Origin of the sequence: Acinetobacter lwoffii (genome assembly GCF_024129435.1) — a bacterium.
GTDB lineage: Bacteria > Pseudomonadota > Gammaproteobacteria > Pseudomonadales > Moraxellaceae > Acinetobacter > Acinetobacter lwoffii_F.
In genome coordinates this window covers 1-57,671 of sequence record NZ_JAMXXN010000011.1, presented here as the reverse complement: position 1 = coordinate 57,671, position 57,671 = coordinate 1, and the positions used below count along the sequence as shown (strand labels likewise).

Genomic DNA, 57,671 nt, shown 5'->3' with positions numbered 1-57,671 from the left:
TGTTCAGGCTGAATTCAGGCGTTTCTTCCTTGGTTTCAGTCTGGCTATTCTCCTGCTCTGCTTTTACTTGCGGAATATCTACTGCCGTGACTACCGACTTTGCCTCTACTTCAGCTTCTGTTGACGGGACAACTGCAAGAGTTTCGACCGCTGTCGGCTCAACTGGAGTTGATTCGGCCTTGTGAAATACTGAAGGCTTTTCAGGAGCCGGTTCATCTATACTCAGGCTTGGCTCGATACGATCAGATTCGACATCCTGTTGTGCCAACTGAGAACGTACATGCCTTGGAATGATAGGCGTCTGGCTATCCAGGTCGATATGCAGGTTGGCATCCAGTGAAGGTACAGCCTCTACAGGTTTTTTGAACAGCATTCTTATACCAAAAAGCATAATCACAATTGCGATAACAATCCCGATAATGGTGGTGATTTCCATATTATACCTCCGCAGCTAGGCCGTATTCTTTTGCCTGTTCCAAATTAACTGTCACTAATTTTGAGGTTCCCGGTTCAGGCATGGTTACACCTAAAAGATCAGTCGCCATCATCATTGCAAGTTTGTTATGGGTAATATAAATAAATTGCACGTGTTCAGAAAGCTCTTTGACTAAATTACAAAAGCGTCCCACATTGGCATCATCCAGCGGTGCATCGACTTCATCCAGTACGCAAAATGGTGCCGGATTTAAGCGAAAAATCGCGAATACCAATGCTAATGCAGTTAAAGCCTTTTCTCCACCAGAGAGTAAGGCCAATGAGCTGTTTCGTTTACCCGGTGGTCGGGCCATCAGTTTTACCCCCGACTGCCAGCCATCTTCAAGGCTTAAACTCGCCTCACCGCCTTCAAACACTTTCGGGAACAGGTTTTGCAGTTCAGCATTGACCTGATCAAACGTGTGCATAAACAGTTTACGGGTTTCCTGATCAATACTCTTCATCGCAGCCTGTAGCTGTTCAACCGTATTTTCCAGATCCTGCATCTGGTGACTCAGTTCCTCATAACGTTTTGACACTTCTTCATATTCTTCGGAAGCCGCCAGATTGACTGCACCGAGTTTATCAAACTGGGCCTGAGCTTTTTCCAGCTTCGCCTGATGAGCTTTGATATCAATATCTAGCCCGGAAATTACTTCACTATTCAATTCTTTCAGTTGTTCAGAATAATGCTGCAAATCAGATTTGGCTGCCTGCCAGGCCAGACGTTTTTCTTCCAGTGTAGTACGGAGTTTTTCATCCTGCTGCTGAAAACTGTGACGCTGTTCGGTCAGCTGCTGCTGTTTGCTCTGCACCTGATTTAATTCAACCTGCCAGTCGGCCCAGGTTTTTTGCAGCTTTTCAGTGATCTGCGCCTGTTCATTGAACTGGCTCTGTAAAGCAGGTAATTCCAACTGTACCGGATCGACAAACTTTTTGGCTTGTTCGATTTGTGCAGTAATTTGCTGAGACTGTTCTTTTAGGAAAACCTGATCTTTTTCCAGTAATTCGATCTGCTGTTGGCTTTGCACACATTGACGGCGCAGCAATTCCAGTTCCTGCTGCGCTTGCTGGCTAAGCTGCTGCGAGTCATCTAACTGAGCGCTCAATTCTTCCAGCTGGAATTGCAGGGTTTTATAATTTGGTAACGCCTGTTCCAGCTTGATATTCAAGGCATGCAGGTCAATTTCCAGATCATCTTTCTGCATGGCATCTTCTTCAAGCTGCTCATCAAGTTGTTGCAGCTGATGCTGTAATTGCTGCTTTTGCAATGCAAAAGCCTGCGCACTACTTTGTACTTTAGCAATATTGACATCGAGTTGCTGCAGCTGCTTTTGAGCTTGTTTCTGCTGCTCGCTGATACTCTGAATCTGATTTTGCAAAGCTTTAACCTGATCGGCGAATTCAGGTAACTGCTGCTCCAGCTGCATAAACTTAGGTTCAAGTTCCGCAAGCTGCTGCTCAATTTCATCCAGACGGATTCGATGACTCAATGCGCCTTGTCCGGCCTGACTGGCTTCATCATACTCCAGCGCAATGACCCAGTCTGCCCCAACATGATAGCCATCCAGACTTAGGATTGACTGGCCTTGTAATAGCTCAGTTTGAAGCGGTAATGCTTGTGCTAATGTATCTACGACCGCGACTTGTTGCCACAGTGAATAATGCGGAGATTCAATCCAGTTGGCCAGACACATCGTATTGGCAATCTGCATTTTATCCTGCACAGCCTGTTGCTTTAACTGACGCGCACGATCTTCAAGGAAGTGCTCGCCCTCGGCCAGAATCTGGGCAGATAGCCATTTTGCCAGAAACTTTTCGATCAGGCTGGCATGTACCTTGCCTGCATCATTGAGCTTAAGTACATGCATCAGCTGTACCGCATCGTTTTTAGCATTTGGATTGGCTTTGGTCAGTAATTGACTCAGGTTTTTCTTTTCTGAATGAAGCACCTGAATTTCAGATTTGAGCTGCATCAGCTGTTGTTGACGACTCGCCTGCTCTTCCTGAATCTGCTCGAATTGAGCTCTTAAATCTGTTAATTGAATTTCATAGCCAACGATTTGCTGTTCAGCCTGGGCTTTGTCTGCCTGATACTGCACCAGCTCATCTTGCTGCGCCTGTTGCTGGATCTGTGCATTTTGCTGTTGGAGCGTCTGTTTCTGCTGTTCAATCCGTTCAATATTCTTTGCCAGTTGCTCGCTTTGAGCCAGCATTTGTAATTTACGCTGTTGCTGCTGTTCGACCTGAGTTTTAATCTGTGCGAATTGCGCTGCTACTGAACTCTGCTGGGATTTGAGCTCACTCAGATTCTGACTATGCGTCTGAGTCTGGCCATCTTGCTGTTGCAATTGTGCCTGTTGATCTTCAAATTGCTGCTGTAAAGTATCGAGTTGCAGTTCAATCAACTGCAAACGCTCTTTGGTTTGGGCTTTTTGCTGTTCCAGCTTGATCAGACTGCTGGAATTCTGCTCTAGCAAAGACTGCTTTTGTTGCAGGGTCATTTCCAGTTCAGCCAGTTTTTTCTCGGCCTGTTGCCATTCACTTTGCAAAGGAGTGGATTGCTGAATCAGACGCTGGAACAGTTCACTGGTGCTGCCCAAATCATGTTCAACGGTGGTCAGTTCGGAACGTACCAGCTTAAAGTTTTCCCCGAGCGTATTCATCTCAAGGGTATATTCTTCCTGTAAACGCTGGCTTTGCTCACATTGAAAAGACAGAATTTCGATCTTGATTGTGCGGATCTGTCCTTCCAGTTCTTTATATTGAATCGCACTTTCCGACTGACGTTTCAGGGTTTTTAGCTGGGATTTCAGTTCGGAGGCGATATCTTCCAGACGCGACAGGTTTTGTGTGGTGTGATCCAGATGCAGCATGGTTTCACGGCGACGCGCCTGATAGCGCGACACTCCGGCCGCTTCTTCAATATAGACCCGCATTTCATCGGGCTTGGCATCGACCAGACGGTTGATCATGCCCTGCTCGATAATCGCATAGGAACGCGGACCAAGACCGGTACCCAGGAAAATATCTGTAATATCACGACGACGGCATTTGCTGCCATTCAGGAAATATTCGGACTTGCCATCGCGGTTGACCTGACGGCGTACCGCCAGTTCGTTATAGGCATTATAAGCACCGCCCAGCTTGCCATAGGTATTGTCAAAGCGCAGTTCTACACTGGCCATGCCCACCGGTTTACGCTTGGCAGTTCCGGTAAAGATGACATCCTGCATGCTGCCACCACGCAACTGACGCGCACTGGACTCGCCCATGACCCAGCGTATGGCATCAATGACGTTGGATTTACCACAACCATTCGGTCCCACGACCGCAGTACGATTATCTTTAAAATGCAAAGTGGTACTGTCGGCAAAAGATTTAAAGCCTGAAAGTTTTAAACTGCTTAAACGCATAATGTCCTGATTTAACGTCGTGAGCGTCTGGCCCACGCGAGTTCAATTTGTTTCATCCGTGTCAGAGATTCCAACACAAGGTTGCGCAAGTGTCGACAAAAATCTTCCATAAATAAAGTGGCCTGATGGGTTTTTCGTATCAAAATTGCTTCAGTGACCAGTTTAAATAAGTCGAAAGATTCCTGTAACTCGCGTCTGGAAATATTCAGGGTCAAAAAATAGCTCCGACGTAAAGAAGGCAGCAGTTCCTGATAGTAGCGCATCAGATAAGGATTCCCGACCATCTCATGCTGCTGGGCCATGCCCTGAAAGATCAGATCATAAAACTTTTCAGTGTGTCCTTGGCGGGTTTCTGCTTCTAATTGTTCTAATAATAGCTGAATGCGCTCAGCTTCATGCACCCGCCAGGTTTCCGCCATGCGATGCACCATCTGCCCGAGCAATAATGAAGTCATGTCAAATAAGGCACGCACCTGCAAGGCGGACATTTCCGAGACAATCGCCCCACGGCGCGGGAAAATTTCAATCAGCTGGGTGCGTTCCAGCAAAAGCAGGGCTTCACGAACCGAACCCCGACTGACATCAAGCTCCGAGGCAATCCTGAGCTCCTGTATACGTTCGCCTTCGACCAGTTCACCGCGGATAATCTGTTCGCTAATGTGCTTGGCAATCTGCTCAGACAAACTCTGCGCTTGTTCTAATGGCATACCGTTCCTGTCTTTATTTTTATGGATACTGGTTTAGCCCTTTATTTGGACTATGTTGCTATTAAACGGGTTTTTATCCATAAATACTTTGACATTGTCAGACAATCTTATGTCTATATAGCCAACTCAAGGCCATAAAAAAGGAGAATAGTCATCTATTCTCCTTATACGGTAAATCACTTCAACCTAAAAGGTTTAAATCAAGCCATAAAACCTTGATAAATAAAATACAGGCCGACGGTAGTCAGTAGTGCAGCAAAACATTTTTTTAATACGGCCGGTGAAAGCAGATGTGCCACTTTTGCCCCCAGCTTGGCCGTGAAAAAACTCATCATGCTGATCCCGATAAAGGCATAAATATGAATATAGCCAATGGTATTTGGTACGGTAACCTGCGCCTGTTTACCAAACCAGATAAAACCCAGCGCACCTGCGACTGCAATTGGCAATCCACAAGCCGCAGAGGTCGCTACGGCTTTTTGCATCACGATTCCGCAGCGATTCAGAAATGGGACGGTCAGACTTCCCCCGCCAATCCCAAAGATCGCCGATGCCACACCGATTCCACCACCTGCAGCAATTTGTACCGGGGTTGAAGGCAATTTTTGATTCGGATCAATCTGGATATGCGCTCCCTTGAACATTCTAAATGCCACCCAGACCGCAAAGAAGCCAATCATTAACTGCAAACCCTGACCAGATAAATAATCGGCAATCCCCGCACCTAGGAAAGAACCGATAATCAGACCTGGCGCCAGATTACGAAACACAGGCCATAGTACTGCCCCTCGCTGATGATGCGCCATCACCGAACTGATAGAAGTCACAATAATCGTTGCCAAGGAAGTGCCCACCGCCATATGCATAATCACGCTGGGATCGTACTGAAGCTGGGTAAAAACAATGTACAGGATCGGCACAATAATCAAACCACCACCGACCCCAAACAGGCCTGCGGTGAATCCGGCAATTGCACCAATCAATAAATATATGATTAACTCCATAACGATATTTACCACGTTTAGATTCAAATGGATGTAGAAACTCGTGAACTGCAACAACGATTAAGCGATGCAGGCCAACTCCCGGAAGTATTACTCATCAAACCGATTACCACATCGACCAATGATGATGTGCGCGAATTGGCAACGAAAGGGGTACAGCAGGTTCTGGTATGCAGTCATGTGCAGACCCAAGGCCGTGGACAGCGTCAACGTCAGTGGATATCACCTGAAGGGAATATCTATTTAAGCACATTGCTGCATACACAAAAACCCATTGATGGTCGTCTGGCGCTAGAAATTGCGTTAAATATCCTGCAAATGCCAAGTCTAAAAGGCCTGGAATTACAGGTAAAATGGCCGAATGACCTGTATAGCCTGCATGGAAAATGGGGCGGTATTCTGGTCGAGCCGGTTTCAACCACGCAGGTGGTGGTCGGGGTCGGGCTAAATATTGATCCTCTGCCCACCAACCTTCCAGACCAGCTGGTCAGTTCCCTGAGCGAGCTGGGTTTATCTCGCACTTCAAGAGTCGAGCTGATTGCCCAGTTATATCTGGCGATTCAACAAGCCGGGCAATGGTTTAATTATGGCAGTCAAAACCTGGCGGCGCGTTTCAATCGATCGGCTGCATTTATGCAACAAACGGTTGAATTTACCGATGTGCAAGGGCAATATTCCGGTACTTTTCTGGGGATTCAGGACGATGGTGCAGTCAAGATTTTGACCGATCAGGGAATCCAGACCTTTTATCAGGGACAACTCCGCCTTAAACACGGTGGATGAACAGGCATACAGCAATGAAAAAATTATGGTTGGATATCGGCAATACCCGGCTTAAATACTGGATTACCAAGCATGATCAGATTATTGAACAGGCAGCAGAATTACATTTACAGTCTCCTGCCGATTTGTTACTTGGCCTGATCCAGCATTTCAAAGCGCTGGGCTTGCATCAGGTAGGTCTATCCTCTGTGCAAGATAAAATCAATAATGAGCGCATTCTCAGCATTTTAGAAAGCCTGCATATTCCAGTGATTTTTGCTCAAGTACAGGCAGAATATGCAGGTCTGATCTGTGGTTATGATGAACCTTCGCAGCTGGGGATTGACCGCTGGTTACAGGTACTTGCAGTGGCGACGCAAGCGCATGAAAATTATTGTGTGATTAGTTGCGGTACGGCGCTGACCATTGATCTGGCGCAAGGACAACAACATTTGGGTGGATTTATTCTGCCGAATCTGTACTTGCAGCGCGATGCACTGATTCAGAACACCAAAGGCATTAAAATTCCCGATGCCGCGTTTTCTGAACTTAATCCTGGACGGAATACTATCGATGCTGTTCATCATGGCATCCTACTCGGTCTGCTCAGCACCATCGAAAAAGTCCTGCATGATTTCCCGGCACAGCTGGTTTTAACTGGTGGAGATGCTCCACTTTTCGCGCAGCATCTCGGCCAGTATCAGCCCCGGATTGAACCGGATCTTTTGCTTAAAGGCCTGCAACATTTTGCAGCTCATTTGCCAGACACTGTTTGATAATGTCCAGCAATTGCGGAAAATCGGCAAAGCCATCGGACTTGTTGAAATGCCCGGCTTTTTTGATCTCAAAAATTTGTGCATTCAAGCTATGTGCTAAACGCAAGGAAATCGGTGCAGGCACATAGGGATCATTACTGGAGATCAGCATCACCGCACGTTTATAGCTATACGGCAAGTTTTTCAGATCGAGTCGCACAGCCTGCAGTATTTTATTCAGTTCTGACCAGGCCACCAGCGGTGTATCAAAGGCCGAGACCAGAATGATGCCGCCGATCTTGTGTTGCTGCTGAATATAATGTTCCTGTAAAAAGTTTAAAACACTGACGCAACTCAGGCCATGTGCAACTAAAAAGGTATGTTCATCCATCTGCGGAATGTGCAGTTTCAGATTCTGCTGCCACTCTTCTAAATCAGGCTGAAAAGGGTTGGCCAGCATAATCCGTTTAGACTCAAAACCGGCATTTTTAAGCTGGCGACTGAACCACGGATACCAGTGATCATTGGAGGTCGCCTGATAATCCGGCACGATATAGACTTTCTTTATTATATTTTTCATAGTGATTTACTTATTATCATTGAACGCAAATTGCGTCGACAAACAATAAGTTTTAACCAGTCTGGAGATGGAATTCAAGTGCCTTTTTGAACACCATCTCATGTTAAATTTTAAAATTTAGCGAATACAATAACATGCCTAAATTTAAGATTTAATCAGATAAGGTTCGATTACTTTCCAGAGTTCTGGCAAATCAGTACAGCCTTGAGAATCAATAAAATGTCCGTGATGCTTGGCATTCACCACAATGGCATCCAGACTGTCCGCCTGTTCCAGACTAAATTCTGGTGCAACCCGGTCATCTCCTTCGGAGTAGATCACCACACGCTCTGCAACCTGTTGTTTGAGTAAATCAAAATTGATTTCAGCGGCATCAATAAAAGGGTTTACTTCATCCAGACGACCCAGCCGGCCATTAAATCCCGCGATCAATACCAGTTGCTGAATTTTCTGCTGTTTTAATTCTCTGGATAAGTAATGTAATGCGGCTACAGTTCCCAAGCTATGTGCAATAAAAATACTGTCCTCATCAATTGCATCAATCTGTTCACGCATTTGCTGATCCCAGGTGTCCAGTGTCGGTGTAGTTGATGGATCCAGCCGGAGGACTTTTAAACTGACATTTTCCTGTTGGGCTTTTTCCTGAATCCATGGGTACCAGTTTTCTTCCGGGCTTGCAGTATAACCATGTACGACAATTACTTGGTTCATTTGAAATTTCTCTTTATTTTGTGCTGATATTCCCGAGTCTGCCTGATCGGATTTTTATTTTGGGTAAGTAAATGTTGTTTTGTTTAAACCGGTTTGACTATTTATTCGCAATAAAAAAAGGCGCATATTGCGCCTTTTTTTAAAACAAAACTTATTTCTTGTCATTGCCGCCGAACAATGGACCCATACCACCGCCGCCGCCAAACTGTTTCTGCAAGCCGCCGAGTGACTTCATCATTTTTGCCATACCGGATGGATTGGCAAATTTTTTCATCATCTTGGCCATTTGGGCATGTTGCTTGATCAGCTTGTTGACTTCTGCCACTTCCATACCACAACCTGCTGCGATACGTTTTTTACGGCTTGGGTTCATCAAGTCCGGGTTACGGCGCTCTTTGATAGTCATCGACTGGATAATCGCTTCCATTTTCTTGACCTGCTTTTCAGGATTGGCTTGCGCCAACGCATCTTGCAGACCGGCATTGCTCATGCCAGGAAGTTTGTCCAGGAAGCCCATCATGCCGCCCATCTTGTTCATCTGCTCAAACTGCATCAGCATGTCTTCAAAGTTGAAGCTGCCGCCTTTTTGCAGTTTTTTCGCCATTTTTTCGGCTTTTTCTTTGTCGACCTTGCGTTCAAGTTCTTCGACCAAAGAAAGTACATCACCCATACCGAGAATACGCTGTGCAACACGCTCAGGATGGAATGGCTCCAAGGCATCGAGTTTCTCACCCATACCCAAGAATTTGATTGGCTTGCCGGTAATCGCGCGTACTGAAAGCGCTGCACCACCGCGCGCATCACCATCAGTTTTGGTCAGGATCACACCAGTTAAAGGCAAGGCATCATTAAATGCTTTGGCGGTGTTTGCCGCATCCTGACCGGTCATGGCATCGACCACGAACAGGGTTTCAGTCGGGTTAATCGCTGCATGCAGCTCTTTGATTTCACCCATCATGTCATCATCGATATGCAAACGACCTGCCGTATCGACAATCAGCACATCGGCAAATTGGATTTTTGCCTGTTCAATCGCGCGATTCACAATCGTAATCGGTTTTTCGTCTGCGCTAGATTCCAGGAAAATCGCACCGACTTCACCCGCGACAGTCTGTAGCTGTTTGATCGCAGCTGGACGATACACATCGGCAGAGACCATCGCGACTTTTTTCTTTTGACGTTCTTGTAAGAAACGTGCAAGTTTTGCTGCAGTTGTTGTTTTACCTGCACCCTGCAGGCCTGCGAGCAGGACAACTACAGGTGGTTTTGCAGCGAGGTCGAGGCTTTCATTGGCCTCGCCCATCATTTTGGTCAATTCGTCATGAACGATTTTGACAAAAGCCTGCCCAGGAGATAACTGAGTCATCACTTCCTGGCCCAATGCTTCTTCCTTAACTTTCGCGATGAATTCACGAGTTACAGGTAACGCAACATCGGCTTCAAGAAGCGCCATACGCACTTCACGTAACGTATCTTTAATATTGTCTTCGGTTAGCTGCCCTGAGCCAGTAACATTTCTTAAACTCTGCGTGAGTCGTTCTGTTAAGGTATCAAACATTGCAAAATCCGCTTAAAATAGCCATGAGCAAAAAATTGTTTCTTAAAATAGAAAATTTATGCATAGAATGCTATAGGATACTGTAGTTCGCAGCGAATTTATATAAATGAATATTCATCACCCTTAAAAAGGTTTGACATGGTTAGCCTCCCCTTGGTTTATACGATCTTAGCATTAGTCGCTTATACCGCTTCCTTCTGGTATCTGTTCATTCATTTAATGTCTAAACGTGCTCCTAATCAATGGTTTGTCTCGCTAACTGCCCTGCTTGGACTGGGCTTGCATGCGCTGGTCTTGTATGGTGATATGCACACCCCGCTGGGCATCAATTATGATGTCTTTGCCCTGTTTTCCTTTACTTCCGGTCTAATGCTATTACTCAGCATTATTTACAGTACTTATCGTCCAATTATCGCCCTGAATCTGATCGGAATTCCAGTAGCTGCCACAGGTTTGATCCTCGGCTTTGTGTTTACTCAGCCTGCAAAAATCATCGCACAAAACTCTTTGGGTCTGGATATTCATATTATTTTGTCTTTGTCTGCTTATGCGGTATTGCTCATGGCGACCATTCAGGCCGTAATTTTACGCTTTCAGGATCGTGAGCTGAAAAAGAAGCAAAAACGCCGCGTTTGGGTCAGTTTGCTACCCTCTTATCAAGACATGGAATCATTGCTGTTTGATATGCTGATGACCGGTTTTGTTTTACTTACCCTCGCTTTGGGCTTTGGCTTTTTTACTATCGACAATTTCTTTGCTCAGCATCTGGCACATAAAACGGCGTTCAGTATCATTTCCTGGCTTGTTTACGGTTCACTATTAATTGGACACTGGAAGTTTGGCTGGCGTGGCCAAAAAGCTGTGCGCTTTACCCTACTCGGTTTTGGCTTGCTGGCACTGGGTTTTATTGGTTCTAAATTTGTGCTGGAAATGATTCTAGGGCGATAATTCTGAGCCGTGAATATTCAATTCATTGTTCAATAAACAGATTCTAGCTCTAATATTTTTTTAAACGATTATACGCCCCGCACGCACTGATAATGGCCATCGAATGACTCTGGGCAATTCTGGATCTTCCCATTCTGGCAATAAGGCATCTGCCAGTACGTTCAGTGGATTATGTCCGAGTGCTTTAGTGGCAGCTTTCACGGCTGACCAGGTACTCATATAACCTATTAACTGATAAAAGTTCCATTCAACCTCTAATACAGGTGGCTCAATCGAAATTTCCTGAAATGGAAATGGTAGATTTTTATATCCTTCATCTACATGGCGACGTTCAGGCGGCCAGTACGGTACAAGCGTGACTTCATAAAAATGCTTAAAATAATGATTCAGATGCGGCTCATCCACACTGAATACGCCATAGCTAATTAAAGCCAGAATGGCATTGGGTTTAGCAATACGACGGACTTCTGCGTAGAATTTTTCGAGATTCAGCCAATGCGCTGCTTGAGCCACCGAAATCAGATCAATACTATGGTCAGCACACGGGATCTCTTCAGCGAGCGCCTTACCATACTGAATTTTTGGATGCGGTTTGGCTTGGGCAATCTGTTCACTACTCGCATCAATAGCAAGCACCTGATCAAAGTAATTCGCCAAAACTTCTGAAAGCTGTCCAGAACCACAGCCGACACCTACAGCCAATTTAGTACTTGGTGACAGCTCTGCCAATAGCTTTCCCAATGCATCCGGATAATGCGGACGAAACAAGGCATAATCCTGTGACTGCTGGGAGAAATGATCTTTAAATTCCCTATTTTCCATATATATGCTTTCCAGACCAGTTTTATTTCAGTCTAAATAGACGGTCAGGGAATGCAGTTGGAATTTGGTTTCAGTTACTTCCTGTTTTTAAAATGCAGAATTCATCTATTTAATAGAATCATGTTCTTAACTTAGTCATTCAAGCTATTCTGCTTGATCTGATAATCTGCCTTAAACGCTTTGTAACTGAGCCGGTCTGTGGAGACTTCTGTTAAAGGACTGACCTCCTGCATTGAGGAAAGACAGCGCTCTGTCAGCTGAATATATTCTTGTGTCCCTTTGCTTTTCCAAGCAATTTCTTTGGTGTCCAGGGGACGGATGACCCGTGCTGGACTACCGAGTACCAATGAATTTTCCGGAATTTGGGCCTTGGCTTTAACCGTACTATTAGCACCAACAATGGTATTTTCACCAATCTCGGCTTCATCAAGAATCACGCTGTTCATACCCACCAGTACATTTTTACGAATGATACAGCCATGTAAAATCGCGCCATGTCCGATATGACCATATTCTTCGACCAGCGTGACGCTACCGGGAAAGCCATGGATGGTACAGGAATCCTGAACATTAGCATTTTTCTGGATGTGAATCCCGCCAAAGTCGGCTCTTAAAGTAGCGAAAGGCCCGATATATACGCCCTCTTCAATCACCACATCCCCGATCAGAACGGCTTGCGGATGCACATAAGCGCGAGGGCTGACCACAGGAATCACACCATCAATGGCATAACACGGCATTATTTTATTCCTTTAAAAATGCAGAATTAGATTAGCTAACAGCTTCCAGTCGCAAACCGCCAAAACGTTTATAAAATTGTGGATGTACCGGCGGCATCGAACCTTCCGAAGTTCGGGCGATCTCCATAAAGAACTCATCCCCTGCCGCAACCACGGTTTGATATAAATTACTGCTCAGATTACGGGCATTCAGGGAAAGCCAGTTGGATGGCAATAATTCAAAAGGCAGATTTGGATCTTTTAGTAAAATCCGGCGGAATTGATGAATCAGCAAAATACGCAGCTGAAAAGCCTGAACCGGATCCAGTTCTTCCTCCTGCTCCACCAGATGAAAGAATTCCCGGAAATCTGCAATGAATTTTTCATAGCGCTGATGCAGCTCCTGTACCGGCCAGTTGGTGGCGACCATGCGTTTCACGGTTGGGTAGGATTCCTGCCAGAGCTGTAAGGTTTCAGCCTTAAATACCACGACTTGGTCGGTCATTTTCAAGTTCAGCAGCAGGTTTTGCAGTTTCTGGTGATCACAGCCCGGATAGGCCATGACATTGGTGGCGATATTGGCAAAGCCCAGCCATTCCAGTTCTTTTTTCAGAACCAGTTTATTTTCCAGTTCCACTGAACTGAGCAGCACCAGATCCCACTTCTGATCCCATTCGGTATGCTGAAAACTGTAAATTTTTTGATCCGCCATAATAAAACGCTGGCGGCTGCTTTCGGTTACGCGATAATAACTGGTGCGACCAATTTTCTCAGACATCAGCCAGCCATTTTGGACCAGACGAAATACGGCAGTCCGTACCGATCGTTCATTAAATCCGAAGACATCCATGAGCTGAATTAGACTGGCCAGACTGATAATGCCACCCCGGTGAAAAATACAGTCACCAAAGATGGTCATGATTAATGAGGTTCCGCTGAGTGCTTCAGTTTGAATAAAGTCATCAATTATTTGTTTTAATTTCGGATTCATTGCGTTTAACTTTACCTTATAGAAACTGGATGATAGACCATTTGGCTATCATCCAATAGTACTTCATGCAGACTTGCGGATATCAAACACGCGCTGTGCCTTGCCTTCAGAGCGTGGCAGACTCCCTTCAGGTAACACTTCGACACTCACGGTGATTCCGACCATGGTTTTAATCTGGCTTTTCAGCTGAGTTGCCAACTGGTGCGCCATAATGTCACTGCTATCTTTACGCATTTCGGTACGGATATGCAATGTATCCAGATGTCCTTGTTTGCAAATCTGAATCTGATAGTTTGGGATGAGTTGCTGGATCTGTAAAATCTGCTCTTCAATCTGCGACGGGAACACATTGACCCCACGAATAATCATCATGTCATCACTACGGCCGACAATCTTGTCCATACGGCGCATGGTGCGTGCCGTGCCTGGCAATAAACGGGTCAGGTCACGGGTACGGTAACGGATTACCGGCATGCCTTCTTTAGTAATGGTGGTAAAGACCAGTTCACCCAGTTCGCCATCTGGCAGCACTTCGCCAGTTTCCGGATGGATAATTTCAGGATAAAAATGATCTTCCCAAATGGTTGGGCCATCTTTGGATTCCAGACATTCCATCGCTACGCCCGGCCCCATCACTTCTGATAAACCATAAATATCCAGCGCATCAATGCCTAAACGCTCTTCAATTTCCTTGCGCATTTCATTGGTCCATGGCTCTGCACCAAAGACACCGGTTTTAATCGAACAGTTTTTGGCTGTGCCAAATTTCTTCTCAAGCGCTTCAATAATGTTCAGGCAGTAAGATGGCGTGACCATCAGTGCTGTTGGTTTAAAGTCATGAATCAGTTGCGCCTGTTTATCGGTTTGTCCGCCAGACATTGGGATCACGGTTGCACCCAAGCGTTCAACGCCATAATGTGCACCTAAACCACCCGTAAACAGACCATAACCATAAGACACCTGGATGATATCTTTACTGCTCAAGCCGGCTGCACGTAATGAACGCGCCACTACATCTGACCAGACATTAATATCATTTTGGGTATAACCGACTACGGTCGGCTGACCGGTGGTGCCAGAAGATGCATGCACACGTACAATCTGTTCCTGTGGCACAGCGAACATGCCAAACGGATAGTTATCACGTAAATCCTGTTTGGTGGTAAACGGGTATTTGGCCAGATCTTCCAGTGAGTTAAAATCGTCTGGATGCACGCCAGCATCATCGAATTTCTTTTTATAAACCGGGCTATTCTGATAAGCATGTTGCAACGTCTTTTTCATACGCTGTAGCTGAACACTGCGTAACTCATCAACCGATACTTTTTCAATTTTTTCCATTGCATTGTTATTCATATTCTTACTCCTGACGCAGTCTTCCTGACCACGGTTTAATTCATTGATTGAATGATGTGTTTAATCCATATTTTCTAAAACCAGTGCCACACCTTGACCCACACCGACACACATGGTGCAGAGTGCATATTTGCCTTTACGGCGTTTTAGTTCTTTCATGGCCGTGATCACCAGACGGGTGCCACTCATACCCAGCGGATGACCCAAGGCGATGGCACCGCCATTCGGGTTAATTCTGGAATCATCGTCTTGCAAGCCGAGTTCACGAATCACGGCCAGTGACTGCGCAGCAAAAGCTTCATTCAGCTCAATCACGTCCATCTGTTCCAGACTGAGTCCAGTCTGTTTCAGCACTTTATGTACTGCTGGCACCGGCCCAATGCCCATATATTTGGCTTCCACACCGGCACTGGCCATTCCAATCACTTTAGCTTTCGGGCGCAAACCATACTGCTCAGCAAACTGCTGATTGCCGAGTAATACGCAAGCCGCCCCGTCATTAACACCCGAAGCATTACCAGCGGTGACTGAACCGCCTTCTTTACGAAATGGGGTTTTCAAGGCTGCCAGATTATCCAGCGTCGTTTCTGCACGCGGGTGCTCGTCTTGGGAAATGGTCAGAGTGGTTTTCTTCGGACCTTTAACCTCGACTGGCAGAATTTCTTCGGCAAAAATACCTTTTTGCTGCGCTACTGCGGTTTTCTGCTGGCTGTGATAGGCAAACAGGTCTTGGTCTGCACGGCTAATCTGATACTTTTCAGCGACGTTTTCGGCAGTTTCCGGCATGCTATCGACGCCAAACTGTGCTTTAAATTTTGGGTTGATAAAACGCCAGCCAATGGTGGTGTCATAAATTTCAGGGGTACGGCTAAAGGCAGTTGTAGGTTTGGATTGCACAAAAGGCGCTCGGCTCATGGATTCTACGCCACCCGCCAAAATAAATTGAGCCTCACCCGATTTGATGGCACGGGCTGCCAGTCCAATGGCATCCAGACCTGAGGCACATAAACGGTTTACGGTCAGTGCTGAAACAGATTCAGGCAACCCTGCGAGTAAAGCAGCCATACGCGCCACGTTGCGGTTATCTTCACCGGCCTGATTGGCACAGCCCAAGATCACTTCATCCAGTTCTGCCCATGGCAAGGCAGGATGCTGATCTTTCAGATATTGAATCGGTAGCGCTGCCAGATCATCAGCACGAATGCTGCTCAGTCCACCGGCATAGCGTCCGATCGAGGTGCGAATTCCATCAAAAATATAAACCTGTTCCATGATTCTTCCTTTTAGCCAGCAACGCGTAATGGTTGCTGCTGAGTTTTCTGTGCATGTCCCTGCACCGCTTTCTTTGCTAAATATATACTAGTTCTATAGCGGTCTTCACCATAAATACGACACATATTTTCTAAAATTTGTAAAATTGTGTAATATCCAATTTTATCTGCCCATTCGAATGGACCACAAGGATAATTAACGCCATATTTCATAGCAGAATCAATATCTTGTTCTGATGCAATATCATGCAATACTGCTTCACAGGCTTCATTCACCAACATGGCAATACTACGTATAACATAAAGACCGGGATGATCCTTAGACCAAATAGGTATCATATCCATACCTATGAGGAATAGCTCCACTGCCTGGCGCTGTTCAGCACTACACGCCGGTGATGCAACGACTGGAATCGCTTGAGCATTTGTCCAATCTGAATGCCAGTCCATCAACACCACAGGCTCATGCGGATAGGTAAGTTCAACTGATTCGCCAAGCGATAATCGCAGAGAAAGGTCACCAATCAGGATTTCATTCTGTTCTGCTGCCTGAAAACTCAGCTCTACATGAGAGGCCTGTTTTAAACGTTCAATCAGTACTGAGGAATGTAGCCATTCACCTTTTACTGTGACTTTGAGCTTATTCAGCGACTTGGCATAACACACTGGCAATTCATATACAGGTGCAGGCTTGGCCTGAGCGTAATCATAAAAACCCTGACCGGACTTGCGACCATAACAACCGGCATCGACCAGTTCTTTTTGAATCAAGGACGGGCGGTAGCGTGGCTCATAGAAAAATTCCTGATAGACACTTTGTGTGACCGAGAAATTCACATCCTGCCCAATCAGATCTGTAAGTTCACACGGCCCCATGGCAAAACGGCCACATTCGCGCATGATGTAATCGAGCTGTTCCGGGGTGGTGGCATTTTCCTGCAAGGCACGAAAGGCCTCGGCATAATAAGGTCGTGCGACACGATTGACGATAAAACCCGGGGTCGATTTGGCTCGCACCGGAACCTTGTTCCAGTCCTTCATCAGATCAAATACTGCATCGGCAATCGCTGCTGAGGTTTTCAGTCCGCGGATAATCTCGACCAGTTTCATCACCGGCGCCGGATTAAAGAAATGCAGACCAATCACTCGCTCGGGATGTGGAATCGCCGAGGCAATTGCGGTAATGGAAATTGAAGAAGTATTGGACGCAAAAATCGTCTGTTCCGGGCAAATGGTATCCAGCTGTTGAAACAGGTTTTGTTTGACTTCTTTCTTCTCTACAATGGCTTCAATAATTAAGCCCGCATCGGCAAGCTGCTGAATGTCCTCTGCCACAATCAGATTGGCAAAGGTACTTTCCAGCAATTGCTGGGTCATTTTGCCATTTTGTACGCGCTTGCTAAGCTGCGCCTCTAAAGCAGTTAAGGCACTCTGAACTTTGCTGCGATCGAGATCAAACACATAGGTCGGATGCCCGTGCATGGCTGCCAGTTGTGCAATACCAATCCCCATGGTTCCAGCACCGACCACAGCAACTTTGACTTGTTCCAAATTGATCTGTTGCATGATTTAGCATCCTTTATATTCAGGGGTACGCTTCTGCATAAAGGCTTGTACACCTTCTTTATAGTCGCTTGAACGTCCAGCCAGACGTTGCAGGTCACGTTCCAGAATGAGCTGCTCATCCAGATTATTGTCGGCTGCGGCATGGATGGCTTTTTTGATCAGGGACAGACCATAGGTCGGTTGCTGTGCCAGATGCTCTGCCAGTTTTTTCGCTTCTGCTTGCAGTTGTTCATCTTCAACCACTTGCCAGATCATGCCCAGTTGTACTGCGCGCTCAGCCGGAATTTTATCGCCGAGCATGGCAAGGCCCATCGCCTGAGCACGCCCGACCAGACGCGGCAGGAACCAGGTACCGCCTGAATCTGGCACCAAGCCAAGACGGCAGAAGGCCTGAATAAAGGAAGCCGATTTTGCTGCCACCACAATGTCACAGGCCAGGGCAATATTGGCGCCTGCCCCTGCTGCCACACCATTCACCGCACAAATCACCGGTTTAGGCATTTCAGTAATCAGCTTAATCAGAGGGTTGTAATATTTTTCAATCGACAGACCTAAGTCCGGTGCATCGGCATTCGGATCGACCACACGGTCATTCAGATCCTGACCGGCACAGAAACCGCGGCCTTCGGCTGAGATCACTACGGCACGAATCTGGCTGTCTTTGGCCCAGGCCTTGATGACCTTGGAGACTTCCTGATGCATGGTTTCATTAAAGCTGTTGAGCTGTTTTGGACGGTTAAAGGTCAGGTAGCCCACTGCATTTTTTTCTTCGACAATAATTGTTTGATAATCCATTACATACCTCTAAATTCTGGTTTTCTTTTTTCTAAAAATGCATTGATGCCTTCCTGGCGATCTTGGGTCGCCGCCAGCCAGACAAAATGTTGACGTTCAAGTTTCAGTCCCTGACTTAAAGTCACTTCATGAATCGACTTTAAAGATTGCTTGATGGCACGAATGGCCAGCGGTGCCTGCTTGGCAATTTTTTCTGCCAGTTCCAGTGCGTATTGCACGGTCAATCCTGCCGGACAAACCTGGCTACTAATGCCATGTTGCAAGGCTGTTTGTGCCGAAATCATTTCACCAGTCATGGCCCAGCGCATCGTTAATTGCTGACCGACCAGACGGGCCAGACGCTGGGTTCCACCGGCACCCGGCAACATACCTAAACCGATTTCAGGCAAGGCAAACTGGGCATTTTCTCCGGTCAGCACCATGTCACCATGCAAAGCCAACTCGAAACCTGCACCAAAAGCATAACCATTTACGGCCATGATTAAAGGCTTGGAAAATTCATCAATTTTTTTCCAGAGCAGTGGGCGTTGGTCTTGCTGGATGCTGACCACATCTAACTGCGCCAGCTCATTTAAATCAGCACCGGCAGCAAAGCATTGCGTATTTCCGGTGATGACCACGGCTTTCACAGCAGCATCTGTTTCCAAGTCCTGTAGACAGGCTGCAATGTTTTGCAAGGCGGCATTGTTTAAAGCATTGCGCTTTTCTGGACGATTTAGCTCGATCAGTACCACACCCGGCTTGGGTGAGCTGGTTTTAATGTAGGTCATCCTTGAACTCCTGCTATGCTCGCGGTGCTGTAAATTCAGCTTTTATTCATCAAAACTGAGTCGGACATTGGCCGTGGTTGGACGTGCCTGACAACTGAGCACATAGCCTTTCTGAATTTCATCTTCTTCCAGACTGTAATTCACCGCCATTTCAACCTGTCCCTCTAACACCTTACATTTACAGGTGGCACAAACGCCGCCCTTACAGGCATATGGCAGGTCGGCTCCGGCACGTAGCGCAGCATCTAAAATACTGTCATCCTGCTTAGAGACTTCAACAATCAGCTCGCGACCATCGAGGATGATATTGACGCGTTCTTCGCTGCGGCTTTCCATCTGCTGGGCGGTTGCTTTCGGTGCAGTACCCGTATTGAAGCGTTCCGTATGAATCTTGCTGCGTTGAATGCCCCAAGTCGGTAATACCGTTTCGACTGCTGTCATCATTTCTTCAGGACCGCAAGCGAAACAGTGATCTGCTTCGGCAGAAATCAGATTGGCCTGAAATAACTGCTGCAATTTGTCTGCATCAATCCGACCATTAAAGATGTCACTGTCATTCAGTTCACGTGAAAAAATATTTACCAGTTGCAGACGTTCCTTAAAACGGTCTTTCAAGTCCATGATCTGTTCAGAGAACATGGTCTGTTTCCAGGAGCGGTTGCCATATACCAGAGTGAATGTTGCTTCCGCTTGACGGTTCAACACCGACTTTACAATCGATAAAATTGGCGTAATGCCACTGCCTGCTGCAAATCCTAGATAATTCTGGCCACCAGCCTTGGCGGCTTTCTGAAAGAACACCCCTTGCGGTGGCATGACTTCTAGTACATCGCCTGCTTTGAGATGCGCATTGGCCCAGGTTGAAAACTGACCCTGATCAATTTTTTTAATCGCAATGCTCATGTCTTCCTGAGTATCACTGCAGATCGAGTAGCAGCGGCGCAGCTCGCCGTCATCGGTTAAATGACGAATGGTGAGGTGCTGACCCGGCTGATATTGAAAAGTATCCAACTGCTCAGGCGCGAGATCAAAGGCAATGCAGATCGCTTGCTCGGTTTGTGGCTGAATCGATTTAATGGTTAATGGTATAAATTGGCTCATGGCAAAATCCTTCTTTTAGGTGGCGGTGTTCAGGCTTGTTATTGGTTTACCCTGCCCACCGCGCAATCGTTACAATCAAATACATTTGAAATAGTCAAAAGTTTCTAAGCAGTCCCGACATTGATATAAAGCTTTACAGGCTGTCGAACCGAATTCACTTAATAATTTGCTGTTGTTCCTTAAGCACTGTGGACAGGTGATGCCATCGGTCAATGCCACATGCGTACCACAGCTATGTGACTGGCCTTGCGGCGGGGCAATACCATATTGCTGTAATTTGTGTTTGCCCGATTCACTCATCCAGTCCGTAGTCCAGGCTTGAGACAGATCCACAATGACTTTGACCGGCGTCAAACCGTTCGCCTCGAAAGCCTGGGTAATTTCTGCTTTTAATAAATCCGTGGCCGGACAGCCGCTATAGGTCGGCGTGAGTCGCACCACAATTTCATCCTGCTGATTCAGCTCGACGCCACGAATCATGCCCAGATCAATCACTGACAATACTGGAATCTCTGGATCAGAAACTTGCTGCAAAACGTCCCAACATTGATCTTCTACGTGTCGAATCAGATTCATGCGACTCACTCCCTGTGATTGTGCCGAATTACCAGTTCATGTTTGGATAAGAGCGCTGCATGTATTGCAGTTCAGCCAAAACAAAACCGAGATGTTCTGTATGTAAACCCTGTTTAGCCCCACTGCGATAAGCGCCTAGCTCTGGCAGGCTTAATTCAAATCGCGCTAACTCGGATGTAATGGTCTCCAGCCACTGGGCTTTTAAATTTTCAATATCTGGAATGACACCGCTATCGACCAACTGTCTTTCATCAGCCGTCAGAACAAAAAGTTCCTCGGTAAAACGCCATAACTGGTTTAAACCTTGCTGGGTTTTTTCATGCGCTTCTGCGGTACCTAAACTTAAGCGTTCCATCCAGGTGGTGGAAAAACGCTGGTGATATTTCACTTCTTTGAGTGATTTCACTGCAAAAGCCGCCAACTCAGCATGCTGACTTTGACTTAAGGCGCTAAACAATAAAGCGTGGTAGTGATCCATCAACCACTGGCGCACCAGGGTCTGGGCAAAGTCACCATTCGGCTGTTCACACAGCAGCAAATTACGGTATTCACGTTCGGTACGGAAATAAGCCAGCTTGTCTTCATCACGGCCCTGTCCTTCCACTTCACCCGCCAGACTGAGGGCAGTACGTGCCTGACCCAATAAATCCAGTCCGATATTGGCTAAGGCAATATCCAGCTCCAGTTCAGGTGCATGACCACACCACTCTGCCAAACGATGAGACAGGATCAGTTGACTGTCACCCACATGTAAAAGAAATTCTGCCAATACTTGATTTGTCATATTCTTCACCTTTCCCTTTACATATGCTCGATGCCAGCTGGAATGTTATAAAAGGTTGGATGGCGATAAACCTTGTCCAAAGCGGGTTCAAAAAATTCTGCTTTTTCATCTGGCTGTGAAGAGGTAATCAATTCAGATTTCACCACCCAGATACTGATCCCTTCATTGCGGCGGGTATATACATCGCGGGCATTTTGTAGTGCGACTTCCTCATCCGGTGCACGCAGGCTGCCGACATGACGGTGACTTAGACCCTGTTTACTACGCACAAATACTTCATAAAGTGACCAGTTATTTTTGTTATTCATGAGCAAATTTCCTTATATTGATCAAACTATTTTTTAAGCGACTTTTTGTGCTGCTGACTGTTGCTGCTGTTTTTGAGCATAGACAGCTGCGGAATCACGTACCCACTTGCCGCCTTCCCAAGCTTTGCGGCGTGCTTCAATACGCTCATGGTTACACGGCCCCTTGCCTGCAAGAATCGCAAAAAACTCATCCCAATTGATTTCACCAAATTCGTAATGTCCGGTGGCTTCATTGAATTTGAGGTCTGGATCTGGAACGGTTAAACCCAGCTGCAAAACTTGCGACACGGTGTTATCGACAAATTTCTGACGTAGCTCATCGTTGCTGAATAATTTAATTTTCCACTGCATACTTTGTGCACTGTTCGGTGAATTATCATCACTTGGACCAAACATCATCAGTGCCGGCCACCAGAAACGGTTCACTGCATCCTGTGCCATCTGCTTTTGTTCCGGCGTACCATTGGCCAATTCCATCATGGCTTCAAAGCCCTGACGCTGATGGAAACTTTCTTCTTTACACACACGCACCATAGCGCGGGCATAAGGACCATAAGATGTACGGCACAGCGCAACCTGATTGACAATTGCTGCACCATCTACCAGCCAGCCAATCGCGGCAACATCGGCCCAGCTCAGGGTTGGATAGTTGAAAATTGAAGAATATTTCATGCGACCGGCAATCAGTTTATCCATCATGTCGTCACGATCCGCCCCCAGGGTTTCTGCAGCACTGTACAGATACAACGCATGACCGGCTTCATCCTGAACTTTTGCCATCAGCACGGCTTTTCGTTTTAAGGTCGGTGCACGGGTAATCCAGTTGCCTTCCGGCAACATGCCCACCACTTCAGAGTGTGCGTGCTGACCGATCTGACGAATCAAGGTCTTACGATAAGCATCCGGCATCCAGTCCTTCGGCTCGATGGAAATATCCTTTTCAATCTTTTGATCGAAGATTTGTTGTTGGTTATTCATTGTTCCCTCACTTATCTCAAGTGTTGATACACCCAAATTAAAACGATACGAAATTAAAATCAATATCTATTTATTGGTATCATTTAATTTTTATCCTTTATTTTCACTAAATATTTGTTTTATATAATTTAATATTTTTTATTTTATTGTTATGCAATTTTAAACACAGATTTATGATTGACATTTTCAATTTTTCAACACAAATTATGAAACATCAAAATTAAAATACATCTCAAAACGTATCATAAATGGAGTTTTTACAATGTTAGAGTTAGACAGCAGCTCAAGCACAACGGATTATCAAGATACTGAATCAACTCATAATCCTATTGCCATCAAAAGCTTAAGCTCATTAATCTGCGGTCAGGAATATACAACTCAAGCCGATTTACGTACGGTTTATCATGCCATTAGCTGTGAAGCGGTTTATCAGGTCGGCAGTCAGGGCATCGATACCCAAGCCGTGGTGAAGTATGCCAAACAAAAAGGCGCGACTATTGCCACATGGACCTTCCATCAACGTGCCAATGCACTGAAGCAAGTGGCTCAGTATTTGATGGAACGCAAAGAAGACTTTTATGAGCTTGCCAAAGCAACCGGCTGTACCCGTAAAGATGCCTGGATTGATATTGAAGGCGGGATTGGCACCTTATATGCCTATTCGAGTTTGGTGCGTCGTGAACTGAGTGATGAAACAGCATGGGTCGAAGATGCCTGGATTCCTCTTTCTAAGCAAGGTAGCTTTGGCGCGAAACATATTCTGACGCCTAAAGCCGGTGTCGCCGTGCATATCAATGCCTTTAACTTTCCGATCTGGGGCATGCTGGAAAAAATCGCACCGACACTGCTGGCAGGCGTACCCTGTATTGTCAAACCGGCGACCGAAGGTGCCGAGCTGACTCATGCCGTAGTTAAAGCCATTCATGAAAGCGGTTTCTTGCCAGAAGGTTCACTGCAGCTCATTTGCGGACAGGTCTATGATTTATTTGATCATTTAAATCCTCAAGATACGGTCACTTTTACCGGTTCTGCTTCAACAGGGCAAAAACTGCGTTCGCATCCACACTTAAATGCCTACTCGATTCCATTCACCATGGAAGCAGACTCGGTCAACAGTGCGATTTTGACGGCGCAAGCTAATGATGAAACGATTGATTTATTTGTCCGTGAAGTTTTCCGTGAAATAACCACCAAAGCTGGACAAAAATGTACTGCCATTCGTCGTGCTTTTGTGCCAGCCGAGCTATTGGATACAGTACAAAGTCGTCTGATTGAAAAACTAAAAAAAGTGGTCGTGGGCGATCCGGCTCAGGAAGGCGTGACGATGGGTGCTTTGGCCAGCGTCAAACAGAAACATGATGTCGCTGCAAAAGTTGAACAGCTCAGTCAAAATGCAGAAATCGTATTCGGTAGCCACTTGCGTCAGGACTTTAAGATTCAAGTACAAAATACAGAGAAATCCGCATGTTATCCACCAACCGTATTGGTCTGCAAAGCACCGGATCAGGCAGAAAATATTCATAAGATTGAAGCCTTTGGACCTGTAGTGACTTTAATGCCATATACTGACCTGGCTCAGCTGGCTGACTTGGTGGCACGTGGCGAAGGTAGCCTGGTCGCATCGATTGTACGCAATACCGATGAAAATATTGAACAACTGCTGAGCAAAATTGCACCATGGCATGGACGTGTCCACATTCTGGATGCTGAAAGTGCCAAAGAAAGTACCGGACATGGTTCGCCACTACCTTTGCTAGTTCATGGCGGACCGGGACGTGCTGGTGGCGGTGAGGAACTGGGCGGCTTGCGTGCAGTCAAACATTATATGCAACGTACTGCGATTCAAGGTTCACCTAATGCCATGACCCAAGTCGGCCATAGCTGGACTGCCGGCGCTCAGGTCTTTGAAGACCGAGTCCATCCTTTTAAAAAATCATTTGATGAATTGCGTATCGGCGAACGTTTGCTGACAGCACGACGTAGCGTGACCGAAGCGGATCTGGTGAATTTCGGCTGCCTGAGCGGTGATCACTTCTATGCGCATATGGACAAGATTGCTGCAGCAGAATCCCTGTTTGGTGAACGTGTGGCACATGGCTATTTCGTGGTGTCTGCCGCAGCCGGTTTATTCGTTGATGCCGCCCAGGGCCCAGTCATTGCCAACTATGGCATGGACAACTTGCGCTTTGTAGAACCGGTGAAAATTGGCGATACCATTCAGGTAGAACTGACCTGTAAGCAGAAAACTCCAAAAGCACTGCGCGATCCGGCACAGAAGCCACATGGTGTCGTGGTCTGGGATATTAAAGTAAAAAACCAACGCAATGAACTGGTTGCAACCTACGATATTTTAACGCTGGTTGAGCGTGGCTAAAAATTTAAACTCAAAAAAAGGACTCATTATGATTCCTTTTTTTTGCCTTTAAAAATTATTTGTATCTATTTTTAAAAACAGATTGACGTCTCTCTATTTAGGCTCTAGATTAATTAAATACGATACAATATAAAAATAACAAGCATATTAAAAGTATCAAATAAATATCTCAAACGATCAGCACAGGATGTTGCATGATGAATGATAAATCGCTGAACCTAGAAATGGTTGAAAGGACGATTCAACCAACAAATCAAAATTTTGAGCCTACACCGACAGAAACGGCTGTGCCGCTGTCTGAACAGATTGAACCGCCACCGGAAAGCAGCACCTATCAATGGTATGTGGTGGTCATTTGTATGGTGGCTTACATTCTGTCATTTGTAGACCGTCAAATTTTATCGCTCATGATTGAACCGATTAAAGCCGATTTAATGCTGAGCGATACCCAGTTCAGCCTGTTACAGGGTCTGGCCTTCTCCTTGTTTTATGCCATTATGGGTCTGCCCATCGCAGCATTGGCGGATCGAAAGTCCCGGATTAAAATCATTGCAACCGGGATTGCGTTTTGGAGTCTTGCCACAGCGGCTTGTGGTCTCAGTAAAAACTTTATTCAAATGTTTATTGCACGTTTGAGTGTGGGTGCCGGTGAAGCTGCGCTTTCCCCTGCCTTTTATTCAATCGTTGCCGACTTATTTCCGAAAGATAAATTAGGCCGTGCACTCGGGGTATATGCGATTGGTGCCTTTATTGGTTCGGGTTTAGCTTTCCTGATTGGCGGCTATGTGATTGGCCTGCTAAAAGATGTCAGCTTCGTAGCTTTACCTCTCATTGGTGAAGTGAAAACCTGGCAACTCACCTTTATGATTGTGGGTCTACCGGGCGTATTGCTGGCTCTACTCATGGTGCTGACGGTGCGTGAACCTGCACGTAAGGGCATGAAAGTCGGTCAGGATGGCCAGGTCATTAAAGCCTCTTTCAAAAATTCGATCGGTTTTATCAAGACACATAAAAAGACCTTCTTCTGTCATTTTATTGGCTTTTCTTTTTATACCATGATGTTGTATTCGCTACTGGGCTGGGCACCTGCCTATTACATGCGTAATTTCGGTCTGGATGCGAGTCAAACCGGTTATATCCTCGGTACGATTATTTTGATCGCGAATACTTCAGGTGCCTTGTTCTGTGGCTGGTTGATCGACTTCTTCTCGAAACGTGGCTATAGCGATGCTGCAATTCGTACTGGTGCGATTGGCTGTGCGGCGCTGATTATTCCGAGTGTGCTGTTTACTCAGGTCGATAATATGCAGCTTTCATTTGCGCTGATTTTTGTGGCGATGTTCTTCTCCACTTTCCCGATTCCTGCATCGGCAGCTGCTACGCAAATGCTGACACCAAACCAGCTACGCGCACAGGTATCTGCAAAGTTCCTGCTGGTTTCAAACCTGATTGCCTTAGGTGTCGGAACCACCGCAGTGGCGTTAATCACGGATAAATATTTCCAAAACACATTAATGGTTGGTAACTCAATCTCGATCGTCAATGCGATTGCCGGATTGATTGGCTGCTTCCTGTTGTACAAGGGCTGTCAGTATTATCGTGAGAGTATGAAAGTCGAGAAACTGGCTGACTAAAATGGCTGGATATTGCTAAACCTTCTTAAGCTTCACTTTTAAAGGCCTTTAATCTACATTAAGGGCCTTTTTATATCAGCCCAAAAAGTTCAATTTTCAGGTACTCATCATTCAATTCCCATCCAGCCTAGACAGGCTGCCTAAAAAAACGTATAACACCGTTTTAAATTTACAGGTGTGCACCGTTGAAACTTGTGCTTGCTCCCATGGAAGGCTTAACCGATCCGATTATGCGTGATGTGCTGACATCCGTAGGTAGCTTTGACTGGTGTGTGACCGAGTTTATCCGTGTCACCGATTCCCTTCTGCCCGATCATATTTATCATACTTACTGCCCGGAACTGTTGAATGATGGCAAGACGGCGGCAGGTACACCGGTACATGTCCAATTCTTAGGAAATAATCCGGAGATGCTGGCAGCGAATGCCGCCAAAGTGGCAGCCATGGGTGCACCGGCAATTGACATGAATTTTGGCTGTCCGGCCAAAACTGTGAACCGTCATCGCGGTGGCTCAGTCCTGCTCGATGAACCAGAAGTGGTGCATGAGCTGGTTAAAGCCGTGCGTGATGCCGTCCCTGCGCATATTCCGGTTTCCGCCAAAATGCGTCTGGGTTATATGGACCGCAATTTCATGCTGGAAAATGCCCATGCTATTGAAGATGCCGGAGCTTCCTGGGTCACCGTGCATGCGCGCACCAAAGCCGATGGCTATACTCCGCCCGCATTCTGGGACCAGCTACAACCGATTCGTGAGACACTTAAGATCAATGTGATCGCCAATGGTGAAATCTGGAACAATGCCGATGCCAAACAGTGCCGTCTGGAATCCGGTTGCGAAGATCTGATGATTGGCCGTGGTGCAGTGACTACACCCGACCTGACCCAATGTATCCGTCAAAACTCGGATGCACCTTTGATGAACTGGAATGAACTACTGCAACTACAAATTCGTTTTATCAACGGCCCAGCCAAAACTGAGATCGGGATGGTCGGTCGTTACAAGCAATGGCTCGGCATGATGTCGAAACATTATCCTGAAGCCAAAGCATTATGGGATGAAGTAAAACGGATTAAAGTTCTGGCCGAGATTACCGAAAAACTGAAAGCTTCAAATATTTAAAACCAAAAAGCCTTTGAATGATTCAAAGGCTTTTTTTATGAGTCCGTAAAAAACTTATGACTGCTTATGCTGCTTTAAATTTTCTACGTGTTCCCGATTAGTTTTCCAGGATTTTTCTAAAACTTCTTTTTCTAGCCGCAGTTGTATCCGTTTTAATTTCGTTTCAGAAATCATCTGCTGATCAAAACTTTTCACATAGTCGATCCAGCCTGCACCCCGAAATACATGATTTGGCATCGGTGTTTTAAACACAGCATCCGGCATAAATACAATCACAGAATGCAAAAGGTCCGGTTCCACAATATCTGCCAGTAGCTGCTCCAATACTTTGATGTGCTTATAGTTCTGATGAATCGGATTCTGAAATTTATAACTGTTTTTATAGATTTTCTGGGTCCAGGTTTTTTGTCGCTCGTTTCCAAATATCCAGCCTTTATAGTTTTTGGTCTCAATCACAAAAATGCCATAAGGACTTAATAACAGATGATCGATCTGCGTGGTCGCGCCCATCCCGTCTGGAAGAGTCAAATCATTGAGCAGAATATATTGAGGATCTTTTAAATACAGTTTGACATGGGCAGCAACCGCAAATTCTCCTAATTTCCCTTTTAAAAATGGCTTGAATAATTTAAAAATCATCACGCCAAAGAAAAGCAGAAGAATCCATCCTAAGCTGGACCAGAGTGGACTTAATAGCTGTATCGTAGAATGTTCCATATTCTAATTTTCATTTATTTTAAGTGTTTAAATATTAATGCGTCTGCTCAATATTTAACAGGATTTCTTTTTTATCCAAACCGCCGGCAAATCCTACCAGCTTGCCACTGCGACCAATCACCCGATGACAGGGTGCAATAATCGAAATCGGGTTTTTGCCATTGGCTGCACCCACGGCGCGTACAGCCTTGATATTACCCACCTGTTCAGCAATGTCGCGATAGCTTCGCGTCTGTCCGTAGGGAATATTCAGTAGCACCTGCCAAACCTTTTTCTGAAAATCAGTACCTGCAAAGTCCAAAGGCAGGTCAAAAACATTGCGCTGACCAGCAAAATATTCCTGAAGCTGACGTCTGGTTTCAATCAAAACCGGATGCTGCGGATCTTCAACCAAGGTCGCCAGTTTCACCCGATTCGGCTGTTCACAGTCCCAAAGCACGGCTACCAGCGCGATTTCATTCGCGACCAGTTGTAGCTGACCTACGGGAGAATCCATATAGAGATAACTTAAGTTCATGATGGCGCCCTGTCCCAATCGCTGGAGTTCATTTTCTATATTAACCCAGTTCACCGAGACAAGCAGAAACAAATTATGAAGAGGATACTTTCATCAGCACCAGACCGGAAATGATGAGTACGGCAGCCAGCATACGCAACGCTGTAGCGGGTTCACCCAAAACCCAAATACCGATGAGAAATGAACCCACTGCACCAATCCCGGTCCAGATCGTATAGGCTGTACCTAGCGGCAAAGTACGCATCGCATAAGCCAGTAAAGCAAAACTCAGTACCATGAAGACAATGGTAATAATACTTGGGGTAAGTCTGGTAAATCCTTCAGACAGCTTCATCGAATATGCCCAAACGATTTCAAAAATACCCGCAAGAATAAGTACGATCCAGGCCATGCAGCCTCCTCCTTTTATATAAGAATCAGGCCGTCCTGACGATTTTTCCTGTAAATTCCGATACGTAATTCACAAGGGAGGTCGTTCCTCCTCAATATCTAGATATAGAAATTTTATTAATTCGCGTGCCAACAATGTGGTCAGTGTTACAAAACATGACTTATCGAGATACAACTTAACTTTGCCTTACTCAAATCCTCACGACATTCATGGCTACTCTGGTTATGGTAGATGTTGAAAATGCCAGGTCAGAAATAGTTCTAATAATCGGGCAATTCATCCACAACAATTACATGAGAATGGACTCAGAATATTAAGTTATACACATCAATTAAATTTAAACTTTGTCTGGAGTAATTACATAATGAAACACAAATATGCGAGACATTGATCATTTTTTACTTGGTTGAATTATTAACTCTTGATTAACAAATAACCACTAAACATAAGGGTTATATGTAATAAAAAAGAACCCAATTCGAGTTCTTTTTATACAGATTTTGTCTAAATCGCAATCAATCAGGCTACAAACGATTACATTTTATGCAACATATCCATATGGTTATCAACATAGATATCTACACACTTATCCATAAAGTTATCCACATATTTATGCACTTATGAGTTTTTAACGATTACAATTGAACCTGTCCCACTCTCGCTAATTCCGCACGCATTTCATCAATCACAGCTTTATAATCCGGCTTGCCAAAAATAGCTGAACCCGCCACAAACATATCGGCACCCGCTTCGGCAATTTCACGAATATTGCTTGGCGTAACACCGCCATCAACTTCCAGACGAATATCACGACCTGAAGCATCGATCAGTTTGCGTGCCTGACGCAATTTATCCAAAGTCATTGGAATAAATTTCTGTCCACCAAAGCCCGGGTTCACACTCATGAGCAGAATTTGATCGACTTTATCCAGTATATAATCCAGATAATGCAGTGGCGTTGCTGGGTTAAATACTAGACCCGCTTTGGCGCCACCTGATTTGATCAACTGTAAAGAACGGTCAATATGATCAGACGCTTCCGGATGGAAAGTAATGATATCAGCACCCGCTTCAAGGAAATCTCCGATCATGCGATCTACCGGCTTAACCATCAAATGCACATCAATTGGCGCCTTAATCCCATAATTTTTCAAGGCCTTGCAAACACCCGCACCAAAAGTCAGGTTCGGCACATAATGGTTATCCATGACATCAAAATGGACAACGTCTGCACCTGCTTCCAACACGTTCTCGACTTCTTCACCTAAACGGGCAAAGTCAGCAGATAAAATAGAAGGGGCAATTAAATAAGGCTTGGACATGGGAGAACCTGGCTTGTTGAAATTGGATTTTTCCCATTATATCAAATCCACTCCGGCTACTGTGATTCGATGTTGCAAGATTAAAACGCTGTGTAACGCTTTGAGGCTTATGCCGGCATCACCGCTTGGTTTAAAGTGCAGGATAATGATGAATAGTGTAGAAAACTGATGAAAAGTATTGCCCATATCCAGACGCAACAAGCAGCACGAATTGCCAAACGCCTGGCCAATCACTGGAAACATAAATTTAATATTGATGAAACCGAACAAAATTTCCTGATTCATTTTCCAAATGCTGAAGTGATATTGGCTCCTGAACAGGATCATCTAACCGTAACGATTCAAAGTAATGATGAATCCACTGACCTGAATAAACTTGAAAATGTAGTACTGGATCATCTGATCCGTATGGGACAGGAACATCTGACTGCCGACTGGCAAAGATAGGGACTAAAAAGCCTTGATGATCAAGACATAGCAATGATCAGAAACTAAATACGATGATTCGCTTGTTCATTAAAGGCATGAATACGCTGAATCCTTTTATCCAGTTCGGGATGTGATTCCAGATATTTTTTAAACTTCCCGATCAGGCGAATCCATTTCAGTTCGGTTTCTGTCAGATGCCGGTCTTTTCCATCGATATTGAGAGTGAAATTTTTCATTTTTAAGGTTTGCGATTCCTCTGCCAGTATTCTGGCATTTTCCACCCGCTGCAAAAAATTAGACAAGTGAATACTGGAAATCTGCTGTTGATGCCAATGCTGCATGGCATAGTCATCGGCATCCAGTTCAATCGCCTGCGAATATCCGGCATCGGTCAACACGACTACAGATGCGGTGACCACATCACTTAAATCTCCAGTCACCAAGGCAAACAGTCCCGCCGCCCCCAGATTAGAAATCACTTTCTGCATGCTGTGCTTCTGTACCAGATGGCCTTGTTCGTGGGCCAGTACTGCAAGGACTTCCTCATCGGTGCCGCTGGTTTTCACCAGTTCATCAGTCAGAATAATGGTGTTATTCGGGATGGCTGCTGCATTCATGCTCATGCTTGATCCCCCTTGACGGAAAATAATTTTTGCAGGTTTTCCTACAGCAATCTTTTGTTCATACAAAGTTTTTAATCGCGTCTGCTGTTCTGCCGGGAGTGTACTTGGCTGGGTCTGGGCAATTAACTGCTGCTCTGTCCGGTTGCCTACTTCAATTAAAGTTTGCTCCGGAAGAAGTTTTGCCAGCTGTTTGGCAGTATAAGGAATCCCCCATTTTAAAATAATAATCACTGCACTAATCACGATGATCGTGGAAAAGAAAATCAGGATTGGTGAACGTTCAAACTCCCAGATCGCATGATAAATATCTTTATGTTTAATCCTGAGCCAATGCGGCGCTTTGCTTAAAAACTCAATCCGACGTTCTTCAGGCAGCTCAATAATCGGTTTACGACCACCGACACCCCCAATATAAGCCATGTCCGGATAAGCGAAATAAAAATCTGCATCACTAACTTGTGCTGGAACATCCTCATCAAGTTTCAGGGCAATCCCTTGTTGCTGATCCGGCACAATCCAGGCACGACGGGCTTCAGCGAGAATTCCATCATAAAACTTAACTTCGACAGGTCGTTTCATCACATTTACTCCTATAGCGACGCATCGAAATCAAATACGTCCAGGATTTCATCGGCTAAGGCACTCGGGTCAGGTTGCAAGATATGCTCAAGATTGGTTTCATCTTCAGCCACATATAGTTCTAAGTGTTTTAACTGATATTCATATAAACGGATGGCAACCCAAGGCGTCATTAAGCCCAGACTAAGAACACGCACTATCCAGTTGCTCAGCACAATCCAGCTATAACGCCAGGTAGTTACCCGTGTTTTAAAGTAACTTTGACCAAGCTCCACATGATTCCAGGTAATGAGGTATAAACGTGCAGAAATGACCAGCCAGACCAGCGCCAGACAAAGCAGATAGCTAAGCAGTAAACCCAGACTAAACAAATTGGTTCCAATCCGGTCCACCCAGTACACTACTGCTGCAAGCCAGCCAATACCAACCAGCAGGCAAACACCCAAGGGCAGATAAACGGCAGACATAAACTTGGACCAGTTAATATTCAGCTTGAATTGCAACTGACCAATCGATAAATGATTAAAGCAATAGCGTTTATAGAGCCAGATCATCACCGGACTAAACAGCAGCAAAGTAAAGATATTGAGCAGGATGGCTAGAAATAAGCCCCTATAAGCCTCGCGGTTGCTGCCATTAAAATAAAAACGCACATTGCCATATTTGCTATTTCTAGCCTTGAATTTCAGCGTCATCCGAATGAGCCAGGGCAAACACAGCGCAGCGACCATCAATAAAGAACTGGTGGCAAGGATTGAATAGTTGGTCAGTACAACGGTGACCAGATACAGTTCCAGTGCAAACAGACGACCCAGCAGGATCCGGCTCGGCATGGCCACAAAGTCGAAGCGATGTTTTAAAAATTGGGTATTGCCGTAGAAATAACGCATACGGCGTGCTTTGGCCCAAGGGCTGTACAAGGTCAATGTCACAATGGTCAGCATCAGATTCACCATCCAGATACCAAAATATTCGGATGCACTGCCATGAAATCTGAATCCATATCGCTGATATTTCGGTCTGACCGAAGGCGTGGCTTCAGTCGAAAAACTTGAAGCAGCTGGAAATAATGACTCACTGACACGAATACCGTCTGCTGTCTGCTGCATGACGACCCCAATTTTTTATACTTTTATACATCTGATATTAAAAGAAAAACCCCCAGAATGTAAAAACATTTTGGAGGTTTTTTAATCTTTTTGGCTTTGCTACATATCTGCAGTCCTACTTTAAGGATTTAACTGTACGGCATGGAATTGCAAATGATCATCTACGAAACTTTGAATAAAGTAATAACCATGATCATAGCCCTGATGTTCACGCAAAGTTAGCGGCTGGTTCACGCCATCACAAGCCTGCTGGAACAGGGCTGGATTAAGCTGGTTATAGAACTGGTCTGAAAAACCCTGATCAATCAGGATATCGCCAAACAATGCGCCCTTTTCCTGAACCAAAGCGGTCGCATCATGTTTCAGCCATTCCTCTTTTTCAGTACCCAAATAATTCGAGAATGCCTTGTCTCCCCATGGGCACTGACTCGGCGCACAAATTGGTGCAAAGGCTGAAACAGATTTAAATTTTTCTGGATATTTAAATGCCAGAGTCAATGCGCCATGACCACCCATAGAGTGGCCGAAGATGCCGATCTTGCCGGGATGGATTACGAACTCCTCAGTAACCAGTGCATAGAGTTCATCGACAATAAAGCTTTCCATCTGATAATGTTCAACCCAAGGCGCCTGGGTAGCATTGATATAAAAACCTGCACCCTGACCGATATCCCAGTTGTCGCCTTCTGCCACGCCTTCACCACGTGGTGAGGTATCAGGTGTAATCAAAATCAAGCCAAGCTGTGCCGCCAAACGTTGTGCATGCGCCTTGATGGCAAAGGTTTCTTCGGTACAGGTCAAACCAGCCAGATAGAATAATGCAGGACAGCTGTGACCTTCTAAAGCTTGAGGCGGCAGAAAAATGCCAAACTTGGTCGGGGTTTTAAGATAGCGCGAATCAAAACGATAAATCCGCTGTTCACCTTCAAAGCTTCTATTGTTCTGTATAAGTTCCATGGCTATTCCTTATTATTACAACCGGTCTGTGGATGACATTGATCTAGGGAGATGATGTCGCCGTAGTGGTCTGTGGAAATAAACGTTGCTCCAGTTGCGGCAACATCAATTCCATATTCTTACCAATCACCCATTGCGGTTCTGATGGCTCAAAACCTTGAGCTGATTCCCATTTTGCTACGGTATCTGTGGCCTGTGCGAAAGCGCTTTGCAAGCTGCTATTTTCACGCATGGCTTCATCAAAGAACGCACGACCAAAATAGGTATAATCCGCTTCATTCGAACAGCCAAAAGACTGCCGATCAGCTGCCGAAGCCGTAATCACCAAGGTATTGTCATTCTGTAAAGCAGAAGCAAAACTGCCTGAAAAACAGGCCGAGATTACGATCACGCGCCAACGTATGCCTGATGCATCTAGTGTTTCACGCAACCATTTTGGATCAACCTGCGCCAGATCCAGTGGGGCATTTTCCATTTCAAATACATTCGGCAAACCGTGAGAGGTCATATATAAAAATAATACGTCACTTTCACGGTTCATCTGCTGCCCCATACGGCGCAATGTCAGCTCCATACTGGTTTTGGAAGCAATCGGCATAGTGGTACGTGTCGCTGGGTGATTGACCAAGGCAATCGATCGGCCAAAAGTACCAAAACGGGTATCAAACTGCTCTTTAATCCGCTCAACTTCAGAATAGAATACATCCTGATAGCTCGCTCCGGCTACCCCCATGAAATACCAGTGTGACTGTGCAAATTCACCATACTCGATATTTTCCAGCGCTTTATTCAGCAAAGTTGGCTGGGCATAGAAAGCATCTTCGGCAAAACTCGGTGGAATTTCTTCGACTTTCCAGATCGGCTGATCTTTGACTGAAATCTGCCAAACTACTAGCGTAAACAAAGTCGCCAGCATAATCAGCGCACGTTCCCACCACGGCCATTTTAATTCACGTGAAATCACCCAGACCACTGCCAGACTTTGCCAGACAAACAGCATGACAAAGAGCGTTGGAATATAGTCGTAAAGGATATGAGGCAGATAATCCAGATCACCCAGATACTGAATCAGACACTGGAACAGCATGATATGGGTATCTAACACCAACCATAACAAGGCTGGCACCAGCATCAAGCGTGGATTATTGACCCGTTGCGAAAGAAAAATACCGACAATCAGGGCAATGAAAGGCCAAAGCGCATAACTAATCAAACCTTGAGAGTTAAAATCTCCCATACGGCCTGAACTGAGCCAGCTAAACAAACTGTTGGCGCAGCCACCCAAGATCCCCCAGAACACCAATTGCATGATGGATGGACGGACCAGTTGTAAAGAACGCCTCGACCCCAGAAATAACCACATCCCGGCAATTTGGTTGCTCTTAAAATCGTGCCAAAAATTAATGGAGGGTTTAAAGTCGATCATAGGATTTCAAGGAGATGAGTGGCTCGCTAATGTGCTGAATAAGTTTATGCTTGATAAGTATTTAATCAATGCTAATTTTAAATATATAACAAATCTTTGCTTAATAAAGAAGCCATTATCCTATTCAGCTACAAGTTCATGCTGAAAATACGCATCAAAGCGACAAGCATCGCCTTGCCATTGATGATTTGGCTCTTTTCCAGCCAGAAATACCGCCAGACGCGGACGTTTGACCACGACACGCTTGCCAATTTTCTGTGCCAGTTCTAAAAGGTTATCGCCCAGATCCATTTCACCATCTTCAGGCAATAACATATGCAACAGCTGCATCTGTTTTTTGACCTGTGCCTGCTTTTTGACTGCCTGCTGATTTTGATCCCGCTGTGGGAACATTGGATCAAGATAAACTACATCGACAACTTTATGCTGCTGGGCCTGTTGCTGCAGATAATCGGCTGAATCAGAAAAAACCAAATGAATCTGTGATACGACCTGACTCAGGAATGCATCCGACTGGGCACGTATATGGCTATCTTCAAGCAAGGTGAATAGAACCGGATGCCGTTCAACCAAGGTCACTTGCGCACCTAAATGTGCCATCAACAGACTGTCATGTCCCAGACCCGCAGTCGCATCAACCAAGCTTGGTTTTTCACTTAAATTACAGGCGCGTGCAATCATTTCCGATTTCAAAGATGCGCGTTTTAAGCGTCCGGTTTCCGCTTGCCAGTCCGGTTGCATCTTCATGCCGTTGGCACATAACCAGAGTCCGTCAGCATCGGCACAAAGGGCCAGTTCAGGATTTAAACGGAAAAAACGTGCATTGAGTTTTTCAACAATTTCAATCTCGACCTGTACCCCACGAGAAGAAAGCACAGCCTCGAAGTGCTGTGCTTTCTCTTGATAGTCAGATTCGGTATATAAGCGAATCGCGCTTACCATAGTTTCCAACCCGTATAGGCAAATAATAAAATCAGCAGACCCGAAGCAATACGATACCAGGCAAAGATCATAAAGTCGCGTTTAGCCACATAAGCGACCAGCGCACGGATTAATATCAATGCCGAGATAAAGGAAACCAGAAGCCCAACTCCGATCACGGTCCAGTCTTCAGTCGTATTTAAGACATCATAGCTTTGATAAAGGTCCAGCAGGCCAGCGCCGATAATGACCGGAATACCCAAGAAAAATGAAAATTCAGTCGCTGCCTTACGGGACACACCGAGGAACATCGCACCGATAATGGTTGCGCCTGAACGGGAAGTACCCGGTATCAAGGATAGAACCTGAATTAGGCCAATCCAGATCGCATCTCTAATGCTGAGTTCTTCAACTTCATGCACACGGACTTGTGGTGGATTCTTTTCAATCCAGATAATGATCAGACCACCGACAATTAAACCAATGGCAATCGCAATATCATTAAACAGTAATTGTTTGACGGTTTGTCCCAGCGTCATACCAATCAATATAATCGGAATAGAAGCCAGAATCAGGCCAATGCCTAAACGGCGACCTTGCGGTTCACCGCTGACAATCCCGGTCGCTGCACCCCAAAGACGTGCCCAATATTCATAAATAACGGCAGCAATTGCCCCCATCTGGATCGCGATGACGAATACATCACTCTTTTCCTTGGTCCAGAAATTCATTAATTCTGATGCCAAAATCAAATGGCCGGTACTGGAAATAGGCAAAAACTCGGTAATGCCTTCGATAATACCCATGATGGCCGCTTTGAGTAGCAGTAAAAGATCCATGCTTTATCCTAATTAATTATGCTTTGCCTTGTTCTGGAATTTTTTTCCACGCGTTATCGCGTAAATATACGGGTAATGCCAATTCTGCACTCACCCAGTTTTCTACTTGTGCCGCTGCACGTGCAATGCTGGCGATATCCTGTGCGGTCGCATGCACATCTTTATAAATTGAAGTTTCGCTTTGTACCAGTTCAGCACCTGAGCCAACCGGGGTAAAGCGCACAGCTTGGCTACCTGCTGCATAACTTAACAGTTGCTCATCATCGACCGGTTGCATAATCCCCTTCGCATCCAGTTGATAGCTTGCGATATAAACTTCGCTCATGCGGGCATCCAATACCGCAGACACTTGAGTCAACCCGTGCAAGCGGTAGGCTGCTTGTGCCAAAGCCTGCAAAGTCGAAACCGGAATTACCGGCACATCATTTGACCAAGCCAAGGCCTGAGCCACAGCAGCATTAATACGCACACCGCTAAAAGAACCTGGACCACGACTAAAGGCAATCGCGGTCAAATCAGCAATAGCCAGTCCAAGATCTTGCAAACCTTGTTCAATCATCGGGAGAATCGTTTGCGTTTGTGCCTTGGCGCGCGCATCAAGCTGAAAAAATAGTTCTTGAGTATCATTGATTACAGAAACGGAACACTGCTCATTGGCAGTCTCCAATGCCAGCACTTTCATGCACAACCTTAATTCAGAGAATATAAAAAACGCGGATATGATACTCCACTCATATCCGCTACGCGAGATTTTCCCGAAACAGATACAAAAATGCCTAGAAAATCTAGGCTTATGATTCACTCAATAAAAGAGTACCTTAGAGTTGCACTTCTTCCAAATCCTGAAATTTATGAAAATGCTCGGCATAATGCATGGCGCTCATTGTTAATTTTTGAATACTGTCTTCATCCAGCGTTTTTACCACTTTACCGGGTGAACCCATCACCACTGAATTGTCTGGAATCACCTTACCTTCAGGAATCAAGGCATTGGCACCAATAATACAATTCTTGCCAATCACGGCATGGTTCAGAATGACTGCCTGAATCCCGATCAGACTGTTATCTCCAATGGTACAACCATGCAGCATGGCCTGATGCCCAATTGTCACATAATTGCCAATACTCATCTCAATGCCTGCATCCGTATGCAACACTGCATTTTCCTGCACATTACTAAAGTCACCCAATTTAATTTTACTGTTATCTGCACGTACTACAGCCCCAAACCAGACACTGACTTGTCGTCCAAGTTCAACTTGCCCAATCACGGTTGCCGTTGGTGCCACCCAGCCATCCCAGGGCTGATGTATAGCGGTAGGTATATGTCCCTGAAATTTGTACAACATTGATAAAATCCTGTTCAATGGTTAAAAAAATTTGGAGCGTTTAAACGTTGGAGAATTAAGCAAGAATGGCCAGTCTTTTTTATAATCCAGCCCATATTGAAATAAAGAAATCAGCATACGCGCGGTCAAGCCCCAAACCACTTCATTTTCTACCCGCATACTCGGAAAATATAAAGATTGCTGGGCAAAGCGAACTTCATAAGGCATGGGCGTCACTTCAAGCAAATGCTGCAATGAGGCAAAGAAAATCCGGTCGATTTCCGTCGGTTGTGGAATCAGCTTCACTTGTGGAGGAATCAATCCCACAATCGGTTTGACCAACATGCCATTACGAGCTTTTTGCATGGGTAAATCACCCATTAAATGTACATCAAAAGGATTGAGTGCCGTTTCCTCATAGGCTTCTCTTAGAGCCACCACAATATTACTGGTATCTTGCGGATCGCGCTTGCCACCTGGAAATGAGACTTCTCCGGCATGATTATTCAAATAAGCTGAACGGCGCGTCAGCAATACTTTCGGGTCAGCTTCATCTGTAATTGCAATCAACACGGCAGCGTGCGCAGATCGGATACGCTTGGAAAAACGTAAGCGTTGCTGCAACCTTTGTGTCAATTCACATGCATCCATTCTCTCAACCCTAACCATGATCATAATTTCATCATAGCTGATTTTAGTCTGGGCGGGAGAGAAATGATGCCAAATTTTGCTTTTTCAGTTATCCTGAGCATACTTTTGTCATTGATGATGAATATGAACTTCTGTGTGAATTGTGGACATAAAACCACTGCTAAAATTCCTTTAGGCGATCAGCAAATTCGCAGCGTATGTGATTCATGCGGCTCTATTCATTACATTAATCCGAAAGTGATTTGTGGCGCTTTGGTCTTATTCGAAAACAAAGTACTGCTCTGCCGTCGTGCCATTGAACCACGCTACGGCTTATGGACTTTACCTGCCGGCTATATGGAACTGTTTGAAACCATGGAGCAAGGGGCTGCCCGGGAAACCCGCGAAGAAGCCGAAGCTGAAGTAGACATTGAACAGCTTTACTGTATGTATAACATTCCGCGTATTGGTCAAATTTATGTGTTGTTTAAAGCCAATCTGATTGATGGAAAATTTGGTGCGGGTGAAGAAACCATCGAAACGCGTTTATTTGATGAAGCAGATATCCCCTGGACTGAACTAGCCTTCCCGAGTGTAGAACATACCCTCAGACATTATTTTGAAGACCGTAAAAATAATATTTTTCCAATGCATCTGGAAACCTTAGGCACGCGTCTAGACCATACCGGTTAAATCTAATAGGCATAAAAAAATCCCATACTAAGATGGGATTTTTTTATTTTTAAAGAATATTATTTGGCTTTGACTTGATAGCAATCCGCAAGCTTAAACTCAACCGAACCACCGTTTAATTTTGCTAGGCTAATATCTGCCGGTGTTTCACCCTCATTGTTATTATTATAAACTTTTTGAAAACTCGCATAGGTATTGGCCCATTGTACCCCATCACCTGCCGAATTCAGGAAAGTTACACGCCCATTCTGGCCGACATTAGTATCTAACACATTAGACAAATTGAGCAGTGCACCACCGATCACAATCGAATCCCTAGAATCCGGTGAAGACTGGATACGTGAGTCTACCCCTACCAATGCGCCATTGATATTACCAAACTTTTCATTGGCCAAAATCAGGCGCATCGAAACCGCTTTATCAGCCACAAATGCACGTCCCAAAGTTCCAAGGCGATATTGTTGTATGCCTTGATGATCTAAGAGCGTAGCTGCCAACACATCACCCTTACAGCCTGCTACCGGATCAGTTGCTAAATTGCTGGAAGATTGCATATTAGTGCGTACATCACCATTACTGTCAATGACGATTCCTAAAGTAATTGGGCTGACAGTGGTATCTGTAAATTTAAATTCCAGATTGGCATACATTGGGAAAATGTATTTCTCCCCATCCGCGACGTTCTGCGCTGTTTTAAAGACCTGACGATCCAGATAACTAATTGGGAAAATCTTATATAGATCAACGCTTCCCGTATAGTTTTCACCATCGGCCTGCAAACGCCACAACCCCAAGTTGGCTTGATCGGAAGTATCCAGCGATTTTTTGTCAGTCACCATCTTATAGAAAGCTTCTTTACCGGCGATCACATAATCATTCAATAATCTGCCTTGATACAACTCAAGCGGAGTCGCATTATTTGCAATATTCAAGCGGTAAGGCGTGTTAATGGTTTTACTGGTTGGATGAATCCATGAACTTTGTGGATCAGCGGTCATTTGTACCGGTTTCACCTTACGGATGAGTTCAGCATTAACTCCCCCTAAGGAGGATAAATTTTCTTTCGCCACTTTTGACTGAGTATCACGCCATTGCAGGCCACTGCCAAAGGTGTAGCCCTGGCGATCGGTAATCAGCATAAAATGGCCAAATAAATATTTAGTATTCTTATTCTTAATATCACAAGGGCTTTGATTACAACCCACCAGTCCATCTGAACCCGTCAGGTTACTTCCAATCACACCGGATGTTGAAAATAATGAAAATTCTGGCTGATACATAGCTGCGTTGGCAATCGTCACCAGTTTTTTGACTGTGGTAAAAGCAACCTCATCCGAAATTGTGCTGATATCAACAAAATCTTTGATTTTAGTCGCCAAATCAGTATCAGTCAGACTAATATTTCCACTGATTTTAGCCAAATTTTTGCGCATCTCTTCAGTAATATATAAAGGCTGCACATCTGATGGATTAACAATACGCCCCTCTTGTAGCGCCAAAGCTTGCAGAATTTTAACCAGACGCATGGCAACCTGAACGGTAGGATCAGTAGGCACCAAATCACCTACGCGACGTCCGCTAATCCCAGTTGCAATATCGATTACACTTAAACGCGGCAACTGGGTCTGGGCACTAAAACTGGCATAATCACTGAGTTTTATTTGACCTAAATTGATCTTATTCGAACCAAAACTTTGAATAGACAACTCAATATTATCGGTCTTTTGACAGGTTCCAGAAGCTACCCCATTTTTACTGTCAAATAACGTAATAAAGGTATTTTCTGTATCGCCACTACAGTTGAAATTTAAACCATCAAGCGGATATTCCAGCCCCCATTCCACACAGTTATTTGTACCTGAGGTACAAGTACCATTGGTCGTGGCTTCATCGTTTTTTTCTGGAATGACATTGGCACTTTCCCCACCACACCCGCTCAGTGCCATTAAAAGTGTGGTTAAAGCAAATGGAAATAATATTTTATTTTTCATTTTTTGTACTCGAATAGTCCTTATCGAATGGCAACTAATTTTAGTTGTCCATGATTTGTCAGCATCTTGTCTTCAACATCTATCGCGGAGGCCAAAGGCGTCAATAATACATATCCACTTTGTGCAGGAATCTGGAGAACCCCTTCGATACGCTCATGTTGAATAATATTCGCCTGTCCTTCCTGATTTTTAAAACCGCCCGCTCCTTCAAGCACACAGCCACGACTGTCTAAAAATACAACAAAAGGCCAATAATACGTTGGATTTTTCTGGCTAGAGGCATAAGAGTTGATCTGAATATTCTGGATATCGGATTGAAGCTTGACCACTTCAAAATCAAATTCGTCTGCTTTAAGAGGCGCACGAGGCCACAGGTTAACTGCTTTTTTAAGGCTGATTTCTTTCGCTTTTTTAATTTTCTTATCAGTAAAACACTGCATGCCCAAGCTATCGATAGTCTCCGACTGTGAAATACGATAATAACTTTGAGCCAGTACCACAGGACCGGAATCTACTTCTGGAGTTTGAAACAAGGATTTTAATACGGATTGTCCCACCCCTTTTTCACGTTCAATTGTCTGGATCCGGGTAGTTCCGATATTTTTATCTACTACTCCTTCGGGCATGCTATAGAAACGTTTTTTGCCTTCCAAATTAAATTCTTTATTTTCCAGATACTCACTATCTACATATTCAATGCCTTCAACCTGGCTAAATCCCGTTTTTTGTATGGTAGCAACAGAAGATCCAACTCCAGCATCAGGAGTTTGAATAGTTTGAGATCCAAGTATTAATTGTGGTTTAGACTGAATCTTTTCTTGCGCAATATGCGGTTGTACTGGTTGTACTGGTTGTACTGGTTGTACAACCATATTATGGTCATGCTTAGGTTTGACTTGTCCATTTTTTACGACGGACACTTTTTCTAAGTTTTGCTTTACAGGTGTGGACTGAACTGCTGCAGTTCCTACTGTTTTCGACAATCGAGATTTGTCCTCAATTTTTTTCTCTGCATTATTACGGGGTACGACTAATGGTCGTCCATCCGGACCAATAATCGTAATAAATTCTTTAGCGCTTGTATAAAAAGACACGGATACCAGACTTAATGCCAGTACCGCTGTCAATCCAACGTTCCCTGTCTTGATCATTTTTCCCTTACCAACGCGTGCGATAATTCAAACCTAAAATTGTAATTTTGGTATCTGTTTTTACGTTTAAACCTGCATATGGGTTTAATAACAGGTTATTTACCCCTGTCTGGTTGGCTAAACTACTGGTATTTGCTGGAATCTGATCTTTGCTACGCAAGAAACCAATCGAGAGATCCAGATCAGTGTCTGCATCGAAACGGTAACCTACACCTAAACCAAAGAGCTGTGCACCATTGATCGGCACCATGGTATTACGCTTATTTTTTGGAATAGCACTGGTACGCGGTTCATAACCTGCCCGAAGCTTCAAGCGGTCTGTAGCGGCATATTCAATACCAATACCAAAGTTCCACGGCGATTCAAATCCCATAGGTAAAGCCAGTGAAGAATCAGTGACATTAGCAGACAAAATTTTGGCAATTTTTAGGGCTGAAATGGTACGGTCAAATTCGAATTTAAATTCGTCCCAGACCTTGTAATCTGTCCAGCCAATATCAAAATTGACTTGCAAATCTGGCATCACTTTATATTTGATACCTGCCTGAAAATGCGCCGGATATTCAAAATCCATCGACACCAGACCTGATTCACTTGATGGTATATAATTTGGAAAGCCAAGAATAGCCGCCAGAATCTGACCGGTTGGCGAGGTCATCAAACCTTTGATCATTTCCTGAGGGGCTTTGGCATTATCAATATGATATTTACCTTTTAAGCGCATTTTCGCAGAACTTTGGTAGACCATACCAAAACTAAAATCTTCGCGCGGTTCCCACAATATTCCCAGGTTATAACTTGGGCTTAAGTTTTGCTCAAGCTCCAGTTGCATTTGACCAAACTTGCCAAATGGATTCATCCCCTCATCCGCATTACAGATCCCGAGCAAAAGAATATCTGTAATAATGTCGGAATTTTCTTTAAACGGCGTACACACAACTTCGTCGATCATACGCAACATTCCGATCAACTCATTCGGGAAACGCAAGTCCGTTTTCATCCCAATGGCTTGATAAGACATCCCGATAGAAGCACCAATCGACAGCTGGTCATTAACCTCATAACCGATGGATGGTGACAGATAGGTAATCCGCTCTAAAGCAACCTGCTGCCCCATAAAGTTTGCCGGGTTACCATCTTCATGACCAAAACCTGCCATGAGAGGAGCATAAACAGCAGTCGCATACGTGGCTTTAGATCCAGGTGGGTTGTATGCAATCCCCATGGTCGGTGCAGTCAAAGGAAGGCCTTCCCCTAAATCCACCATTTTTTTCAAAAAAGGGACATAAAGGCTGACATATTCCACATCGCCTTTGACTGGGCCTTTAAAATCGGTACACAAATCAGATGAAACTTCAGGACCGTCATTACAGACAATAGGATCATCAGAATAGCCAAATACGTTATATCCGGCCGGTACTGAAAACTCACGCTGGATATCAAAATTAGCCACAATGATTTGCTGTTCGGTTTGCAGACCATCAATTTTAGTCAGTGCAGCCGGGTTAAAGTGGATGGCATTGACCCCTGGAGGATCTGCGGTGACGGCATTCCCCATGGATAGTGCACGTAAATCAACTGAAAGGTTGGTTCCCAATTGTGCAAAGGTATAACTTGAACAGCCCGCAAGAATAATTCCTGTCAATAACGGGCTAAGTCGAATGTTTTTCATACGACACCCCTATTAACTAATTTTTTTACCAAAACCTAAAATATCAAGTGGGAATGATAATCCCAACGAAACATCCGGTGCATCTTCGGTCAGCCCTAAGCCAACGGTACCATTAACAATGGTTTCTGGAGAGACTCGTACACCTAAGGAAATTGCAAAGGTAGAACTGGTCTGATCCGCAGCAGAATAGCTTTCACCCGTGTCATATTTAAATTCAGCACCGGTGTTAAAGCTTTGCTGATAGGACATGGTCATCGAAACGTCATAGTTAAATGAATATGCAAAACCAAAGGCAAAGCCTCCACTAATCCCCGGTTCGAACTCCTCAATCCCCCGTCTACCACGACGCTGATTCAGGCCCGATTCTTTAAAACCGTAATTTGCAGAGACGGATGCAAACAATACGACGGGGTCAATGTATTTACGCGTACTGGCACCCACACCAGCAGAGTAATAGCCCTTTCCTGCTGCCAGATCTGTTGCAGCATTAATTTCATAAGGGCTTTCACCGGTTTTTGTTGATAAATTACCAAATAAAATCAGAGGCAGACGACCCGCTTTTAGTGGAAAGGGTTCCCAGCGAGCACCCAAACTAATATCGCCTAAACCTGCAGTAGACGTATCTTTTAACAAGTCAGTTTTGGCCACTAAAGGTAAGGATGCAGTCAAGGTCAGGTTATCTTTCACGCCATATTGGAAAGTGAAAGTATTAGTCATACTATGTGTTGCATTTTCTTGAACACGTAGTTGATACAATTGGCCCTGAGCCATTTCTATATCGAGTTGAGTGTCTCGATAATAGGTATAATCAATATCGTAATATGATGAAATTTCGCCTTGTTTAATCAGGGAGTATTGACGTTCATTTGACGTAAATACTTCTTCCAGATTAGCTGCCTGAGTAGCATCCCCTTCTTGTTGCTGTAAAGCTTGAGATGCATCTACGACTTGGCCAGCCTGAGTCTCTACAGGTGATGCTGTTTCAACGACCGCCTCTTCAACTGCTTCATATTCACCTAGTTCTGATTCTTCTGCAGTCTGCGTTTCGACCTGCCCGGTTTGAGCCGGTACAGATGCAGCAGTTTCAACGACAACTTCCTCATCAACCGTTTCGTATTCACCTAGTGCTGGTTCTTCTGCAGCAAATGCAACGCCCATTACCATTTGAATGCTCAGTGCCAAGAACGTCTTGTTCATCCATTTACTGTTCATATCCATTTCACCATTTTAATTTTTATTACTGTTTTTCATTTTATTTATTCTTGTAATACAGTCTCAGGAAGTTATGTTGATATTCCCCAAATTTTTCTGACTCTGTATTACGATTACGGTCCATACGGATCGTAGAAGCTTTATCAGCAATTTTGTCCATATAAAATTGTGGATACTGCATGTCAACCAAGGCATAGCGATTGATCGTAGCATCTTCTACATGACGCATATCTGATTCTTTTAATGCTAGAAATTTTTTGCGATATTGTTCAGGTACATTAATCAGGAACAAAGTGTTATTTTCCCAAATATCCTGAAAACGCCGTTCCTCAAAACTGATATTACCAAGTGCTGGATCTGCAACATAAACCCGGCCATTTTTATAACCTTTATAAACTACAAAATGCTTAAATCCTGCATAGGAAATCGGAACAATGGCGGGCTGATCTTGATTAACTAAATCTTTGAACTCCCCTCGATAGCCTCCACTTTCCAACCCTAAGGCTGACACAAAGCGCTTCATATCAAGCAGAGAAAAACTACGGCGTTCAACAATTTTATCCGTTTCACCGAATTTCATCAGCCCACTCATGACTTGCTGCTCATCCAGCTGCGTACCGACATAACCATTGAGCAGGGTCGTAAGCGCTGCCGAACCACAACTATAATCATAAGCCTGACGTACAATGCCCTGAAACTGATCCAGAAGTGCCGGTTTTACTTCTACAGCTTCACGGTGCATACGTACAAAAGAGTCATTTCTTGAATCAAGAACTTCAGTATAGTGAACAGCACCATTTGGCTGTTTTTTGATATCCAGAGCTTCTTTGGCAGCGTAATACATCAATGCCGAGCCTAACGCGATCTCTAACATAATTATTAACTTTTCTTATAATGGGCATGATGCGCCTATTTTTCTTTTTATAGAGCATTCACTCTACTTCCTTGTAACTAGAAAGATACCTGCTTTTTCAAAAAAATACAGTATTTTTTTTATTTTTTGGATGAATGATCCAGTCATAAAAAAAGCGCGTGTAAACACGCGCTTTTTTAAAAGAAACTTAACGTCCAGAAATTGTGATAACAGCCCCTTTTGTATACGTTCCTGCTGAAGGAGACCAATAAGTTTGCAAACCTTGGACTTCCATATCTCCAATTGAGCCAGCATTACGGCTACCAAGATGGATGCCTTTAATATATTGATCCTTTGTTCCTGTATCATTGCTTACGATACGTAAATGAGCCGCTCTTTGTTCTCCTGTAAGAGCCCCTACAGCATCATTAAATATTTGAATATCAGAATTAATTGTTAAATCATTATCGTTAGCATCAGCAACTTTAATACTTTCTATAAAGATCTCGCCTGCCTCTGAAGTTAAAATATCTTCTGATGAAGTTGCACTAGTCATAGCAAAACCAGCTGCCTTACCTTTAGTAGAGTTATCTAGCAGACCCAAGTTCTTAATTTCCAAACCACCTGTCATAGTCGTATTTAATTTGATCATTGCACCTTGAGGAGCAGCACCTACTTGAATGTTCGCATCCATTTTACCTGTGACAATCTCTAAACCACTTAAAATCGCATTATAATTATTGTCATTACCACCACGGCGAAGCGATTTCGTTAAATCCTGTGTTCCTGAGGCTGTAACACCAATCTCACCAATATTAACCTTTAAACCTGACACTTGCGCTGCAATATTTAAGAAAGCTCCTCCATTATTTACATCGCCCGCATCAGAATCAATTTGTAGATCTGCAAGGTTTTTAGTTGTAAGTAAATGCGCCCCATTATCAGCATAGTTAGCACCAATCACAACACCGTGGGCCGCAGTAACCCCCTCGCCATTACCTTTAATTACAATTGCACCAGCATTGCTAATTGTACCATTCAAACCATCATTGTCATGAATAAATAGTTTTTCAATTTCAATTTTTGAAATACCGATACCAATACTAATACCGTCTTGACCCGTTGTTTCGCTTAGAGATGCATCATCCATTGCTTGCATCGCCATCGCATTGGCACTAAATGCAACTGAAGTCGCTAAAACTAATTTTGTAAATTTTTTCATTGTTTACTCTCCCAAGAGTACTATTTTTTTTGGTTGTGAATTACTCAGTGTTTAGGCTGTATTTTTTATTTTCTGACAGCTTAAGCATCTTTCCTTGAGTAATTTGCTAGCCCACTTAAATTAGCGTCGAGTCAGTTTTTGATCAACTGTTGTTGGTCGCAATCTGTCGCTTACCGATAAACGGTATTTCATGATTTAAAAATATTTTCCTGACTTCTTGATATAAAATAGTGAGTCATATTGAACTCTCTATAACTGAATGACCGAAGCTCTCTATCATCGTCCCTTAAAGTTTGAATCACATCTAGTTGCAGATCTATTATCCGCATTGAAGACATTGGATCATCTGGTGTATTTAAATAATAATGGTCAGCCTTTTATTGCCTGCTGCGCTCAAGAATATTTTGTGGCGCAGACATCACAAATTCAGTCTTTTAAAAGAACAGGGATTGAACAGTATCAACCCAGCCCATCTGAGTTTAATTTAGTGATTGATGCATTAAAAAATCCTCAAAAGAATGGATTTCATGGAGGCTATGTCGGTTTTATTGGCTACGATTATGCGGCTCAACAATATATTCAGTATCCAGATCGTCCTCAACCTGGTTTATTTATTGGTCAATTTCCTTCCTACATTAAACCAATCCCTGATGGCTGGATGTTCTATAGTGATGATCCACAGGCAGAACAGATTTTCAATCATATTCAGAACTTACTTAATCAAGATAAAATTCACCCGACATTTCATTTAAAAAATCCTTGTACCTCACGCTGGGCCAAATCTGTCTATACTCAGGCTTTTCAGAAAATTCAGGACTATATTGTTGCAGGTGACTGCTATCAGATTAATCTAACCCAAGAGTTTAAAGGTCGTGCCCAAGGCTCCCTCTTAGCGACTGCCCAAGCATTCTGGACATTAACCGAAGCGCCCTACGCGGGTTATTTACGTATTGGTGATTTTGAATTACTCAGCTGCTCACCCGAGTTATTTATTGACTTCGAAAAAAATCGAAAAATTATCACCAAACCAATTAAAGGCACCATGCCACGCTATAGCGATCCTGTGCTAGATGAACAATCTAAACACAACTTAAAAACATCGGAAAAAGATCAGGCCGAAAATGTCATGATTGTGGATTTATTACGTAATGATTTAAGTGTGTATGCGGAAACAGGTTCGGTTAAAACACCCAAATTATTTAATATCGAAAGTTTTAATCAAGTACATCATATGGTGAGCGAAGTTGAAGCGACCTTAAAAGCGGATGTGAATCCTTTCGAGGTGCTAATGTCAGCCCTACCAGGTGGCTCAATTACGGGGGCACCTAAAATTCGTGCCATGCAGATTATTGCTGAATTGGAAGGTGCAGCACGTGGAGCTTATTGTGGCTCAATGGGTTATTTTAATTTTGATGGTACGGGCTCCTGGAACATTCTGATTCGTTCCCTCCAAAAATATCAAGAAGATGTTTCTTTATGGGCGGGCGGTGGAATTACTATTTCTTCAGATTGTGATGCAGAATATCAGGAATGTTTTGATAAAGTTTCAGCGATGCTGGATCTATTAAATACATGGTATCAGCCTGAATAAATAAAAAAGCGAATCATTTGATTCGCTTTTTTATTTTGAATCCAGCCTAATCCTCATTTACCAAAGGAGGGAATCCTCTAATTCAGTAAAACTAAGAAGACCCTTCTTTTATAAAGAGGAGTTTGGGGAGATTAAGCTAAAATATCGTTTTTCAAGGTATCGACTAAACGCTGATTTTGCTCATCTGTACCAATAGTAATTCGCAAGAACTGGTTAATACGTGGCTTGTTAAAATAACGCACGATAATGCCACGTTCACGCAACTCCCTTGCAAGCTCGCCTGCATCCGTAGATGGCAATGAGGCAAAAATAAAGTTGGCACTCGATGGTAAAACTTTAAAACCAAGCTCATTTAATTGAGACACCAACTTTTCACGGCTAGCAATCACTTTTGCATTTTGTGCTTCAAAGTAGGCTTGATCTTCAAATGAAGCGACCGCTGCAGCAATCGCAAAACGGTCCATCGGATAAGAGTTAAAGCTATTTTTGACTGCTTCCAGTGCTGCAATTAAATGGGACTGAGCAATCGCAAAACCAACACGCAAACCCGCAAGAGAACGTGACTTCGATGTGGTTTGACATACGACTAAATTCTCATATTTCTCAACCAGCTTAACTGCTGATTCAGCACCAAAATCCACATAGGCTTCATCAATCACCACCACTGAATCCGGATTGGCTTGCAGAATTTCTTCAATCGCAGCCAAACCTAGATCAATACTGGTCGGCGCATTAGGATTAGTAATAATAATGCCGCCATTAGCTTGTTTATAGTCATCCACAACAATTTCAAAGTCATCATTCAGTGGCAAGATTTTGGTTTTGACGCCGAAAAACTGACTATAAACCGGATAGAAACTATAGGTAATATCTGGATAAAGTACAGGCCGTTCTTGAACAAAAAATGCTTTAAAGATATGTGCCAAAATCTCATCTGAGCCATTGCCGACAAAGACAGTGTCTACAGGTACATTTTGCTGTTTAGCGATCGCCTGTTTCAACTCTGATGCATCCGGGTCAGGATACAGACGCAAAACATCCGCCGAATTCGCAAGTACCTTTTGAACTGCTTCTACCACTTTGGGTGATGGTGGATACGGATTTTCATTGGTATTAAGTTTTAAAATATTCTGGATTTTTGGTTGTTCGCCTGGGATATACGGTTCTAATTCACGTACTTCAGGACTCCAAAAACGCATTTGTTCTGTTGTGATATTCATTTTGTATTCTCTTTAAACCCTCTCCTAACCTCTCCCTGAGCCATATATGGCGCAAGAGAGGAATTTTCATTACTAAAGACACAAGATTTTTGTGGTTTAAATTCTCCTCTCCTTTTAGGAGAGGGTCAGGGAGAGGTGGTAATGCTATTTATGATTGATAACGATAACGTGCTGAACGCGCATGCGCATCCAGGTTTTCTTGTTGCGCCAAGATATCCGCGGTTTTTGCTAAAGTTTTTACACCTTCTTGTGAGCACATGATCAGGCTTGAGCGCTTCTGGAAATCATAGACACCAAGTGGCGATGAAAAACGCGCAGTACCTGAAGTTGGCAAGACATGGTTTGGCCCGGCACAGTAATCACCAATGGCTTCAGGCGTATAACGCCCCATAAAGATCGCACCTGCATGACGAATGCTATCAGACATTGCTTCTGCATCATCTAAACACAACATCAAATGCTCAGGCGCCACCTGATTAATCAAATCTGACGCTTCTTGACGGTCTTTCACCAAGACCAAAGCACCACGATTGGCAATCGAGGTACGGGCAATTTCTGCCTTCGGTAATGTTGCTAGATGCATTTCAATCGCCTGCTCAACATCATTCAGCAACTGTTCATCTGGTGTGATGAAAATAGCCTGTGCCACAGTGTCATGCTCAGCTTGCGAAAGTAAATCCATGGCCAGCCATTCAGCATTATTTTGGCCTTCGGCATATACCAAAATTTCAGAAGGCCCTGCAATCATGTCGATGCCGACCTGACCAAACACTGCACGTTTCGCTGCAGCAACAAAACGGTTGCCCGGGCCAGTAATTTTATCTACTGCTGGGACAGTTTCTGTACCATAAGCCAATGCCGCAACCGCTTGCGCGCCACCAATGGTAAAGACACGCGTTACGCCTGCCAGATATGCAGCCGCCAGTACCAATGGGTTTAAATCACCATTCGGCGCAGGTACCACCATAATAATTTCAGGAACACCCGCCACATGTGCAGGCACCGCATTCATCAATACTGAAGATGGATAAGACGCCAGACCACCCGGTACATAAATCCCCACACGATCCAGTGGAGTCACTTTCTGACCGAGCGTATTGCCCAAGGCATCGACATAGGTCCAGCCGTCCTGTTTTTGTGCCTGGTGAAACTCGCGCACGCGTGCTGCAGCAAGCTCTAAAGCTTCGCGCACTTCAGTCGTCAAACCCTCGAAGGCAGCTTGCAGTTGCTCTTGGCTTAACTCTAAATCTGAAAATTGATGCGCCGGATGTCGATCGAACTGTTGAGTGAGTTTAAGAACTTGAGCATCACCATGCTGACGAACATCAGCAATAATTTGATCTACAGTTTTTAAAAGTTCAGGATCATTAACAGTTTCAAAAGCCAACAAGTCAGCAAATGCTTGCTTGAAGTTTTGATCTTGGGTCGATAAACGTCGCATCAATTTACCCATCAGGTTTGAATTCGAAGGCTTTAGTTTACCTGTTTTCCAGACTTTTGTCGGCAGCTATAGTGCTCTAGCCCTATGAGTTTTATTGGAAATAGCTTTTGGTAAAATTGATGAAAGAATTTACATCGTATTTATGTTCAATCGAATAAAAAAAACCGCCCTAAAAGGACGGTTTTTTATGCAAAAAATTTAAGCCTGTTTGGCCTTTTCACGTTCTTCTACGGCTTTTTCAAGCTGTGCCAGAATCGGATTTAACAACGCTTGCTTACGCTTGAAGCTGGCTTTATTCACGATTAAACGCGAAGACACTTTGCAAATTTCTTCAAGTGGCTCCAGACCATTGGCACGCAAGGTATTACCTGTATCTACGACGTCAACAATGTAATCGCCCAGACCGACCAGTGGTGCAAGTTCCATGGAGCCATACAGCTTGATCACATCAACCTGCTCACCCAAGCTGGCATAGTATTGACGGGTCAAATTCACGTACTTGGTCGCAATTTTTAAGCGACCTTTAGGACGTTGCATCCCCACCTTACCGGCGGTCATCAATTTACATACCGCAATTTTCAGGTCCAATGGTTCATAGACATTTTGTGCACCATGTTCCATCAATACATCTTTACCGGCCACGCCAATATCGGCTGCACCATTTTCAACATAAGTCGGTACATCTGAAGCACGTAAAATTAGAATACGAACCTGTTTATGCGTGGTCGGGAAAATCAATTTACGAGATTTATCAGGATCTTCTAAAAGATTAATCCCTGCTGTTTCTAGCAAAGGTAAAGTCTCTTTTAAGATACGCCCCTTACTTAATGCCAAAGTTAAACCATGATCAAAATTGCCCATTACGTCAAAGTTTGGATCATCGTTTCTCATATCGCTCATTAATTTACTCGCTTAATTTGGGCACCTAAACTTTGTAACTTTGCTTCTACATCTTCATAACCGCGGTCAATATGATAAATGCGGTCAATCAGCGTTTCACCTTCAGCGGCAAGTGCTGCCAGCACCAAAGAGAACGAAGCACGTAAATCTGTTGCCATTACGGGTGCGGCAGAAAGTTTTTCTACACCCGTTACCACAGCATCATTACCTTCTACCTGAATATTGGCACCCATACGTGCCAATTCAGGAACATGCATGAAACGGTTTTCAAAAATCGTTTCAGAAATTGTCGCAAAGCCTTGAGCAATGGCATTCACAGCCATAATCTGGGCTTGCATATCGGTTGGAAATTCTGGATGTGGTAAGGTTTGGAAGCTGACAGCTTTCGGACGTTTACCCAGCATATCCAGTTCAATCCAGTCGTCACCACGGGTCACTTCTGCGCCCATTTCTTCAAACTTGTCCAGCACCGCTTCCATCAGGGACGGATCAGTATGCGTGGTTTTGATACGACCGCCAGTGATCGCTGCTGCTGCCAGATATGAACCGGTTTCAATCCGGTCAGCAACAACCGCATATTCACAGCCATGCAGACGTTCGACACCGGTCACAATTAAAGTATCGGTATCTAGACCTTCAATCTTGGCACCCATCTTGATCAGCATTTGCGCAAGATCAGTGATCTCAGGTTCACGTGCTGCATTGCGAATCGTGGTCACACCATCGGCCAACACGGCAGCCATCAGAATATTTTCTGTCCCACCCACAGTCACCATATCAAAGACAACTTCGCCACCTTTCAGGCGACCATCGACTTTGGCATGTACATAACCGGCTTCGACTTCAATCTCGGCGCCTAAAGCTTCTAAAGCTTTCAAATGCTGATCGACAGGACGGGAACCAATCGCACAACCGCCTGGTAAAGACACTTTTGCACTGCCATAGCGCGCCAATAATGGACCAAGCACCAAAATAGAAGCACGCATAGTTTTTACGAGCTCATACGGTGCGAACTGGTTATCTAATGTAGAAGTATCAGCAACAACCGTATCGCCTTCATAAGTCATGGTGATCCCAAGACCAGCAATCAGCTTCACCAACGTATTGACATCTTTTAGATTAGGAACATTTCTGAGCGTAATCGGGGTATCAGCAAGAATCATTGCTGCCAATAATGGAAGTGCTGCATTCTTTGCACCAGAAATGCGCACTTCACCTTCGAGCTTGATACCGCCCTGAATTAAAAATTTATCCATTAAATGATTAAGCTCCAAATAAGCTTGCTTTGCGCCATTCTTCTTTTGTCATCGCGCGAATCGTTACTGCGTGAACTGCACCACTGGCAATATGGGCATTGAGAGGAGCATAAACAGCTTGTTGGCGTGCAACTGGACGCTTACCTTCAAATTGATCATCCACAATACGGAGATCAAATTTTCCGCCCTGACCACTCACAGCAACATCCGCCTCTGGAAAAGCGGCTTCTAAAATTTCAGCGAGCTGTTCATTATTCATCACAAGACCTCTTATAGGACTAAGGGTGTAAAACGAGCCATTTTACTATAAATAGCAAAAATAATTCATGGATCCATACATTATATATATAAAAAAAAGAGGCTTTTAAAACCTCTTTTTCATCATTTGTCCTTTATAGAGCTAAAGGATGCTGCTGTAAATGCATTTCCCGGTATCGATCAATCTGCCGTTTCAATTTTTCGGTCAATATTTTAATTGAGGTATACATATCATCTGCGGTGGCGTGAGCAAAAAATTCAATGCCCGGTAATCGGATAATAGCCTCTGCGATATGATTACTACTGCCCTTTCTAGAGCGTTTATCAATTTGATGATCTTTCGAGAGTTTCACTTGCATACTATTCACCTGATCTAGGTGCTTCGTCATCTGTGAAAACTTGGTTTTTATACTTTCTTCAATAGCTGGCGTAATCGATAAATGATGTCCACGAATTGTTATTTGCATAGTTCTATCCCTCACCTTCGTTAGGATTAGAAGAGTCTCAATATAAAATAATTTAAATACAGTAACTTATAAATAAAATATCCGTATTTTAAGTCCTGAATCAAATCAATCTTACTGATCCTCAAAAGAAAAAAGATTCATTATGTTGTCATAATGAATCTCTAGAATAGCCAGATTTCAAATTTTAGATCAAGACTTTTCGCTCAGAAGATGAAGGAATATGTAACGATTCACGATATTTCGCCACCGTACGTCGTGCCACATCAATGCCTTCATCTTTTAACATATTGGCAATTGCATTATCAGACAGAGGCTTACGGGCATTTTCTTCGGAAATCAGTTTTTTGATTTTGGCACGAATAGCAGTAGAAGATGCTTCACCACCTGAAGTAGTCCCGACATGACTCGAGAAGAAATATTTCAACTCGAACAATCCACGTGGGGTCAGCATATATTTATTGGTGGTTACACGAGAAACTGTAGATTCATGCAATTCGACTTCTTCGGCAATATCTCTTAAAACCAAAGGTTTCATGCCTTCTGCCCCAATTTCCAAGAACATTTTTTGATGTTCCACAATACAAGTCGCGACTTTCAATAAGGTTTTATGTCGTTCATCGATACTTTTGATAAAGTTCTTCGCTTCCAGCATCTGATTACGCAGGTACTGATTATCATCGCTTTGATCTGCACGACGAATCATTTTGGCATAAAAAGAATTGACGCGTAACTTTGGCAGCACATCCGAGTTTAAATTGACTTGCCAGCAGTTATTCTTTTTCATCACCACGACATCTGGCACCTGATAATCCGATTCCTTGTTTTCAAATTCCAGACCAGGATGCGGTTTTAATGTTTTTAGCAAATCTACGGCACAGCGCAACTGTTCTGGATTTAAGCCAGTCTGTTTGATCAGCTTAGGAAGCTCATTGGTAATCAACAATTCATAATGTTGCAGAAGTTTGATCGCATCATTTCGGCAAGGGGTTGACGCAGGTAAATTATCAAGTTGAACCAATAGGCATTCTGCCAAGCTTCTAGAACCTACACCTACCGGATCCAAACGCTGGATATGCTTTAATACAACGGCAACCTCATCATCTTCAATTTCTTCTTCAGACCCCATAGAAGAGAGTAAATGTTGTACTGATGCAGTAATTTCACTCAACTCAGCATCTAAAAAACCTTTGTCGTCCAAAGAATCGACTATGCAATAAGCGATTAATTTATCAACCTGTGAAAAATTCAGCAGATTAATTTGTTCTAGCATATATTCTTGCAGGCTCTGATGCCCTTGACGATTATCTTCACGCTCTTCGAACTCGGCTGCCCCCAGACTTGTAGGTTGATGGGTATAGACATCATCCCAATCGGTATCTACAGGTAAGTCATCAGGCAGATGATCGGCATTAAGTTCATTGGTTAGATCGTGATTTTCATTATTTGATTCAATTGTAGATAAGCTTTCAAGGGTAATTTGCTCTTCAACTTTTTCTAATAGAGGATTACTATCAAGTTGCAATTGAACTTCTTGCTCCAATTCCAGACTTGAAAGTTGTAATAGCCGAATTGCCTGCTGTAATTGTGGAGTTAATGACAGCGAGTTCGCAATTTTTATACCCACTGATAATCTCATTGTTACCCCCCTTAATAGAAAATCCCGTTTTATAAGCAATTTTTATGCCGTTTTATTTTTTATAACACAGATTTACCAAAAAACATACAAATTGGATTTTAAATTTCTAGTCTTTCGCGACTAATAATTGTTTAAATACTTAATTTTTCGCATAAAAAAAACACCCCCGGCCTTATGGTCGGGGGTGTTTAGGAATAATGAGCTGGCGATGACTTACTCTCACATGGGTAACCCCACAC

General features: G+C 44.2%; 55 protein-coding genes (1 of these 55 running past the window's edge). 9 read left to right on the top strand and 46 right to left on the bottom strand.

All coding sequences use genetic code 11. The features are described 5' to 3' along the window. The 4 genes from NI455_RS09105 to NI455_RS09090 form a co-directional block, all read right to left on the bottom strand. Nucleotides 1–436 carry the 5' end (the start) of a cell division protein ZipA C-terminal FtsZ-binding domain-containing protein gene (locus NI455_RS09105; protein ID WP_253113733.1) on the bottom strand. It extends 530 nt beyond the left edge of the window, so only the first 436 of its 966 coding nucleotides appear in the window; the start codon lies at nucleotides 434–436; the stop codon falls past the left edge of the window. Nucleotide 437: 1 nt separating this feature from the next. Further along, nucleotides 438–3,890 carry a chromosome segregation protein SMC gene (gene smc / locus NI455_RS09100; RefSeq protein WP_253113796.1) on the bottom strand — a complete coding sequence of 1,151 codons (3,453 nt, stop codon included), beginning with the start codon at nucleotides 3,888–3,890 and terminating at the stop codon, nucleotides 438–440. A gap of 11 nt (nucleotides 3,891–3,901) precedes the next feature. Beyond that, nucleotides 3,902–4,597 (bottom strand): GntR family transcriptional regulator, encoded by a 696-nt coding sequence (locus tag NI455_RS09095; RefSeq protein WP_144724252.1) that lies wholly within the window; start codon nucleotides 4,595–4,597, stop codon nucleotides 3,902–3,904. Nucleotides 4,598–4,797: 200 nt separating this feature from the next. Then, on the bottom strand, nucleotides 4,798–5,601 hold the full coding sequence (locus tag NI455_RS09090) for a sulfite exporter TauE/SafE family protein (protein WP_005107741.1): 804 nt from the start codon (nucleotides 5,599–5,601) through the stop codon (nucleotides 4,798–4,800). A gap of 27 nt (nucleotides 5,602–5,628) precedes the next feature. Between NI455_RS09090 and NI455_RS09085 the strand changes: the two genes are divergently transcribed. Beyond that, entirely contained in the window at nucleotides 5,629–6,384 is a 756-nt protein-coding gene (locus tag NI455_RS09085) for a biotin--[acetyl-CoA-carboxylase] ligase (RefSeq protein ID WP_253113731.1), read from the top strand. Between the two features lie 14 nt (nucleotides 6,385–6,398). Beyond that, on the top strand, nucleotides 6,399–7,139 hold the full coding sequence (locus NI455_RS09080; protein ID WP_253113729.1) for a type III pantothenate kinase: 741 nt from the start codon (nucleotides 6,399–6,401) through the stop codon (nucleotides 7,137–7,139). On the opposite strand, the gene NI455_RS09075 is transcribed toward NI455_RS09080, so the two are convergent. The 3 genes from NI455_RS09075 to ffh all read right to left on the bottom strand — a co-directional run bounded on the left by NI455_RS09075 (nucleotide 7,093) and on the right by ffh (nucleotide 9,967). After that, complete coding sequence (locus tag NI455_RS09075) at nucleotides 7,093–7,698, bottom strand: RBBP9/YdeN family alpha/beta hydrolase (protein ID WP_253113728.1); 606 nt, start codon at nucleotides 7,696–7,698, stop codon at nucleotides 7,093–7,095. The two genes, NI455_RS09080 and NI455_RS09075, sit on opposite strands and share 47 nt — an antisense overlap. Before the next feature lie 144 nt (nucleotides 7,699–7,842). Continuing rightward, nucleotides 7,843–8,409: an RBBP9/YdeN family alpha/beta hydrolase gene (locus NI455_RS09070; protein ID WP_004279197.1), complete on the bottom strand. Its 567-nt coding sequence runs from the start codon at nucleotides 8,407–8,409 to the stop codon at nucleotides 7,843–7,845. 151 nt (nucleotides 8,410–8,560) lie between these two features. Beyond that, nucleotides 8,561–9,967, bottom strand: coding sequence for a signal recognition particle protein (ffh, locus tag NI455_RS09065; RefSeq protein ID WP_004279196.1), 1,407 nt, complete (start codon nucleotides 9,965–9,967; stop codon nucleotides 8,561–8,563). Nucleotides 9,968–10,105: 138 nt separating this feature from the next. Here ffh and NI455_RS09060 point away from each other — a divergent pair, with 138 nt between their 5' ends. After that, nucleotides 10,106–10,915 (top strand): cytochrome C assembly family protein, encoded by an 810-nt coding sequence (locus tag NI455_RS09060; protein WP_114541386.1) that lies wholly within the window; start codon nucleotides 10,106–10,108, stop codon nucleotides 10,913–10,915. A gap of 60 nt (nucleotides 10,916–10,975) precedes the next feature. Here the strand turns inward: NI455_RS09060 and NI455_RS09055 are convergent, their stop codons facing one another. The 13 genes from NI455_RS09055 to paaA form a co-directional block, all read right to left on the bottom strand. Beyond that, the gene (locus tag NI455_RS09055) at nucleotides 10,976–11,737 is read right to left on the bottom strand and encodes a class I SAM-dependent methyltransferase (protein WP_253113726.1); all 762 of its coding nucleotides are present in this window, start codon (nucleotides 11,735–11,737) and stop codon (nucleotides 10,976–10,978) included. A 131-nt stretch (nucleotides 11,738–11,868) separates the two neighbouring features. Next, nucleotides 11,869–12,477, bottom strand: a complete 609-nt coding sequence (locus NI455_RS09050) for a DapH/DapD/GlmU-related protein (protein ID WP_253113724.1) — start codon at nucleotides 12,475–12,477, stop codon at nucleotides 11,869–11,871. A gap of 31 nt (nucleotides 12,478–12,508) precedes the next feature. After that, nucleotides 12,509–13,447 (bottom strand): phenylacetic acid degradation operon negative regulatory protein PaaX, encoded by a 939-nt coding sequence (gene paaX / locus NI455_RS09045; RefSeq protein WP_129717280.1) that lies wholly within the window; start codon nucleotides 13,445–13,447, stop codon nucleotides 12,509–12,511. A 63-nt stretch (nucleotides 13,448–13,510) separates the two neighbouring features. Further along, on the bottom strand, nucleotides 13,511–14,803 hold the full coding sequence (gene paaK, locus NI455_RS09040; protein ID WP_114541382.1) for a phenylacetate--CoA ligase PaaK: 1,293 nt from the start codon (nucleotides 14,801–14,803) through the stop codon (nucleotides 13,511–13,513). Between the two features lie 60 nt (nucleotides 14,804–14,863). Next, on the bottom strand, nucleotides 14,864–16,075 hold the full coding sequence (pcaF, locus tag NI455_RS09035; RefSeq protein WP_253113723.1) for a 3-oxoadipyl-CoA thiolase: 1,212 nt from the start codon (nucleotides 16,073–16,075) through the stop codon (nucleotides 14,864–14,866). Nucleotides 16,076–16,086: 11 nt separating this feature from the next. Further along, on the bottom strand, nucleotides 16,087–17,640 hold the full coding sequence (locus NI455_RS09030) for a 3-hydroxyacyl-CoA dehydrogenase (RefSeq protein ID WP_253113722.1): 1,554 nt from the start codon (nucleotides 17,638–17,640) through the stop codon (nucleotides 16,087–16,089). 3 nt (nucleotides 17,641–17,643) lie between these two features. Then, a complete protein-coding gene (gene paaG / locus NI455_RS09025; protein WP_005247159.1) occupies nucleotides 17,644–18,435 on the bottom strand; it encodes a 2-(1,2-epoxy-1,2-dihydrophenyl)acetyl-CoA isomerase PaaG in 792 nt (263 codons plus the stop codon). Next, complete coding sequence (locus NI455_RS09020) at nucleotides 18,435–19,205, bottom strand: enoyl-CoA hydratase-related protein (protein WP_253113721.1); 771 nt, start codon at nucleotides 19,203–19,205, stop codon at nucleotides 18,435–18,437. The genes paaG and NI455_RS09020 overlap by 1 nt, the downstream gene beginning before the upstream one ends. A gap of 42 nt (nucleotides 19,206–19,247) precedes the next feature. Continuing rightward, complete coding sequence (gene paaE, locus NI455_RS09015; RefSeq protein WP_180087426.1) at nucleotides 19,248–20,306, bottom strand: 1,2-phenylacetyl-CoA epoxidase subunit PaaE; 1,059 nt, start codon at nucleotides 20,304–20,306, stop codon at nucleotides 19,248–19,250. A gap of 75 nt (nucleotides 20,307–20,381) precedes the next feature. Beyond that, a complete protein-coding gene (gene paaD, locus NI455_RS09010; RefSeq protein ID WP_253113720.1) occupies nucleotides 20,382–20,882 on the bottom strand; it encodes a 1,2-phenylacetyl-CoA epoxidase subunit PaaD in 501 nt (166 codons plus the stop codon). A gap of 28 nt (nucleotides 20,883–20,910) precedes the next feature. Next, nucleotides 20,911–21,666 carry a 1,2-phenylacetyl-CoA epoxidase subunit PaaC gene (gene paaC / locus NI455_RS09005; protein ID WP_026056591.1) on the bottom strand — a complete coding sequence of 252 codons (756 nt, stop codon included), beginning with the start codon at nucleotides 21,664–21,666 and terminating at the stop codon, nucleotides 20,911–20,913. A gap of 17 nt (nucleotides 21,667–21,683) precedes the next feature. Next, nucleotides 21,684–21,974, bottom strand: a complete 291-nt coding sequence (paaB, locus tag NI455_RS09000) for a 1,2-phenylacetyl-CoA epoxidase subunit PaaB (RefSeq protein ID WP_004279183.1) — start codon at nucleotides 21,972–21,974, stop codon at nucleotides 21,684–21,686. 33 nt (nucleotides 21,975–22,007) lie between these two features. Further along, a complete protein-coding gene (gene paaA, locus NI455_RS08995; RefSeq protein WP_004646055.1) occupies nucleotides 22,008–22,952 on the bottom strand; it encodes a 1,2-phenylacetyl-CoA epoxidase subunit PaaA in 945 nt (314 codons plus the stop codon). Between the two features lie 262 nt (nucleotides 22,953–23,214). On the opposite strand from paaA, the gene paaZ reads away from it, so the two are divergent. The 3 genes from paaZ (at nucleotide 23,215) to NI455_RS08980 (ending at nucleotide 28,081) form a co-directional block, all read left to right on the top strand. Next, complete coding sequence (paaZ, locus tag NI455_RS08990) at nucleotides 23,215–25,326, top strand: phenylacetic acid degradation bifunctional protein PaaZ (RefSeq protein ID WP_253113719.1); 2,112 nt, start codon at nucleotides 23,215–23,217, stop codon at nucleotides 25,324–25,326. A gap of 194 nt (nucleotides 25,327–25,520) precedes the next feature. Then, nucleotides 25,521–26,960, top strand: a complete 1,440-nt coding sequence (locus NI455_RS08985; RefSeq protein ID WP_253113718.1) for a spinster family MFS transporter — start codon at nucleotides 25,521–25,523, stop codon at nucleotides 26,958–26,960. A gap of 185 nt (nucleotides 26,961–27,145) precedes the next feature. Then, nucleotides 27,146–28,081, top strand: a complete 936-nt coding sequence (locus NI455_RS08980; RefSeq protein WP_253113717.1) for a tRNA-dihydrouridine synthase — start codon at nucleotides 27,146–27,148, stop codon at nucleotides 28,079–28,081. A 54-nt stretch (nucleotides 28,082–28,135) separates the two neighbouring features. Here the strand turns inward: NI455_RS08980 and NI455_RS08975 are convergent, their stop codons facing one another. From NI455_RS08975 to rpe, 4 genes are all read right to left on the bottom strand, one after another. After that, a complete protein-coding gene (locus tag NI455_RS08975) occupies nucleotides 28,136–28,798 on the bottom strand; it encodes a nuclease-related domain-containing protein (protein WP_253113714.1) in 663 nt (220 codons plus the stop codon). Between the two features lie 34 nt (nucleotides 28,799–28,832). Then, complete coding sequence (locus tag NI455_RS08970; RefSeq protein ID WP_253113712.1) at nucleotides 28,833–29,315, bottom strand: methylated-DNA--[protein]-cysteine S-methyltransferase; 483 nt, start codon at nucleotides 29,313–29,315, stop codon at nucleotides 28,833–28,835. 73 nt (nucleotides 29,316–29,388) lie between these two features. Then, nucleotides 29,389–29,706 (bottom strand): DMT family transporter, encoded by a 318-nt coding sequence (locus NI455_RS08965; RefSeq protein WP_004279177.1) that lies wholly within the window; start codon nucleotides 29,704–29,706, stop codon nucleotides 29,389–29,391. 635 nt (nucleotides 29,707–30,341) lie between these two features. After that, a complete protein-coding gene (rpe, locus tag NI455_RS08960; RefSeq protein ID WP_253113709.1) occupies nucleotides 30,342–31,028 on the bottom strand; it encodes a ribulose-phosphate 3-epimerase in 687 nt (228 codons plus the stop codon). A gap of 168 nt (nucleotides 31,029–31,196) precedes the next feature. Between rpe and NI455_RS08955 the strand changes: the two genes are divergently transcribed. Then, nucleotides 31,197–31,475 carry a DUF2218 domain-containing protein gene (locus NI455_RS08955; protein ID WP_004646049.1) on the top strand — a complete coding sequence of 93 codons (279 nt, stop codon included), beginning with the start codon at nucleotides 31,197–31,199 and terminating at the stop codon, nucleotides 31,473–31,475. Between the two features lie 44 nt (nucleotides 31,476–31,519). Here the strand turns inward: NI455_RS08955 and NI455_RS08950 are convergent, their stop codons facing one another. The 9 genes from NI455_RS08950 to NI455_RS08910 all read right to left on the bottom strand — a co-directional run bounded on the left by NI455_RS08950 (nucleotide 31,520) and on the right by NI455_RS08910 (nucleotide 39,890). After that, the gene (locus NI455_RS08950; protein ID WP_253113707.1) at nucleotides 31,520–32,659 is read right to left on the bottom strand and encodes a M48 family metallopeptidase; all 1,140 of its coding nucleotides are present in this window, start codon (nucleotides 32,657–32,659) and stop codon (nucleotides 31,520–31,522) included. A gap of 11 nt (nucleotides 32,660–32,670) precedes the next feature. Continuing rightward, the gene (locus NI455_RS08945; protein WP_253113705.1) at nucleotides 32,671–33,768 is read right to left on the bottom strand and encodes a YjgN family protein; all 1,098 of its coding nucleotides are present in this window, start codon (nucleotides 33,766–33,768) and stop codon (nucleotides 32,671–32,673) included. A 120-nt stretch (nucleotides 33,769–33,888) separates the two neighbouring features. Further along, the gene (gene fghA / locus NI455_RS08940; protein ID WP_138743195.1) at nucleotides 33,889–34,725 is read right to left on the bottom strand and encodes an S-formylglutathione hydrolase; all 837 of its coding nucleotides are present in this window, start codon (nucleotides 34,723–34,725) and stop codon (nucleotides 33,889–33,891) included. Between the two features lie 43 nt (nucleotides 34,726–34,768). Then, a complete protein-coding gene (locus tag NI455_RS08935) occupies nucleotides 34,769–36,151 on the bottom strand; it encodes a C13 family peptidase (protein ID WP_253113704.1) in 1,383 nt (460 codons plus the stop codon). A 120-nt stretch (nucleotides 36,152–36,271) separates the two neighbouring features. Beyond that, nucleotides 36,272–37,093 (bottom strand): class I SAM-dependent methyltransferase, encoded by an 822-nt coding sequence (locus tag NI455_RS08930; protein ID WP_290447027.1) that lies wholly within the window; start codon nucleotides 37,091–37,093, stop codon nucleotides 36,272–36,274. Next, on the bottom strand, nucleotides 37,087–37,911 hold the full coding sequence (locus NI455_RS08925; protein ID WP_253113703.1) for an undecaprenyl-diphosphate phosphatase: 825 nt from the start codon (nucleotides 37,909–37,911) through the stop codon (nucleotides 37,087–37,089). Before NI455_RS08925 ends, NI455_RS08930 begins: the two co-directional genes overlap by 7 nt. A 16-nt stretch (nucleotides 37,912–37,927) precedes the next feature. Beyond that, nucleotides 37,928–38,593, bottom strand: coding sequence for a tRNA (adenosine(37)-N6)-threonylcarbamoyltransferase complex dimerization subunit type 1 TsaB (tsaB, locus tag NI455_RS08920; protein WP_253113701.1), 666 nt, complete (start codon nucleotides 38,591–38,593; stop codon nucleotides 37,928–37,930). Nucleotides 38,594–38,729: 136 nt separating this feature from the next. Next, nucleotides 38,730–39,257: a gamma carbonic anhydrase family protein gene (locus NI455_RS08915; RefSeq protein ID WP_253113790.1), complete on the bottom strand. Its 528-nt coding sequence runs from the start codon at nucleotides 39,255–39,257 to the stop codon at nucleotides 38,730–38,732. A 24-nt stretch (nucleotides 39,258–39,281) separates the two neighbouring features. Then, complete coding sequence (locus NI455_RS08910; protein ID WP_253113698.1) at nucleotides 39,282–39,890, bottom strand: NUDIX hydrolase; 609 nt, start codon at nucleotides 39,888–39,890, stop codon at nucleotides 39,282–39,284. A 123-nt stretch (nucleotides 39,891–40,013) separates the two neighbouring features. Between NI455_RS08910 and NI455_RS08905 the strand changes: the two genes are divergently transcribed. Further along, nucleotides 40,014–40,562 (top strand): NUDIX hydrolase, encoded by a 549-nt coding sequence (locus tag NI455_RS08905; RefSeq protein ID WP_161785319.1) that lies wholly within the window; start codon nucleotides 40,014–40,016, stop codon nucleotides 40,560–40,562. Between the two features lie 59 nt (nucleotides 40,563–40,621). Here NI455_RS08905 and filF read toward each other — a convergent pair whose 3' ends face one another. The 6 genes from filF to filA all read right to left on the bottom strand — a co-directional run bounded on the left by filF (nucleotide 40,622) and on the right by filA (nucleotide 48,663). Continuing rightward, a complete protein-coding gene (gene filF / locus NI455_RS08900; RefSeq protein ID WP_253113696.1) occupies nucleotides 40,622–42,553 on the bottom strand; it encodes a putative pilus system protein FilF in 1,932 nt (643 codons plus the stop codon). Between the two features lie 20 nt (nucleotides 42,554–42,573). Further along, the gene (gene filE / locus NI455_RS08895) at nucleotides 42,574–43,704 is read right to left on the bottom strand and encodes a putative pilus assembly protein FilE (RefSeq protein ID WP_253113693.1); all 1,131 of its coding nucleotides are present in this window, start codon (nucleotides 43,702–43,704) and stop codon (nucleotides 42,574–42,576) included. A 7-nt stretch (nucleotides 43,705–43,711) separates the two neighbouring features. Then, complete coding sequence (filD, locus tag NI455_RS08890; RefSeq protein WP_253113690.1) at nucleotides 43,712–45,376, bottom strand: putative pilus system OmpP1/FadL family transporter FilD; 1,665 nt, start codon at nucleotides 45,374–45,376, stop codon at nucleotides 43,712–43,714. A gap of 12 nt (nucleotides 45,377–45,388) precedes the next feature. Further along, the gene (filC, locus tag NI455_RS08885) at nucleotides 45,389–46,594 is read right to left on the bottom strand and encodes a putative pilus system protein FilC (protein ID WP_253113686.1); all 1,206 of its coding nucleotides are present in this window, start codon (nucleotides 46,592–46,594) and stop codon (nucleotides 45,389–45,391) included. A 34-nt stretch (nucleotides 46,595–46,628) separates the two neighbouring features. Then, nucleotides 46,629–47,462 carry a putative pilus system C39 family peptidase FilB gene (gene filB, locus NI455_RS08880; RefSeq protein WP_168730685.1) on the bottom strand — a complete coding sequence of 278 codons (834 nt, stop codon included), beginning with the start codon at nucleotides 47,460–47,462 and terminating at the stop codon, nucleotides 46,629–46,631. 187 nt (nucleotides 47,463–47,649) lie between these two features. Further along, on the bottom strand, nucleotides 47,650–48,663 hold the full coding sequence (filA, locus tag NI455_RS08875; RefSeq protein WP_253113684.1) for a putative pilus system protein FilA: 1,014 nt from the start codon (nucleotides 48,661–48,663) through the stop codon (nucleotides 47,650–47,652). A gap of 259 nt (nucleotides 48,664–48,922) precedes the next feature. Between filA and NI455_RS08870 the strand changes: the two genes are divergently transcribed. After that, nucleotides 48,923–50,254 carry an anthranilate synthase component I family protein gene (locus tag NI455_RS08870; RefSeq protein ID WP_253113682.1) on the top strand — a complete coding sequence of 444 codons (1,332 nt, stop codon included), beginning with the start codon at nucleotides 48,923–48,925 and terminating at the stop codon, nucleotides 50,252–50,254. A gap of 131 nt (nucleotides 50,255–50,385) precedes the next feature. Here the strand turns inward: NI455_RS08870 and hisC are convergent, their stop codons facing one another. The 7 genes from hisC to NI455_RS08835 all read right to left on the bottom strand — a co-directional run bounded on the left by hisC (nucleotide 50,386) and on the right by NI455_RS08835 (nucleotide 57,432). Further along, a complete protein-coding gene (hisC, locus tag NI455_RS08865) occupies nucleotides 50,386–51,474 on the bottom strand; it encodes a histidinol-phosphate transaminase (RefSeq protein WP_253113680.1) in 1,089 nt (362 codons plus the stop codon). A gap of 148 nt (nucleotides 51,475–51,622) precedes the next feature. Then, on the bottom strand, nucleotides 51,623–52,927 hold the full coding sequence (gene hisD / locus NI455_RS08860) for a histidinol dehydrogenase (RefSeq protein WP_253113678.1): 1,305 nt from the start codon (nucleotides 52,925–52,927) through the stop codon (nucleotides 51,623–51,625). A gap of 186 nt (nucleotides 52,928–53,113) precedes the next feature. Next, nucleotides 53,114–53,815, bottom strand: coding sequence for an ATP phosphoribosyltransferase (hisG, locus tag NI455_RS08855; protein WP_004646025.1), 702 nt, complete (start codon nucleotides 53,813–53,815; stop codon nucleotides 53,114–53,116). Then, a complete protein-coding gene (gene murA, locus NI455_RS08850) occupies nucleotides 53,815–55,071 on the bottom strand; it encodes a UDP-N-acetylglucosamine 1-carboxyvinyltransferase (protein ID WP_004279150.1) in 1,257 nt (418 codons plus the stop codon). Before murA ends, hisG begins: the two co-directional genes overlap by 1 nt. Before the next feature lie 7 nt (nucleotides 55,072–55,078). Then, nucleotides 55,079–55,330, bottom strand: a complete 252-nt coding sequence (gene ibaG, locus NI455_RS08845) for a BolA family iron metabolism protein IbaG (RefSeq protein ID WP_004730742.1) — start codon at nucleotides 55,328–55,330, stop codon at nucleotides 55,079–55,081. Nucleotides 55,331–55,463: 133 nt separating this feature from the next. Further along, the gene (gene hpf / locus NI455_RS08840; RefSeq protein ID WP_004730744.1) at nucleotides 55,464–55,796 is read right to left on the bottom strand and encodes a ribosome hibernation-promoting factor, HPF/YfiA family; all 333 of its coding nucleotides are present in this window, start codon (nucleotides 55,794–55,796) and stop codon (nucleotides 55,464–55,466) included. Between the two features lie 184 nt (nucleotides 55,797–55,980). Beyond that, a complete protein-coding gene (locus tag NI455_RS08835; protein ID WP_253113676.1) occupies nucleotides 55,981–57,432 on the bottom strand; it encodes an RNA polymerase factor sigma-54 in 1,452 nt (483 codons plus the stop codon). Nucleotides 57,433–57,671 lie beyond the last annotated feature (239 nt).

What these genes read in the sequence shown, in the direction of transcription:
- smc (WP_253113796.1), bottom strand. Translation starts at nt 3,890, where the DNA reads ATGCGTTTAAGCAGTTTAAAACTTTCAGGCTTTAAATCTTTTGCCGAC.
- NI455_RS09095 (WP_144724252.1), bottom strand. Translation starts at nt 4,597, where the DNA reads ATGCCATTAGAACAAGCGCAGAGTTTGTCTGAGCAGATTGCCAAGCAC.
- NI455_RS09090 (WP_005107741.1), bottom strand. Translation starts at nt 5,601, where the DNA reads ATGGAGTTAATCATATATTTATTGATTGGTGCAATTGCCGGATTCACC.
- NI455_RS09085 (WP_253113731.1), top strand. Translation starts at nt 5,629, where the DNA reads ATGGATGTAGAAACTCGTGAACTGCAACAACGATTAAGCGATGCAGGC.
- NI455_RS09080 (WP_253113729.1), top strand. Translation starts at nt 6,399, where the DNA reads ATGAAAAAATTATGGTTGGATATCGGCAATACCCGGCTTAAATACTGG.
- NI455_RS09075 (WP_253113728.1), bottom strand. Translation starts at nt 7,698, where the DNA reads ATGAAAAATATAATAAAGAAAGTCTATATCGTGCCGGATTATCAGGCG.
- NI455_RS09070 (WP_004279197.1), bottom strand. Translation starts at nt 8,409, where the DNA reads ATGAACCAAGTAATTGTCGTACATGGTTATACTGCAAGCCCGGAAGAA.
- ffh (WP_004279196.1), bottom strand. Translation starts at nt 9,967, where the DNA reads ATGTTTGATACCTTAACAGAACGACTCACGCAGAGTTTAAGAAATGTT.
- NI455_RS09060 (WP_114541386.1), top strand. Translation starts at nt 10,106, where the DNA reads ATGGTTAGCCTCCCCTTGGTTTATACGATCTTAGCATTAGTCGCTTAT.
- NI455_RS09055 (WP_253113726.1), bottom strand. Translation starts at nt 11,737, where the DNA reads ATGGAAAATAGGGAATTTAAAGATCATTTCTCCCAGCAGTCACAGGAT.
- NI455_RS09050 (WP_253113724.1), bottom strand. Translation starts at nt 12,477, where the DNA reads ATGCCGTGTTATGCCATTGATGGTGTGATTCCTGTGGTCAGCCCTCGC.
- paaX (WP_129717280.1), bottom strand. Translation starts at nt 13,447, where the DNA reads ATGAATCCGAAATTAAAACAAATAATTGATGACTTTATTCAAACTGAA.
- paaK (WP_114541382.1), bottom strand. Translation starts at nt 14,803, where the DNA reads ATGAATAACAATGCAATGGAAAAAATTGAAAAAGTATCGGTTGATGAG.
- pcaF (WP_253113723.1), bottom strand. Translation starts at nt 16,075, where the DNA reads ATGGAACAGGTTTATATTTTTGATGGAATTCGCACCTCGATCGGACGC.
- NI455_RS09030 (WP_253113722.1), bottom strand. Translation starts at nt 17,640, where the DNA reads ATGCAACAGATCAATTTGGAACAAGTCAAAGTTGCTGTGGTCGGTGCT.
- paaG (WP_005247159.1), bottom strand. Translation starts at nt 18,435, where the DNA reads ATGGATTATCAAACAATTATTGTCGAAGAAAAAAATGCAGTGGGCTAC.
- NI455_RS09020 (WP_253113721.1), bottom strand. Translation starts at nt 19,205, where the DNA reads ATGACCTACATTAAAACCAGCTCACCCAAGCCGGGTGTGGTACTGATC.
- paaE (WP_180087426.1), bottom strand. Translation starts at nt 20,306, where the DNA reads ATGAGCCAATTTATACCATTAACCATTAAATCGATTCAGCCACAAACC.
- paaD (WP_253113720.1), bottom strand. Translation starts at nt 20,882, where the DNA reads ATGAATCTGATTCGACACGTAGAAGATCAATGTTGGGACGTTTTGCAG.
- paaC (WP_026056591.1), bottom strand. Translation starts at nt 21,666, where the DNA reads ATGACAAATCAAGTATTGGCAGAATTTCTTTTACATGTGGGTGACAGT.
- paaB (WP_004279183.1), bottom strand. Translation starts at nt 21,974, where the DNA reads ATGAATAACAAAAATAACTGGTCACTTTATGAAGTATTTGTGCGTAGT.
- paaA (WP_004646055.1), bottom strand. Translation starts at nt 22,952, where the DNA reads ATGAATAACCAACAACAAATCTTCGATCAAAAGATTGAAAAGGATATT.
- paaZ (WP_253113719.1), top strand. Translation starts at nt 23,215, where the DNA reads ATGTTAGAGTTAGACAGCAGCTCAAGCACAACGGATTATCAAGATACT.
- NI455_RS08985 (WP_253113718.1), top strand. Translation starts at nt 25,521, where the DNA reads ATGATGAATGATAAATCGCTGAACCTAGAAATGGTTGAAAGGACGATT.
- NI455_RS08975 (WP_253113714.1), bottom strand. Translation starts at nt 28,798, where the DNA reads ATGGAACATTCTACGATACAGCTATTAAGTCCACTCTGGTCCAGCTTA.
- NI455_RS08970 (WP_253113712.1), bottom strand. Translation starts at nt 29,315, where the DNA reads ATGAACTTAAGTTATCTCTATATGGATTCTCCCGTAGGTCAGCTACAA.
- NI455_RS08965 (WP_004279177.1), bottom strand. Translation starts at nt 29,706, where the DNA reads ATGGCCTGGATCGTACTTATTCTTGCGGGTATTTTTGAAATCGTTTGG.
- rpe (WP_253113709.1), bottom strand. Translation starts at nt 31,028, where the DNA reads ATGTCCAAGCCTTATTTAATTGCCCCTTCTATTTTATCTGCTGACTTT.
- NI455_RS08955 (WP_004646049.1), top strand. Translation starts at nt 31,197, where the DNA reads ATGAAAAGTATTGCCCATATCCAGACGCAACAAGCAGCACGAATTGCC.
- NI455_RS08950 (WP_253113707.1), bottom strand. Translation starts at nt 32,659, where the DNA reads ATGAAACGACCTGTCGAAGTTAAGTTTTATGATGGAATTCTCGCTGAA.
- NI455_RS08945 (WP_253113705.1), bottom strand. Translation starts at nt 33,768, where the DNA reads ATGCAGCAGACAGCAGACGGTATTCGTGTCAGTGAGTCATTATTTCCA.
- fghA (WP_138743195.1), bottom strand. Translation starts at nt 34,725, where the DNA reads ATGGAACTTATACAGAACAATAGAAGCTTTGAAGGTGAACAGCGGATT.
- NI455_RS08935 (WP_253113704.1), bottom strand. Translation starts at nt 36,151, where the DNA reads ATGATCGACTTTAAACCCTCCATTAATTTTTGGCACGATTTTAAGAGC.
- NI455_RS08930 (WP_290447027.1), bottom strand. Translation starts at nt 37,093, where the DNA reads ATGGTAAGCGCGATTCGCTTATATACCGAATCTGACTATCAAGAGAAA.
- NI455_RS08925 (WP_253113703.1), bottom strand. Translation starts at nt 37,911, where the DNA reads ATGGATCTTTTACTGCTACTCAAAGCGGCCATCATGGGTATTATCGAA.
- tsaB (WP_253113701.1), bottom strand. Translation starts at nt 38,593, where the DNA reads ATGAAAGTGCTGGCATTGGAGACTGCCAATGAGCAGTGTTCCGTTTCT.
- NI455_RS08910 (WP_253113698.1), bottom strand. Translation starts at nt 39,890, where the DNA reads ATGGATGCATGTGAATTGACACAAAGGTTGCAGCAACGCTTACGTTTT.
- NI455_RS08905 (WP_161785319.1), top strand. Translation starts at nt 40,014, where the DNA reads ATGAACTTCTGTGTGAATTGTGGACATAAAACCACTGCTAAAATTCCT.
- filF (WP_253113696.1), bottom strand. Translation starts at nt 42,553, where the DNA reads ATGAAAAATAAAATATTATTTCCATTTGCTTTAACCACACTTTTAATG.
- filE (WP_253113693.1), bottom strand. Translation starts at nt 43,704, where the DNA reads ATGATCAAGACAGGGAACGTTGGATTGACAGCGGTACTGGCATTAAGT.
- filD (WP_253113690.1), bottom strand. Translation starts at nt 45,376, where the DNA reads ATGAAAAACATTCGACTTAGCCCGTTATTGACAGGAATTATTCTTGCG.
- filC (WP_253113686.1), bottom strand. Translation starts at nt 46,594, where the DNA reads ATGGATATGAACAGTAAATGGATGAACAAGACGTTCTTGGCACTGAGC.
- filB (WP_168730685.1), bottom strand. Translation starts at nt 47,462, where the DNA reads ATGTTAGAGATCGCGTTAGGCTCGGCATTGATGTATTACGCTGCCAAA.
- filA (WP_253113684.1), bottom strand. Translation starts at nt 48,663, where the DNA reads ATGAAAAAATTTACAAAATTAGTTTTAGCGACTTCAGTTGCATTTAGT.
- NI455_RS08870 (WP_253113682.1), top strand. Translation starts at nt 48,923, where the DNA reads ATGACCGAAGCTCTCTATCATCGTCCCTTAAAGTTTGAATCACATCTA.
- hisC (WP_253113680.1), bottom strand. Translation starts at nt 51,474, where the DNA reads ATGAATATCACAACAGAACAAATGCGTTTTTGGAGTCCTGAAGTACGT.
- hisD (WP_253113678.1), bottom strand. Translation starts at nt 52,927, where the DNA reads ATGGGTAAATTGATGCGACGTTTATCGACCCAAGATCAAAACTTCAAG.
- hisG (WP_004646025.1), bottom strand. Translation starts at nt 53,815, where the DNA reads ATGAGCGATATGAGAAACGATGATCCAAACTTTGACGTAATGGGCAAT.
- murA (WP_004279150.1), bottom strand. Translation starts at nt 55,071, where the DNA reads ATGGATAAATTTTTAATTCAGGGCGGTATCAAGCTCGAAGGTGAAGTG.
- ibaG (WP_004730742.1), bottom strand. Translation starts at nt 55,330, where the DNA reads ATGAATAATGAACAGCTCGCTGAAATTTTAGAAGCCGCTTTTCCAGAG.
- hpf (WP_004730744.1), bottom strand. Translation starts at nt 55,796, where the DNA reads ATGCAAATAACAATTCGTGGACATCATTTATCGATTACGCCAGCTATT.
- NI455_RS08835 (WP_253113676.1), bottom strand. Translation starts at nt 57,432, where the DNA reads ATGAGATTATCAGTGGGTATAAAAATTGCGAACTCGCTGTCATTAACT.